The 54,662-nt window shown below is 68.1% G+C and carries 55 protein-coding genes (1 of these 55 cut by a window edge); 42 read left to right on the top strand and 13 right to left on the bottom strand.

The features are described 5' to 3' along the window. Positions 1-203 carry the beginning of a Maf family nucleotide pyrophosphatase gene (locus ACQZ13_RS24925; protein ID WP_431048554.1) on the bottom strand. Its footprint begins 409 nt before the window's first position, so the window shows 203 of its 612 coding nt (coding positions 1-203); the start codon lies at positions 201-203; its stop codon lies beyond the left edge, outside the window. 50 nt (positions 204-253) lie between these two features. On the opposite strand from ACQZ13_RS24925, the gene ACQZ13_RS24920 reads away from it, so the two are divergent. From ACQZ13_RS24920 to nagZ, 19 genes are all read left to right on the top strand, one after another. Then, positions 254-817, top strand: coding sequence for a YceD family protein (locus tag ACQZ13_RS24920; protein ID WP_431048552.1), 564 nt, complete (start codon positions 254-256; stop codon positions 815-817). 192 nt (positions 818-1,009) lie between these two features. Then, entirely contained in the window at positions 1,010-1,195 is a 186-nt protein-coding gene (gene rpmF / locus ACQZ13_RS24915; protein WP_067065736.1) for a 50S ribosomal protein L32, read from the top strand. A 251-nt stretch (positions 1,196-1,446) separates the two neighbouring features. After that, entirely contained in the window at positions 1,447-2,580 is a 1,134-nt protein-coding gene (gene plsX / locus ACQZ13_RS24910; protein WP_431048551.1) for a phosphate acyltransferase PlsX, read from the top strand. Next, positions 2,577-3,566, top strand: coding sequence for a beta-ketoacyl-ACP synthase III (locus tag ACQZ13_RS24905; RefSeq protein WP_431048550.1), 990 nt, complete (start codon positions 2,577-2,579; stop codon positions 3,564-3,566). The genes plsX and ACQZ13_RS24905 overlap by 4 nt, the downstream gene beginning before the upstream one ends. Before the next feature lie 143 nt (positions 3,567-3,709). Further along, complete coding sequence (gene fabD, locus ACQZ13_RS24900; RefSeq protein WP_431048549.1) at positions 3,710-4,651, top strand: ACP S-malonyltransferase; 942 nt, start codon at positions 3,710-3,712, stop codon at positions 4,649-4,651. Between the two features lie 53 nt (positions 4,652-4,704). After that, the gene (gene fabG, locus ACQZ13_RS24895; RefSeq protein WP_431048548.1) at positions 4,705-5,454 is read left to right on the top strand and encodes a 3-oxoacyl-ACP reductase FabG; all 750 of its coding nucleotides are present in this window, start codon (positions 4,705-4,707) and stop codon (positions 5,452-5,454) included. A gap of 195 nt (positions 5,455-5,649) precedes the next feature. After that, on the top strand, positions 5,650-5,889 hold the full coding sequence (gene acpP / locus ACQZ13_RS24890) for an acyl carrier protein (protein WP_058936430.1): 240 nt from the start codon (positions 5,650-5,652) through the stop codon (positions 5,887-5,889). Positions 5,890-5,898: 9 nt separating this feature from the next. Beyond that, entirely contained in the window at positions 5,899-7,146 is a 1,248-nt protein-coding gene (fabF, locus tag ACQZ13_RS24885) for a beta-ketoacyl-ACP synthase II (RefSeq protein ID WP_431048547.1), read from the top strand. Between the two features lie 101 nt (positions 7,147-7,247). Beyond that, on the top strand, positions 7,248-7,712 hold the full coding sequence (locus tag ACQZ13_RS24880; RefSeq protein ID WP_431048546.1) for a hypothetical protein: 465 nt from the start codon (positions 7,248-7,250) through the stop codon (positions 7,710-7,712). Between the two features lie 70 nt (positions 7,713-7,782). Beyond that, entirely contained in the window at positions 7,783-9,345 is a 1,563-nt protein-coding gene (locus ACQZ13_RS24875; protein ID WP_431048545.1) for a DegQ family serine endoprotease, read from the top strand. 553 nt (positions 9,346-9,898) lie between these two features. Next, positions 9,899-11,707, top strand: a complete 1,809-nt coding sequence (lepA, locus tag ACQZ13_RS24870) for a translation elongation factor 4 (RefSeq protein ID WP_088406281.1) — start codon at positions 9,899-9,901, stop codon at positions 11,705-11,707. 17 nt (positions 11,708-11,724) lie between these two features. Beyond that, positions 11,725-12,696, top strand: a complete 972-nt coding sequence (lepB, locus tag ACQZ13_RS24865; protein ID WP_431048544.1) for a signal peptidase I — start codon at positions 11,725-11,727, stop codon at positions 12,694-12,696. A gap of 94 nt (positions 12,697-12,790) precedes the next feature. Further along, positions 12,791-13,147 carry a DUF4845 domain-containing protein gene (locus ACQZ13_RS24860; protein WP_431048543.1) on the top strand — a complete coding sequence of 119 codons (357 nt, stop codon included), beginning with the start codon at positions 12,791-12,793 and terminating at the stop codon, positions 13,145-13,147. A 72-nt stretch (positions 13,148-13,219) separates the two neighbouring features. Beyond that, positions 13,220-13,927 carry a ribonuclease III gene (rnc, locus tag ACQZ13_RS24855; RefSeq protein WP_088406278.1) on the top strand — a complete coding sequence of 236 codons (708 nt, stop codon included), beginning with the start codon at positions 13,220-13,222 and terminating at the stop codon, positions 13,925-13,927. A 247-nt stretch (positions 13,928-14,174) separates the two neighbouring features. Then, positions 14,175-15,068 (top strand): GTPase Era, encoded by an 894-nt coding sequence (gene era, locus ACQZ13_RS24850; RefSeq protein WP_088406434.1) that lies wholly within the window; start codon positions 14,175-14,177, stop codon positions 15,066-15,068. Positions 15,069-15,073: 5 nt separating this feature from the next. Beyond that, positions 15,074-15,868 carry a DNA repair protein RecO gene (recO, locus tag ACQZ13_RS24845; RefSeq protein WP_431048542.1) on the top strand — a complete coding sequence of 265 codons (795 nt, stop codon included), beginning with the start codon at positions 15,074-15,076 and terminating at the stop codon, positions 15,866-15,868. After that, a complete protein-coding gene (locus tag ACQZ13_RS24840; RefSeq protein WP_431048541.1) occupies positions 15,865-16,647 on the top strand; it encodes a pyridoxine 5'-phosphate synthase in 783 nt (260 codons plus the stop codon). Before recO ends, ACQZ13_RS24840 begins: the two co-directional genes overlap by 4 nt. A gap of 70 nt (positions 16,648-16,717) precedes the next feature. Beyond that, positions 16,718-17,113 (top strand): holo-ACP synthase, encoded by a 396-nt coding sequence (gene acpS / locus ACQZ13_RS24835; protein WP_431048540.1) that lies wholly within the window; start codon positions 16,718-16,720, stop codon positions 17,111-17,113. A 73-nt stretch (positions 17,114-17,186) separates the two neighbouring features. Then, positions 17,187-18,272 (top strand): beta-N-acetylhexosaminidase, encoded by a 1,086-nt coding sequence (gene nagZ / locus ACQZ13_RS24830; RefSeq protein ID WP_431048539.1) that lies wholly within the window; start codon positions 17,187-17,189, stop codon positions 18,270-18,272. Between the two features lie 18 nt (positions 18,273-18,290). Here nagZ and ACQZ13_RS24825 read toward each other — a convergent pair whose 3' ends face one another. Next, entirely contained in the window at positions 18,291-18,782 is a 492-nt protein-coding gene (locus ACQZ13_RS24825) for an STY0301 family protein (RefSeq protein WP_431048538.1), read from the bottom strand. Here ACQZ13_RS24825 and ACQZ13_RS24820 point away from each other — a divergent pair. Both ACQZ13_RS24820 and ACQZ13_RS24815 read left to right on the top strand, forming a co-directional pair. Next, positions 18,769-19,293 carry a DUF7684 family protein gene (locus ACQZ13_RS24820; protein WP_431048537.1) on the top strand — a complete coding sequence of 175 codons (525 nt, stop codon included), beginning with the start codon at positions 18,769-18,771 and terminating at the stop codon, positions 19,291-19,293. The genes ACQZ13_RS24825 and ACQZ13_RS24820 overlap by 14 nt on opposite strands. Then, complete coding sequence (locus tag ACQZ13_RS24815; RefSeq protein ID WP_431048536.1) at positions 19,290-19,709, top strand: lysozyme inhibitor LprI family protein; 420 nt, start codon at positions 19,290-19,292, stop codon at positions 19,707-19,709. The genes ACQZ13_RS24820 and ACQZ13_RS24815 overlap by 4 nt, the downstream gene beginning before the upstream one ends. A gap of 173 nt (positions 19,710-19,882) precedes the next feature. On the opposite strand, the gene ACQZ13_RS24810 is transcribed toward ACQZ13_RS24815, so the two are convergent. Continuing rightward, positions 19,883-22,141 carry a DUF6055 domain-containing protein gene (locus ACQZ13_RS24810; RefSeq protein WP_431048535.1) on the bottom strand — a complete coding sequence of 753 codons (2,259 nt, stop codon included), beginning with the start codon at positions 22,139-22,141 and terminating at the stop codon, positions 19,883-19,885. A gap of 337 nt (positions 22,142-22,478) precedes the next feature. Here ACQZ13_RS24810 and ACQZ13_RS24805 point away from each other — a divergent pair, with 337 nt between their 5' ends. The 5 genes from ACQZ13_RS24805 to ACQZ13_RS24785 all read left to right on the top strand — a co-directional run bounded on the left by ACQZ13_RS24805 (position 22,479) and on the right by ACQZ13_RS24785 (position 30,334). Continuing rightward, positions 22,479-23,891, top strand: a complete 1,413-nt coding sequence (locus ACQZ13_RS24805; protein ID WP_431048534.1) for an SWIM zinc finger family protein — start codon at positions 22,479-22,481, stop codon at positions 23,889-23,891. Then, the gene (locus ACQZ13_RS24800; RefSeq protein WP_431048533.1) at positions 23,888-25,510 is read left to right on the top strand and encodes a DUF5691 domain-containing protein; all 1,623 of its coding nucleotides are present in this window, start codon (positions 23,888-23,890) and stop codon (positions 25,508-25,510) included. The genes ACQZ13_RS24805 and ACQZ13_RS24800 overlap by 4 nt, the downstream gene beginning before the upstream one ends. Next, on the top strand, positions 25,507-26,613 hold the full coding sequence (locus ACQZ13_RS24795; protein ID WP_431048532.1) for an ATP-binding protein: 1,107 nt from the start codon (positions 25,507-25,509) through the stop codon (positions 26,611-26,613). The genes ACQZ13_RS24800 and ACQZ13_RS24795 overlap by 4 nt, the downstream gene beginning before the upstream one ends. Positions 26,614-26,699: 86 nt before the next feature. Next, on the top strand, positions 26,700-29,108 hold the full coding sequence (locus tag ACQZ13_RS24790) for a DUF5682 family protein (RefSeq protein WP_431048531.1): 2,409 nt from the start codon (positions 26,700-26,702) through the stop codon (positions 29,106-29,108). Further along, positions 29,105-30,334, top strand: a complete 1,230-nt coding sequence (locus tag ACQZ13_RS24785) for a VWA domain-containing protein (protein WP_431048530.1) — start codon at positions 29,105-29,107, stop codon at positions 30,332-30,334. Before ACQZ13_RS24790 ends, ACQZ13_RS24785 begins: the two co-directional genes overlap by 4 nt. 6 nt (positions 30,335-30,340) lie before the next feature. Here ACQZ13_RS24785 and ACQZ13_RS24780 read toward each other — a convergent pair whose 3' ends face one another. The 3 genes from ACQZ13_RS24780 to ACQZ13_RS24770 are packed head-to-tail and all read right to left on the bottom strand — an operon-like array spanning position 30,341 to position 32,007. After that, positions 30,341-30,979: a DJ-1/PfpI family protein gene (locus tag ACQZ13_RS24780; protein WP_431048529.1), complete on the bottom strand. Its 639-nt coding sequence runs from the start codon at positions 30,977-30,979 to the stop codon at positions 30,341-30,343. A 49-nt stretch (positions 30,980-31,028) separates the two neighbouring features. Beyond that, positions 31,029-31,466 carry a GNAT family N-acetyltransferase gene (locus tag ACQZ13_RS24775; protein ID WP_431048528.1) on the bottom strand — a complete coding sequence of 146 codons (438 nt, stop codon included), beginning with the start codon at positions 31,464-31,466 and terminating at the stop codon, positions 31,029-31,031. A gap of 7 nt (positions 31,467-31,473) precedes the next feature. After that, positions 31,474-32,007: a GNAT family N-acetyltransferase gene (locus tag ACQZ13_RS24770; RefSeq protein WP_431048527.1), complete on the bottom strand. Its 534-nt coding sequence runs from the start codon at positions 32,005-32,007 to the stop codon at positions 31,474-31,476. 62 nt (positions 32,008-32,069) lie between these two features. Between ACQZ13_RS24770 and ACQZ13_RS24765 the strand changes: the two genes are divergently transcribed. Further along, positions 32,070-32,603 (top strand): GNAT family N-acetyltransferase, encoded by a 534-nt coding sequence (locus ACQZ13_RS24765; protein ID WP_431048526.1) that lies wholly within the window; start codon positions 32,070-32,072, stop codon positions 32,601-32,603. Here the strand turns inward: ACQZ13_RS24765 and ACQZ13_RS24760 are convergent. Together ACQZ13_RS24760 and ACQZ13_RS24755 are read right to left on the bottom strand one after the other, a co-directional pair. Continuing rightward, positions 32,595-33,398: a prolipoprotein diacylglyceryl transferase family protein gene (locus ACQZ13_RS24760; protein WP_431048525.1), complete on the bottom strand. Its 804-nt coding sequence runs from the start codon at positions 33,396-33,398 to the stop codon at positions 32,595-32,597. The two genes, ACQZ13_RS24765 and ACQZ13_RS24760, sit on opposite strands and share 9 nt — an antisense overlap. Positions 33,399-33,408: 10 nt before the next feature. Beyond that, entirely contained in the window at positions 33,409-33,822 is a 414-nt protein-coding gene (locus tag ACQZ13_RS24755; protein ID WP_431048524.1) for a VOC family protein, read from the bottom strand. A gap of 99 nt (positions 33,823-33,921) precedes the next feature. On the opposite strand from ACQZ13_RS24755, the gene ACQZ13_RS24750 reads away from it, so the two are divergent. The 8 genes from ACQZ13_RS24750 to ACQZ13_RS24715 all read left to right on the top strand — a co-directional run bounded on the left by ACQZ13_RS24750 (position 33,922) and on the right by ACQZ13_RS24715 (position 39,767). Next, positions 33,922-34,566, top strand: coding sequence for a LysE family translocator (locus ACQZ13_RS24750; RefSeq protein WP_431048523.1), 645 nt, complete (start codon positions 33,922-33,924; stop codon positions 34,564-34,566). Positions 34,567-34,579: 13 nt separating this feature from the next. Next, complete coding sequence (locus ACQZ13_RS24745; protein ID WP_431048522.1) at positions 34,580-34,990, top strand: VOC family protein; 411 nt, start codon at positions 34,580-34,582, stop codon at positions 34,988-34,990. A 47-nt stretch (positions 34,991-35,037) separates the two neighbouring features. Beyond that, on the top strand, positions 35,038-35,376 hold the full coding sequence (locus tag ACQZ13_RS24740; RefSeq protein ID WP_431048521.1) for a hypothetical protein: 339 nt from the start codon (positions 35,038-35,040) through the stop codon (positions 35,374-35,376). Between the two features lie 19 nt (positions 35,377-35,395). Beyond that, positions 35,396-35,968: a putative glycolipid-binding domain-containing protein gene (locus ACQZ13_RS24735; RefSeq protein WP_431048520.1), complete on the top strand. Its 573-nt coding sequence runs from the start codon at positions 35,396-35,398 to the stop codon at positions 35,966-35,968. Between the two features lie 198 nt (positions 35,969-36,166). Further along, positions 36,167-36,784: a hypothetical protein gene (locus ACQZ13_RS24730; RefSeq protein ID WP_431048519.1), complete on the top strand. Its 618-nt coding sequence runs from the start codon at positions 36,167-36,169 to the stop codon at positions 36,782-36,784. 71 nt (positions 36,785-36,855) lie between these two features. Then, a complete protein-coding gene (locus ACQZ13_RS24725) occupies positions 36,856-37,398 on the top strand; it encodes a hypothetical protein (protein WP_431048518.1) in 543 nt (180 codons plus the stop codon). Further along, positions 37,395-37,739 (top strand): nuclear transport factor 2 family protein, encoded by a 345-nt coding sequence (locus ACQZ13_RS24720; protein WP_431048517.1) that lies wholly within the window; start codon positions 37,395-37,397, stop codon positions 37,737-37,739. Before ACQZ13_RS24725 ends, ACQZ13_RS24720 begins: the two co-directional genes overlap by 4 nt. Before the next feature lie 174 nt (positions 37,740-37,913). Continuing rightward, positions 37,914-39,767, top strand: a complete 1,854-nt coding sequence (locus ACQZ13_RS24715) for a pentapeptide repeat-containing protein (RefSeq protein ID WP_431048516.1) — start codon at positions 37,914-37,916, stop codon at positions 39,765-39,767. Between the two features lie 25 nt (positions 39,768-39,792). Here ACQZ13_RS24715 and ACQZ13_RS24710 read toward each other — a convergent pair whose 3' ends face one another. After that, positions 39,793-41,007 (bottom strand): MFS transporter, encoded by a 1,215-nt coding sequence (locus ACQZ13_RS24710; protein WP_431048515.1) that lies wholly within the window; start codon positions 41,005-41,007, stop codon positions 39,793-39,795. Between the two features lie 152 nt (positions 41,008-41,159). Here ACQZ13_RS24710 and ACQZ13_RS24705 point away from each other — a divergent pair, with 152 nt between their 5' ends. Continuing rightward, a complete protein-coding gene (locus tag ACQZ13_RS24705) occupies positions 41,160-42,131 on the top strand; it encodes a LysR family transcriptional regulator (protein ID WP_088406254.1) in 972 nt (323 codons plus the stop codon). Between the two features lie 153 nt (positions 42,132-42,284). After that, complete coding sequence (locus ACQZ13_RS24700; RefSeq protein ID WP_431048514.1) at positions 42,285-42,686, top strand: hypothetical protein; 402 nt, start codon at positions 42,285-42,287, stop codon at positions 42,684-42,686. 89 nt (positions 42,687-42,775) lie between these two features. Here ACQZ13_RS24700 and ACQZ13_RS24695 read toward each other — a convergent pair whose 3' ends face one another. The 3 genes from ACQZ13_RS24695 to ACQZ13_RS24685 form a co-directional block, all read right to left on the bottom strand. Continuing rightward, positions 42,776-43,735 (bottom strand): hypothetical protein, encoded by a 960-nt coding sequence (locus tag ACQZ13_RS24695; RefSeq protein WP_431048513.1) that lies wholly within the window; start codon positions 43,733-43,735, stop codon positions 42,776-42,778. Positions 43,736-43,807: 72 nt separating this feature from the next. Further along, a complete protein-coding gene (locus tag ACQZ13_RS24690; protein ID WP_431053381.1) occupies positions 43,808-45,331 on the bottom strand; it encodes an oligopeptide:H+ symporter in 1,524 nt (507 codons plus the stop codon). Positions 45,332-45,623: 292 nt separating this feature from the next. Continuing rightward, a complete protein-coding gene (locus tag ACQZ13_RS24685; RefSeq protein WP_431048512.1) occupies positions 45,624-48,791 on the bottom strand; it encodes an Rne/Rng family ribonuclease in 3,168 nt (1,055 codons plus the stop codon). A gap of 778 nt (positions 48,792-49,569) precedes the next feature. Between ACQZ13_RS24685 and ACQZ13_RS24680 the strand changes: the two genes are divergently transcribed. The 5 genes from ACQZ13_RS24680 (at position 49,570) to ACQZ13_RS24660 (ending at position 53,804) form a co-directional block, all read left to right on the top strand. Continuing rightward, complete coding sequence (locus tag ACQZ13_RS24680) at positions 49,570-50,616, top strand: RluA family pseudouridine synthase (RefSeq protein ID WP_431048511.1); 1,047 nt, start codon at positions 49,570-49,572, stop codon at positions 50,614-50,616. 19 nt (positions 50,617-50,635) lie between these two features. Continuing rightward, the gene (locus ACQZ13_RS24675; protein ID WP_431048510.1) at positions 50,636-51,292 is read left to right on the top strand and encodes an HAD family hydrolase; all 657 of its coding nucleotides are present in this window, start codon (positions 50,636-50,638) and stop codon (positions 51,290-51,292) included. Positions 51,293-51,351: 59 nt separating this feature from the next. Continuing rightward, positions 51,352-51,738, top strand: coding sequence for a Rieske (2Fe-2S) protein (locus tag ACQZ13_RS24670; protein WP_431048509.1), 387 nt, complete (start codon positions 51,352-51,354; stop codon positions 51,736-51,738). Next, complete coding sequence (locus ACQZ13_RS24665; RefSeq protein ID WP_431048508.1) at positions 51,739-52,827, top strand: S49 family peptidase; 1,089 nt, start codon at positions 51,739-51,741, stop codon at positions 52,825-52,827. It abuts the gene before it with no gap. 113 nt (positions 52,828-52,940) lie between these two features. Further along, entirely contained in the window at positions 52,941-53,804 is an 864-nt protein-coding gene (locus ACQZ13_RS24660; RefSeq protein ID WP_431048507.1) for a ChaN family lipoprotein, read from the top strand. Positions 53,805-53,839: 35 nt separating this feature from the next. Here the strand turns inward: ACQZ13_RS24660 and ACQZ13_RS24655 are convergent, their stop codons facing one another. Beyond that, a complete protein-coding gene (locus ACQZ13_RS24655; RefSeq protein ID WP_431048506.1) occupies positions 53,840-54,649 on the bottom strand; it encodes a DeoR/GlpR family DNA-binding transcription regulator in 810 nt (269 codons plus the stop codon). Between the last annotated feature and the right edge of the window lie 13 nt (positions 54,650-54,662).

Genomic DNA, 54,662 nt, shown 5'->3' with positions numbered 1-54,662 from the left:
GGGAAACGCGTCGCCACCGCGCGGGCCTTGGCCAGCGCCAGCCGGCGGGCGAGGGCCTCGGGCGTTTCCCCTGGCCGCGGCGTCTCGTCGACGTCGGGCGCCGCCGTCTCGAACGGCACCCGCAGGCGCTGCAGCAACTCGCGCCGGTAGCGGGAGGTGGAGCCCAGCACGAGCGGGCGGGCGGACGGTGAGGCAGCGGTCATGGCCCGGGATTGTCCCATCGGGGCGGAGGCGGCTCGTACACTTGCGACCCATGAAACCGCGTTCGTTCGATCCATTGAAGCTCGATGTCGGAGTCTTTGCCCGGGAGGGCGGCACGCTGGAGGGCGAGTGGCCCGCGACCAGCCTGACGCGCTTGGCCGAGGCGGCCGCGCCCGAGTCCGATCCGGCCCAGTGGCCGCCCGTGTCCTGGTTTGCCCAGGGCGAGATGCGCACACCCAAGGGTGGCGAGCCGCAGGCGTGGTTGGAGCTGACCGCGCAAGCGCAGGTCGCGGTGACCTGCCAGCGCTGCCTCCAGCCGGTCCGCGAGGACCTGACGGTGGCGCGCTGGTTCCGCTTCGTCAAGGACGAGGACATGGCGGCCGAGATGGACATGGACTCCGACGACGACGTCCTGGCGCTGCCGCGCCACCTGGACCTGCGCGAGCTGGTCGAGGACGAGCTGCTCCTGACCTTGCCGGTCGTGCCGCGCCATGACGTGTGCCCCGAGCCGTTGCCGCATGCGAACGTCGAGGAGGACGAGTTGCCGGCAGAGGAGCGCCCCAATCCGTTCGCGGCGCTCGCGGCGCTGAAGAAGGGCTCCGGCGGCAAGGCGTGACACCGGTTCGGTGCTGTGCTATAGTTTCCGGCTTTCCCGGATCGAAGTGCGTCCACCTGCGTGGGTGCGCAACCGGGACCGAGGCGTCGGTAGCGGAGCATCCTTGTCGGATCCGCGGTACAGCTCGAGTTCTCTCGAGAGCCCGAGCAACCTCGAATCACCAGCCAGCCGAAGCCTTTAGGAGAATCAACCATGGCCGTTCAGCAAAACAAGAAGTCCCCCTCGAAGCGCGGCATGCACCGCTCGCACAATGCCCTGGTCACCCCGGGCACCGCGATCGAGCCGACCACCGGTGAAGTGCACCTGCGCCACCACATCAGCCCCAACGGCTTCTATCGCGGCCGCAAGGTGCTGAAGACCAAGGCCGACGCGGCCTGATCGATTCGATCAGCCGGTCCGGAGGGCTCCTCGAGGCCTCCGTCTGGTCGCACCCACAAGTAGAGCCCGGTTCCGCATCACGCGTCGCCGGGCTTTCGCGTTTCTGAATTTCGCTTTCTTGATCTCCGCGTTCCTGAGCTTCTCGTCCTGATCCTTCTCCGATCCTTCCTTTGGAAGGCCCTTGCTGTCGCGCACGCTTCTTGCGGGGTCGCTACAGTCGCACCTTCGACCGGTGTTCTTCTCAGGTTTCGATGACCGCAATTCCCGCCACCCGCTCATCGCCCTCCGCCGAGCCGCTCCGCCTGGCGGTGGACTGCATGGGCGGCGACCACGGCCCCGCCGTCACCCTCCCGGCCTGCCAGGCCTTCCTTGCCGCGCATCCGCAGGCGGAACTCGTGCTGGTCGGCCTGCCTGACGCGCTCCAGGCCGCCGCTTCCTGGCCACGCACGCGCATCGTCGCGGCCAGCGAGGTCGTCAGCATGGACGATCCCATCGAGGTCGCCCTGCGGCGCAAGAAGGATTCGTCGATGCGGGTGGCGCTCTCGCAGCTCAAGGCCGCCAAGGACGGCACGCCCGCGCAGGCCCATGCCTGCGTCTCGGCGGGCAACACCGGCGCGCTGATGGCGGTCGCCAAATACCTGCTGAAGACGCTGGAAGGCATCGACCGTCCGGCCATCGCCACCGTGATGCCGAACCAGATCGGCGGCTTCACCACGGTGCTGGACCTGGGCGCCAACGTCGACTGCGGTCCGGAACACCTGCTGCAGTTCGCCGTGATGGGCAGCGCGCTGGTGTCGGCGGTGGACGGCAAGGAGAACCCGACGGTCGGCCTGCTGAACATCGGCGAGGAAATGATCAAGGGCAACGAGACGATCAAGCGCGCCGGCGAACTGCTGCGCGAGGCCGCCTCGCACGACCAGCTGAACTTCCACGGCAACGTGGAGGGCAACGACATCTTCAAGGGCACGACGGACATCGTGGTCTGCGACGGTTTCGTCGGCAACGTGGCGCTGAAGACGGCCGAAGGGCTGGCCAGCATGATCTCCAGCTTCATCAAGGCGGAGTTCACCCGCAGCTGGTGGACCAAGGCGATCGCGCTGCTGGCGATGCCGGTGCTGCAGCGTTTCAAGGACCGCGTGGACCATCGCCGCTTCAACGGCGCCGCGCTGCTGGGCCTGCGCGGACTGGTCTTCAAGAGCCACGGTTCGGCCGATGCCTTCGCTTTCGAGCAGGCATTGAACCGGGCGTATGATGCGGCCCGCAACCGGCTCCTGGACCGGGTTCACGATCGCATTGTCGCAACACTGCAGGCGCTCCCGGCGTCTGCCAACGAAGAGGGCGGCGATGCTGGAGACACGGCGGCCACGGCCGCCCACGCTGCATGACCACTGCTTCCACGCGCTACGCCCGCATCCTCGGAACGGGCAGCTACCTGCCCGCGAACCGCGTCACCAACTCCGCCCTGGCGGAACGCCTCGCCCGCGACGGGATTGAAACCTCGCACGACTGGATCGTCGAACGCACCGGCATCCATGCCCGGCACTTCGCCGATCCGCACGTCACCTCCAGCGACCTGGCGCTGCCGGCTTCGCTGGCCGCACTGGAATCCGCCGGCGTGCGCGCCGACGAGATCGACCTGATCATCGTCGCCACGTCCACGCCGGACATGGTGTTCCCCTCGACCGCCTGCCTGCTGCAGCAGAAGCTGGGCATCCACGGCTGCGCCGCCTTCGACGTGCAGGCCGTGTGCTCGGGCTTCGTCTACGCGCTGACGGTCGCCGACTCGATGATCAAGACCGGCGCCGCCACGAAGGCGCTGGTGGTGGGCGCCGAGGTGTTCTCGCGCATCCTCGACTTCAAGGACCGCACGACCTGCGTGCTGTTCGGCGACGGCGCCGGCGCCGTGGTCGTCGGCGCCAGCGACGAGCCCGGCATCCTCGCCAGCGAGCTGCATGCCGACGGCCGCCATGTCGACATCCTCTGCACCCCGGGCACCGTGTCCGGCGGCGAGGTCCTCGGCCATCCGCTGCTGAAGATGGACGGCCAGGCGGTGTTCAAGCTGGCCGTGGGCGTGCTGGAGAAGGTTGCAAGATCGGTCCTCGACAAGGCTGGTCGCACCGACGCCGACATCGACTGGCTGATCCCGCACCAGGCCAACATCCGCATCATGCAGGGCACGGCCAAGAAGCTGAAGATGCCGCTGGACAAGCTGATCGTCACGGTCGACGAGCACGGCAACACCTCCGCCGCCTCGATCCCGCTGGCCTTCGACGTCGCGGTGCGCGCCGGCAAGATCAAGCGCGGCGACACGGTGATGCTGGAAGGCGTCGGCGGGGGCTTCACCTGGGGCGCGGTGCTGCTGGACTTCTGATTCCCGACTTCCGAAGCCGTCCGGCGCGCCTTCCGGCACGCCGCCTGGCGGCCGGACGCGCGCGGACGACCGCGGCACCCGGCGTGCCGTGCCCGCTGTCATGCGCGCTTCTCCCTCCTCATCGATAGTCACGGACTCGAACCATGAGCAAGAACTTCGCAATCGTCTTCCCCGGCCAGGGCTCGCAGTCGGTCGGCATGCTGGACGCCTGGGGCGATCACCCGGAAGTGGTGCGCACCCTGGCGGAAGCCTCGGCCGCGCTGGGTGAGGACATCGGTGCGCTGATCAAGAACGGTCCGAAGGACCAGCTGGACCTGACGACCAACACCCAGCCGGTCATGCTGACCGCCGGCATCGCCAACTACCGCGCCTGGATCGCAGAGACCGGCCTGGTGCCGTCGGCGGCCGGCGGCCACTCGTTGGGCGAATACACGGCGCTGGTCGCCGCGGGCGCGCTGAGCCTGGCCGACGCGCTGCCGCTGGTGCGCTTCCGCGCCCAGGCGATGCAGGAAGCCGTGCCGGTGGGTACCGGCGCGATGTCGGCCATCCTGGGCCTGGACGCCGCCGTGGTCCGCGAGGTCTGCCGGACGATCGCCGCCGAGTCGGGCGAGGTCGTCGAGGCCGTCAACTTCAACGATCCGAAGCAGACGGTGATCGCCGGCTCCAAGGCGGGCGTCGAGAAGGCCAACGAGGCGCTCAAGGCTGCCGGCGCGAAGCGCGCGCTGCCGCTGCCGGTGTCGGCGCCGTTCCACTCCAGCCTGATGAAGCCGGCCGCCGAACGCCTGCGCGAGAAGCTCGCCGCCGTGTCGTTCCAGACCGCCGCCTTCCCGGTGATCAACAACATCGACGTCGCCGTGACCGACGACGCCCAGGCGCTGCGTGACGCGCTGTTCCGCCAGGCCTTCGGTCCGGTGCGCTGGGTCGAGGTCATGCAGGCGCTCAAGGCGCGCGGCCTGACCACCGTCATCGAATGCGGCCCCGGCAAGGTGCTGGCCGGCATGGCCAAGCGCATCGATGCCGACCTGGTCAGCGCCACGGTGCTGGATCCGGCCTCGCTGGCCGAGGCCAAGGCCCTGCTGGCCTGAGTCGCGGCGCGCACCGCGGTTCCCTTCCTTCCGAATTCCTCCCGAGGTTCCTCATGTCCGAGAACAACACCGACAAGAAGCAGGTCGCCCTGGTGACCGGCGCCAGCCGCGGCATCGGCCGCGCGATCGCGCTGACGCTGGCCCAGAAGGGCTTCGTCGTGATCGGCACCGCGACCGGCGAGTCCGGCGCGTCGGCGATCACCGAAGCCCTGGCGCCGCACGGCGGCCGGGGCGCGGTCCTGAACGTCAACGACGGCGCGGCCGTGGACGCGCTGATCGAGGCGATCGTCAAGCAGGACGGCGGCATCCAGGTGCTGGTCAACAACGCCGGCATCACCAAGGACATGCTGTCCATGCGGATGAAGGACGAGGACTGGGACGCCGTCCTGGACACCAACCTGAAGGCCGTGTTCCGCGCCAGCCGCGCCGTGATGCGCCCGATGATGAAGCAGCGCTACGGCCGCATCATCAACATCACCTCGGTGGTGGGCGCCTCCGGCAACGCCGGCCAGGCCAACTACGCCGCGGCCAAGGCCGGCGTGGCGGGCATGACGCGTGCCCTGGCCCGGGAGCTCGGCAGCCGCTCGGTCACCGTCAACTGCGTCGCCCCCGGCTTCATCGCCACCGACATGACCGAGGTGCTGCCCGAGGCGCAGAAGACCGCGCTGCTGGCCCAGATCCCCGCCGGCCGCCTGGGCGATCCGGCCGAGATCGCCCATGCCGTGGCGTTCCTGGCTTCCCCGGAAGCCAGCTACATCACGGGCGTGGAGCTGCACGTCAACGGCGGCATGTACATGAATTGAGGTGGATCCCGTCCCGCGCGCGTTGCGCGGGCGGCCCGCCCACCGGATTCACCCGGCCGGTGTAGGGCTGATAGAGTGCGAGCGCGCGCCGTCTCCATCGTGGAAGGCGTGCCTCGGGAGGTCCGACTAGGGGCGCCACTCTAAGGCCTTAGAATCCCGGGTTGTTCTAGCAAACCACCCCCTCCTGGAGGAGTCATGAGCGATATCGAAGCACGTGTCAAGAAAATCATCGCCGAGCAGCTCGGCGTGCCCGAAGCCGATGTGACCAATGAAAAGGCCTTCGTCGCCGATCTGGGCGCTGATTCTCTGGACACCGTGGAACTGGTGATGGCCCTCGAAGACGAGTTCGGCATCGAGATCCCGGACGAAGAGGCCGAGAAGATCACCACCGTGCAGCTGGCCATCGACTACGCGGTCAAGCACCAGAAGGCGTAAGCAAGCAGCATGAGCCGTCGTCGCGTCGTCGTCACCGGTCTCGGCCTGATCTCGCCCGTGGGTAACACGGTCGAGGAAGGCTGGGCCAACATCGTGGCTGGCAAGTCCGGCATCGACACCATCACCCGTTTCGATGCCTCGGTCCTCGCCTGCCATTTCGCGGGAGAGGTCAAGGACTTCAAGGTGGATGACTACATCCCCGCGAAGGAAGCCCGCCACATGGATACCTTCATCCATTACGGGCTGGCGGCCTCGCTGCAGGCGATCCGCGATGCGGGTCTGCCCACCGGCGACGCGCTCGACCCGGAACTGGCGGAACGCATCGGCGTGCTCGTCGGCTCCGGCATCGGCGGCCTGCCGATGATCGAGGAGACCCACGCGGAACTGACCAATCGCGGCCCGCGCCGCGTCAGTCCGTTCTTCGTGCCGGCCTCGATCATCAACATGATCTCGGGCCACGTCTCGATCAAGTGCGGGTTCAAGGGCCCGAACCTGGCCATCGTGACGGCGTGCACCACGGGTCTGCACAGCATCGGCACCGCCGGGCGCATGATCGAGGCGGGCGACGCCGACATCATGGTCGCCGGCGGTTCGGAATCGACGGTGTCCCCGCTGGGCGTCGGCGGTTTCGCCGCGGCCCGCGCGCTGTCCACCCGCAACGATGACCCCAAGACCGCGTCCCGTCCCTGGGACAAGGACCGCGACGGCTTCGTGCTGGGCGAGGGCGCCGGCGTGCTGGTGCTCGAAGAGTACGAACACGCCAAGAAGCGCGGCGCCAAGATCTATGCGGAGCTGATCGGCTTCGGCATGAGCGCCGACGCGTATCACATGACCGCGCCCGACGTGGACGGCCCGACGCGCTCGATGCGCAACGCGCTGCGCAACGCCGGGTTGAACGCGGACCAGATCCAGTACATGAACGCGCACGGCACGTCCACGCCCCTGGGCGATGCGAACGAGACCAACGCGATCAAGAAGGCCTTCGGCGACCATGCGAAGAACGGCCTGGTGGTGTCGTCGACCAAGTCGATGACCGGCCACCTGCTGGGCGGCGCGGGCGGCATCGAGTCCGTCTTCACCGTCAAGTCGCTGCACGACCAGGTCGCTCCGCCGACGATCAACATCTTCAACCAGGACCCCGAGTGCGACCTGGACTACTGCGCCAACGAGGCGCGCAAGATGCCGATCGAGTACGCCGCGAAGAACAACTTCGGCTTCGGCGGCACCAACGGCACGCTGATCTTCAAGCGGATCTGATCGCGTGATCGCCTGATCACGTCGAGTCTGAACGACACGGACGGCGCCCCATGACGCCGGACCGATCGACCTCACGCCGGGCCACTGCCCGGCGTTTTTCATTGGCGGACGACAGGCGCTGGGTGCGCGTGCAGCGCGCGGTACTGGGCGGCGGCCTGGCCGCGGCGTTGATCGCGGTGCTGCTTCAGGCCGGTGTCGCCGAGGCTTTCGCCCGCGCCGATCCCGGTGTCTTCGCCGACGTTGTAGCCAACGGTGTCGGTCCGTGGCTCGCGGTCCTGATGGCCGCCGCGGCCGGTGCCGCGCTGCCGGTCCGGGCGCGCGCGCCAGCCGTCCTGCGATGGGACGGCGCGCAGTGGTGGTGGCAGCGCGCGGGAGAGCCGCTTGCCATCTCGCCGGACGTCGTCGTCGACCTCGAACAGTGGATGCTGCTGCGGCTCAACGCCGCGACCGATGCGGAAGGTGTTCGCGGTCGCACGCCGCCGGAGCGCTGGATCGCGCTGTCGCGACGCGCGCACGAAGCGCAGTGGGCGTCGCTCAGGCTCCACCTCTTTCTCGCTGCAGGCTGACACCATGTCGTTTCTGAATTCCGGGCATGATGTGGGCCTTCCGTTTTTGCATCGCCACCTGCGAGTGTTCATGCTCAATTCCGACCGCACCTGTTCCCTTCGACGTCTTGCCCTGGCGCTCGCCGGTGCCACCTTGCTGAGCGCTTCGCTGGGAGCCGCTGCCCAGGCCGCCCAGGCTGCGACAAAGCCTGCGACGCCCGCCGCGACCGCGGCTCCCGCGACTCCGGTGACCGCTTCGGTGCCGGTCGCCGCGCCGGACCTGGCGCGCGCGCTGCCGGACTTCAGCGCCCTGGTCGAACAGGCCGGTCCCGCCGTCGTCAACATCCGCACCTCGGAGAAGGTGAAGGTCGCCAACGCGCAGATCGACGAACAGATGCGCGAACTGCTGCGCCGCTTCGGCATCCCCGTGCCGCAGCAGCGCCGTGCGCCTCCGGGTGCCGCGCCGGCTCCCGCGCCCACCCCCGACGACGATGACGACGAGGACGCGCCGCAGCGTCGCGGTCTGGGGTCCGGTTTCGTGATCGGCGCGGACGGTTTCGTGATGACCAACGCGCACGTCGTCGACGATGCCGACGAGGTCACCGTCACGCTGACCGACAAGCGCGAATTCAAGGCCAAGGTGGTCGGCCTGGACCGTCGCACCGACGTGGCGGTGCTCAAGATCGAGGCGAACAACCTGCCGATGCTGCGCATGGGCGACGTGAGCCGGCTCAAGGTCGGCGAGTGGGTGATGGCCATCGGCTCGCCCTTCGGCTTCGACAACACGGTGACGGCCGGCATCGTCAGCGCCAAGGCGCGAGACACCGGCGACCTGCTGCCGCTGATCCAGACCGACGTGGCGATCAACCCGGGCAACTCCGGCGGTCCGCTGCTGAACCTGCGCGGCGAGGTGGTGGGCATCAACTCGCAGATCTACAGCCAGTCGGGCGGGTTCATGGGCATCTCGTTCGCGATCCCGATCGACGAGGCGATGCGCGTGGCCGACCAGCTGCGCGCCGGCGGCCGCGTGACGCGCGGCATGCTGGGCGTCTATCCGGACGACGTCAGCAAGGAAGTCGCCGAGGCCATCGGCCTGGGCAAGCCGCAAGGCGCGCTGATCAGCCGCATCACGCCGGCAGGCCCCGGCGAGAAGGCTGGCCTGCAGCTCGGCGACGTGATCACGAAGTTCGACGGCAAGGCCGTGGAGAAGGCGGTGGATCTGCGCCGCCTGGCCGCGGCGACCAAGCCGGGCACCAAGGTGCCGCTGCAGGTGTTCCGCCGCGGCGCCTACAAGGACCTGACCGCGACGCTCGACGCGCTGCCCGACGACCGCGCGCCGGCGACCCCGGAAGCCGAGGCGCCCGCCGCGACCGGCGCGTCGGCCTGGGGCCTGACGGTCACCGAACTGACCGAGGCGCAGCGCAAGGAACTCAAGGTCGACGGCGGCCTGCGCATCGACACGGTCGACGGCCCGGCGGCCCGTGCCGGCCTGAAGACCGGTGACGTGATCCTCTCGGCCAACAACGCCGAGGTGAAGACGGTCAAGCAGTTCCAGGCCGCGCTGGCCAAACTCGAGAAGGGCAAGTCGCTCCAGATGCTGGTGCGTCGGGGCGAGGTCGCGACCTACGTTGTGCTCAAGCCTGGCAAGGGTTGAAACGGTCCACCGTCAACCCACTCCCGGCCTGGGGCTTTCCGCAATGCGGAAAATCCAAGCTTCAGCCTGTGCATGGATGCACAAGCCATCGTGGGTTGGCGCTTGCTAACGGCTGTGGTCAAAGCGGGGCATTGGTGCCCCGCTCCGCTACAATCAAGCCGCGTTCGGGCAGCTTTGTCGCTGTTCCGACGGTGAATCGGAAGGCATCATTTTGATGGGCTCAGCGATCCACAGGATGTCCCCGAATTTTGTGGATAACCTGTGTATAAAAACGCTGTTGGCGAAGGGCAACGCGCGAGAAGCTCGCATCCATGCGGTTTCCAGGGCGGGGCTTTTGGCTACAATGAAAGCCCAACAAGCAGTTGCCATACGTTTTGTTGGAAGGCGCGTCACCGTTTAGACGTGCCTTTTTTTTATGTCCCGTTCAGGTCCTGCGAAGGGCCCTGCATCACCGCTCCGACCGACCGTCCCCAGCATGTTCAGCATGCATCAGCGTGCTCCGCTCGAGCACCGTTGAAGTGGCGGACCAAGCGCGCGGTCTCCGTCCGAGTCCATGAACCACATCCGCAATTTCTCCATCATTGCCCACATCGACCACGGCAAGAGCACGTTGGCCGACCGGATCATCCAGCGCTGCGGCGGGCTGTCGGACCGGGAGATGGAAGCGCAGGTGCTGGACTCGATGGACATCGAGCGTGAGCGCGGCATCACGATCAAGGCGCAGACCGCCGCGCTGCAATACAAGGCGGCGGACGGCCAGGTCTACAACCTGAACCTGATCGACACGCCCGGACACGTGGACTTCTCGTATGAGGTGAGCCGATCGCTGTCCGCCTGCGAAGGCGCGCTGCTGGTGGTCGACGCCAGCCAGGGCGTCGAGGCGCAGACGGTGGCCAACTGCTACACCGCGCTGGAGCTCGGCGTCGAGGTCGTCCCCGTCCTGAACAAGATGGACCTGCCGTCGGCGAACCCGGACGGCGCGAAGGCGGAGATCGAGGAAGTCATCGGCATCGACGCCACCGACGCTATCCCGTGCTCGGCCAAGACCGGCATGGGCATCGACGAGATCCTCGAGGCGGTCATCGCCCGCATGCCGCCCCCGCAGGGCACGGTCGAGGCGCCGCTGCGCGCGATGATCATCGACTCCTGGTTCGACAACTACGTCGGCGTCGTGATGCTGGTCCGCGTGGTGGACGGCACGCTGAAGAAGAACGAACGCATCCGCATGATGGCGACCAACGCCATCTACCCGGCGGAACACCTGGGCGTGTTCACGCCCAAGTCGGAGAAGCGCGACCAGCTCAACGCGGGCGAGGTCGGCTTCATCATCGCCGGCATCAAGGAACTGTCCGCGGCGAAGGTGGGCGACACCATCACGCTGGAAAAGAAGCTTCCGAACAACCTGGGTCCGGCCACCGAGGCGCTGCCCGGTTTCAAGGAGATCCAGCCGCAGGTGTTCGCGGGGCTGTACCCGACCGAGGCCAGCGAGTACGACCAGCTGCGCGATGCGCTGGAGAAGCTCAAGCTCAACGACGCCTCGCTGCGCTTCGAACCGGAAGTCTCGCAGGCGCTGGGCTTCGGCTTCCGCTGCGGCTTCCTCGGGCTGCTGCACATGGAGATCGTGCAGGAGCGCCTGGAGCGCGAGTTCGACCAGGACCTGATCACCACCGCGCCCAGCGTGGTGTACGAGGTCCAGCTGGGCGACGGTGAAGTCATCGAGGTGGAGAACCCCTCGAAGATGCCCGAGCAGAGCAAGATCGCCGAGATCCGCGAGCCGATCGTGACGGTGCATCTGTACATGCCGCAGGAGTACGTCGGCGCGGTCATGACGCTGGCCAACCAGAAGCGCGGCGTGCAGCTGAACATGGCCTACCACGGCCGCCAGGTCATGCTGACCTACGAGATCCCGCTGGCGGAGATCGTGCTGGACTTCTTCGACAAGCTGAAGTCGGTCTCGCGCGGCTACGCGTCGATGGACTACGAGTTCAAGGAATACCGCGCCTCCGACGTCGTCAAGGTCGACATGCTGATCAACGGCGACCGCATCGACGCGCTGTCGCTGATCGTGCACCGGGCGCAGTCTCAGTTCCGCGGCCGCCAGGTGGCGGCCAAGATGCGCGAGATCATCCCGCGCCAGATGTACGACGTGGCCATCCAGGCGGCCATCGGCGCCAACATCATCTCGCGCGAGAACATCAAGGCCCTGCGCAAGAACGTGCTGGCAAAATGCTACGGCGGCGACATCAGCCGCAAGCGCAAGCTGCTGGAAAAGCAGAAGGCCGGCAAGAAGCGCATGAAGCAAATCGGTTCGGTGGAGGTGCCGCAAGAAGCCTTCCTGGCCATCCTCCAAGTCGAAGAATAAGTCTCCGCATGAAAGCCATGAGCGCACTGACCGGGTTGCTGTACGTGACCCTGATCGCCTACCTGGGCGGCTGGTACCAAGGCTACTGGAACGGCAACTTCTCGTTGCTGCTGCTGATCCTGACCACGGTGACGCTGGCCTACTGGCTGGCCGAGCGCTTCCACTTCCAGCCCTCGCGCGAGCGCGCGGCGGCGCAGTTGGCCAAGAACGACGAGCAACGCCGCGCGTCGCTGGCCGCGCAGGGCATCCAGCGCGTGGACGGCGACGTCGAAGGCGCCCGCGAGGAGATCCTGCGCCAGCCCTGGTGGCTGGACTGGACCGCCGGCCTGTTCCCGGTGATCCTGATCGTCTTCCTGCTGCGCTCGTTCATGTTCGAGCCGTTCAAGATCCCGTCCGGCTCCATGGTGCCGACGCTGCTGATCGGCGACCTGATCCTGGTCAACAAGTTCCACTACGGCATCAGACTGCCGGTGATCAACAAGAAGATCATCAGCAACAACGACGTGCAGCGCGGCGACGTGGTCGTGTTCCGCTACCCGCAGAACCCCAGCATCGACTACATCAAGCGGGCGGTCGGGCTGCCGGGCGACGAGATCGCCTACCTCAACCAGAAGCTGTACGTGAACGGCAAGCAGGTGGAGACGGTGTCGCAGGGCGAGTTCTTCGACGAGGATCCGAACTCGATGCGCTTCCGTCCGCGCTTCACCGAGAAGCTGGGCCCGGTCGAGCACCAGATCCTGGTGGACGCGCAGGCGCAGGGGCGCATCGGCAAGATCTATGACTTCCCGTACAACGAGAACTGCAAGTACACGCTGGAAGGCGTGACCTGCAAGGTGCCGGCCGGCCATTACTTCATGATGGGCGACAACCGCGACAACTCGCAGGACTCGCGTTTCTGGGGCTTCGTGCCGGACGAGAACATCGTCGGCCGCGCCTTCGTGGTCTGGATGAACTTCGGCAGCCTGAAGCGCATCGGCGGTATCCAATAAGGTCGGCCGGCATACCGGCTGACACACTGGCCGGCCCACGATCGGCCGATGATCGACTACTCTGTTCCAACGACAACCATCGGAGCGACTCGTGATGAGGGCACGGAAGATTCAACGGGGACTCAGCCTGCTCGGGCTGCTGTTCTGGGCGGTGATCATCGGCGGCGGGTCGGTGATCCTGCTGCGCGTGGTGCCCACGGTGATGGAGTACTACACGATCCAGCGCGCCGTCGAGAAGATCGCCCGCGACAGTCCGCCGACCGTGGCCGCGGCGCGCGACCAGTTCCAGCGGACCAAGGACATCGAATATTCGATCGTCAGCATCGAGCCGAAGGACTTGATCATCACCAAGGTCGACGACAAGGTGAAGATCAGCTACGCCTACGACAAGGAAGTACCCCTGTTCGGCCCCGCGTTCCTGGTGATCAAGTACAAAGGCGAAACTCGTTGATGTCGCATGGATGTTCGACCGAACGTCCGCTGATCGTCCACTGACTGCCCTGAACCCTCTCACACGCCGTCCATGACCCCGCAAGCGCTCGACGCCCTCCAGCAACGCCTCGGCTACCGCTTCAAGCAGCCGGGTCTGCTGCAGCGCGCGCTGACGCATCGCAGCTTCGGCCAGCAGCACAACGAGCGTCTGGAGTTCCTCGGCGACGCGGTGCTCAACCTGACGGTGTCGGCGCTGCTGTTCGACCGCTTCGCCGGCTCGGACGAAGGCGACCTGACGCGCATCCGCGCGCACCTGGTGCGCGAGGACAGCCTGCACCGCCTGGCGCTGGTGCTGCAGATGCCCGAGGCGCTGCGCATGAGCGAAGGCGAAGCCCGCGGCGGCGGCGGCCAGCGGCCGTCCATCCTGGCGGACGCGCTGGAGGCCGTGATCGGCGCCGCGTTCCTGGACGGCGGCTACGAGGCTGCGCGCGAGATCGTGCGCGGGCTGCTGGGCGAGACCATCGCGGCCAGCGGCATCGAGCAGTGGGCCAAGGATTCGAAGACGGCGCTGCAGGAATGGCTCCAGGCGCGCAAGCTGCCGGTGCCGTCCTACCGCATCGCCGAGACGCGGGGCCAGGCCCACGCGCAGACCTTCACCGTCGAATGCGAAGTGGCCTCGCTGACGCTGTCGCGCCGCGGCGAAGGTCGCTCGCGCCGGATCGCCGAGCAGGAGGCCGCCCGGCAGGTGCTGGACGAACTGCTCGCAGGCGACCGACCCGGCACCGGCCTGCGCGACTGACGCGGAGTCCGCGATGAACGCACCCAAGACGCCGAGGACGCCGACACCGACGTCCTCGTCCGATTCCATTTCTGACGCTCCTGTCCATCCCCCTGTTTCCGAGGATCCCCATCTGAACGCCCCGCACGACTCCGCCACGCCGCTCGATCACGATGCCGACGCCGCCGCCCACGACGAGGGCGATGAACTGGACGAGGAGGGCGAGGAGGGCGAGGACCTGCCCGAGGTCCAGGGCGGCATCGGTGCGATGCCCTACGAGGGCGACCTGCGCTGCGGCCTGATCGCGATCGTCGGCCGGCCCAACGTCGGCAAGTCGACCCTGCTGAACGCGCTGGTGGGACAGAAGGTCTCGATCACCTCGAAGAAGGCGCAGACCACGCGCCACCGCATCACCGGCGTGCGCACCGTCGACGAGGCGCAGTTCGTCTTCGTCGACACGCCCGGCTTCCAGACCAAGCACAGCAGCGCGCTGAACCGCAACCTGAACCGCACGGTCCAGGGCGTGCTGGCGGACGTGGATCTGGTGCTGTTCGTGGTCGAGGCGGGCCGCTTCGGCCTGGACGACGCGAAGGTGCTGTCGCTGCTGCCGCAGAACAAGCCGGTGGTGCTGATCGCCAACAAGCTGGACGCGGTGACGAGACGGGCCGAGATGATGCCCTGGCTCAAGAGCATGCAGGAGCGCCGCAACTTCACCGAGTTCGTGCCGCTGTCGGCCAAGAAGGACTCGGACGTGCAGCGCCTGTTCCAGATCCTGAAGCCCTACCTCCCGAGCCAGGAATGGTTCTATGAGGAAGACGCGCTGACCGACCGCAGCGAGAAGTTCATGGCCGCGGAGATGATCCGCGAGAAGCTCTTCCGCCTGACCGGCGACGAACTGCCCTACGAAGCCACGGTGATCATCGATCGCTGGGAAGAGGAGGGCAACCTGCGCCGCATCGCCGCGACCATCGTGGTCGAGCGCGACGCGCAGAAGGGCATGATCATCGGCCAGGGCGGCGAGCGCTTGAAGCGCATCGGCTCGGAGACGCGCCAGGAACTCGAGAAGCTGTGGGACGCGCGCGTGTTCCTGGAGCTCTGGGTGAAGGTGCGGTCCGGCTGGGCCGATTCCGAAGAGCATCTGAGAAGCTACGGTTACGAGTAAGGCCCATGGCCACACGCGCCCCGAAGCCGCCCGCCACGCAGGCGGCTTTTGTTTTGCATCACTACGACTGGAGCGAGACCAGCCTCGTGCTGGACCTGTTCAGCCGTGAGCACGGCCGGCTGGCGGTGGTGGCCAAGGGCGCGAAGCGGCCGTATTCGCAGCTGCGATCGGTCTTGCTGCCCTTCCTGCGGCTTCAGGTGACGCTGTCCAAGCCGTCGAAGATGAACGAGGACGGCGCGGCCGAGGTCCAGTCGCTGCGCGGCGCCGAGTGGGTCGGCGGACAGACGCTGCCCAGCGGCGCGGCGCTGTTCAGCGGCTACTACGTCAACGAGCTGCTGCTGAAGTTCCTGCCGCGCCAGGAGGCGCAGCCGGAGCTCTTCGACGCCTACGCGGCCCTGCTGCCGCAGCTGACGTCCGTGGACGACGCGCACGCCGCGCTGCGCGCGTTCGAACTGAAGATGCTCGCGATCTGCGGCCTGCTGCCCGATCTCAGCGTGCTCTCGACGACGCAGGCGCCGCTCGATCCGGAGCGGCTCTACATGCTCGCGCCGGAGTCCGGGGTCGTCGTGCCGGCGCATGACGCGCCGCAGTCGACGGGCTTCACGGGACTCACGGGCCAGGCCTTCATCCAGCTGCAGGCGGCGCTGCTGCACGGCAGCCAGGCGGCGCTGCATCAGGCCTGCGAACTTGCGGGTCCGGCGCTGAAGCCGTTGTCGCGCGCATTGCTTCACTATCATCTGGGGCATCGTCCATTGCGGACGCGGCAAGTGCTGCTCGACGTCCAGAAGCTGCTCACATGAATCCGCTGATCGCTCCCGAATCCGGCCGCCACGATGCGCGATGCGCGCTGTCGGTCAACGTCAACAAGGTCGCGCTGCTGCGCAACACCCGGCACCTGGGCATTCCCAGCGTGACGCGCGCGGCGCAGCTGTGCCTGGAGGCCGGCGCGCAGGGCATCACGGTGCATCCGCGGCCCGACGCGCGCCACATCCGCGCCGACGACGTGCGCGAGCTCGCCGCACTGATGAAGGCCTGGCCGCAAGCCGAGTACAACATCGAGGGCAACCCGACGCAGAACCTGATGGATTTCATCCGCGAGACGCGGCCGCATCAGGCGACTTTCGTGCCGGACAGCGAGGACCAGTTCACCTCCGACCACGGCTGGAACCTGCCGGCGGATGCCGAACGGCTGCGCCCGATGATCGCGGAATGCAAGTCGCTGGGCGTGCGGGTGAGCCTGTTCATGGATCCGCTGCCGGAGGCGATGGTGCACGTGGCCGCGCTGGGGGCGGACCGCATCGAGCTCTACACCGAGACCTGGGCGAGCGCCTTCGGCACGCCGCGCGAGGTCGAGGTGGTGGCCGCCTTCGCCGCCGCGGCGCGCGCGGCGCTGGCGCAGGGGTTGGGCATCAACGCCGGCCATGACCTGAACCGCGACAACCTGACGCGCTTCCTGCGCGAGGTGCCGGGGGTGTCGGAGGTCTCGATCGGCCACGCGCTGATCGCGGACGCGCTGGAACTCGGCTACACCGAGGCGGTGCGCGACTACCAGCGCTGCATCCAGCGCGCGTACGTCTGATTGCACTTCTGCACGCAACGTCCACACGGCGGGCACCAAGCGCGCACGCGCTGCGCATGAAAGGGTCGCGATGATCTACGGCATCGGCACGGACGTCTGCGACATCCGGCGCATCCGGGAGACCTTCCAACGGCGCGGCGTGCGCTTTGCCGAGAAGGTGCTGGGCCCGCACGAGATCGAGGTGTTCCGCGAGCGGTACGCCAAGGTCGAGGCGCGGGGCATCGCCTACCTGGCGACGCGGTTCTCGGCCAAGGAGGCGTTCTCGAAGGCGATCGGCATGGGCATGCGGATGCCGATGACCTGGCGCGCCTGCGAGATCGTCAAGGCGCGCAGCGGCAAGCCGGGGATCCAGCTGCACGGTGCGCTGGCCGAGTGGTTCGAGGCCAAAGGCCTGAGCGCGCATGTCAGCGTGAGCGACGAAACCGACTATGCGACGGCGTTCGTCGTCGTCGAGACCCGGGAATGATTCCAACGACATCTGAACGCGCCTGAATGTGCCCGACCGTGCAAAGGCGCGCGACCAACGAGAGAGACAGTCAATGACCGAGCATCTGCATTCGCCCGTGATCCTGGACATCGCCGGCACGACGCTGACGGCGGACGACCGCCGCCGGCTGGCGCATCCGCTGACGGGCGGGATGATCCTGTTCGCGCGCCACTTCGAGAACCGCGCGCAGCTGACCTCGCTGTGCGCCGAGGCCAAGGCCATCCGACCCGACCTGCTGATCGCGGTCGACCAGGAAGGCGGTCGTGTCCAGCGTTTCCGCACGGACGGTTTCACGGCGCTGCCGGCGATGCGCGCGCTCGGCGAACTGTGGATGGACGACGCGATGCGCGCGGTGCAGGCCGCGACGGCGACCGGCCTGGTGCTGGCGCTGGAACTGCGCGCCTGCGGCGTCGACATGAGCTTCGCGCCGGTGCTGGACCTGGACCATCAGGATGCCGGCCGCCAGTCGATCAGCGCGGTGATCGGATCGCGCAGCTTCCACAGCGATCCGCGCGTGGTGAGCCTGCTGGCGCAGAGCCTGATGCAAGGCCTGGCCCTGGCGGGCATGGCGAGCTGCGGCAAGCACTTCCCGGGACACGGCGCGGTGAGCGTCGATTCGCATGTGGGCGTGCCGGTGGACACGCGCTCGCTGAAGGCGATCCTGGCGGAGGACGTCCGCCCGTTCGAATGGCTGAGCCTGAGCCTGTCGGCGGTGATGCCCGCGCACGTGGTCTACCGCAAGGTGGACAGCCGTCCGGCGGGCTTCAGCCAGCGCTGGCTGCAGGACATCCTGCGCGACCGCCTGGGCTTCGCCGGCGCGGTGTTCAGCGACGACCTCGGCATGGCCGCGGCGCGCGTGATCGAAGGCCGGCCGGTGGGCTACACCGAGGCGGCGCTTGCGGCGCTGGGCGCGGGCTGCGACCTGGTGCTGCTGTGCAACCAGAGCCAGGAGCAGGGCGGCCGCGCGATCGACGAGCTGCTCGACGGCCTGACCGACGCGCAAGCCAAGGGCACGTGGACGCCCGCGATCGACAGCGAAGCGCGCCGCGCGGCACTGGTGCCGCAGTCGGCCCCGCTGACCTGGGATGAGCTGATGCTGGCCCCGCGGTATCTGGAGGCGCTGGCGCGTTTGCCGTGATACCTGTCGACGTGCCGCTCAGCGGCAGTTGACGGCACGGATGGTCATCATGGCGCCGGGTTCCTTGCGCATGATGGCCGTGCACTGGGCATAGCCAGTCAGTGGTCGCGTGAGAACGAGCCGCGTCCCTGTGTAGCTGCAGATCGCGAGCGGGCGATCAAGCGCAGCGACGTTCCAGATCAGCGTTTCGGTGACGCCGCCCTTGGCGTCGCGCTGCGTCTTCACGTCGTCGTAGATCGCGCCCTGGTGTTCCTCGATGGGGCCTTGGTTGATGCGGAAACCGCCGAGGTCGTGCTTCGCTTGAGGCATTTCGCGCGAGGCTGTGAACCCCTCAGGCACTTCTGCGGCCTCCTGCTTGGTGGAGGCCCACTCGGTGGGGCAACTGAATGGTGTGGGCGCGGCGCAGACTTGAAGGCTCCCGAGGGCCAGCATCAGTGCGAAGGCGGTCTTGGACTGAGACATGTCACCATTGGACGTGGAGCGAAGCGATGTGCCGATGTCGAAGGTCATCGCGAACTCAGCAGAAATGAAACAGCGCGAAACGGCGATGCACATGCGCGAAGTTCCGATGGATGTCCCGCAACCGATTTACCGCCACGTCGATCCCGACGGGTCACTGCCCGCACTCTCGGCGCGTGCGCCGTTCCGCGCGGTGATCGTGGCCGACGTCCCCGTGACGCCGGCTCAGCAGAGTCGCATCAGTCACTGGCTCGTCGCCGAAGGCTGTCTCTACGCGATGGCATGGGGCGTGGCTGCGAGCAGTTGGGACGATGCGATGGATTGGTCCTGCCTCGAGAAGTTCGACTACGGCGATGTGCCAGCGCACGGGTCTGTGATGACAACATGGCATGACGATGAGCCGCTGAGCGAGGTGTTCGACTTCGCCATTAGATGTGCCAGTCATCCCGCTGAACCGCTGAGCGAGTTGATCGTTGTTCATGTGGCCGTCGCTGCGGATCCCGGGCGCATCCAAGCTGCCTTTCGAGCCGTATGTCCTTCTGATCACAAGGAGCATCCATGAAGAGCAATGGTTTCTACCTCGACCGCGCGATCGCACGACGGCTTGCCTTCGCGGCGCTGGTGATGTCGGCGGGCTCGTCCGCGCACGCGCTGGACTGCGCGAACGCCGTGAGCACCGTCGACATGAACGACTGCGCGGCGCAGGAGCAGCAGCAGGTCGAGAAGCAGCTCAACGACGTCTATCGCCGCGTGCTGGCAGAGACGCCGGCCAAGGTCGGCGGCGCCAAGGCGGTGAAGCCGAAGGACAGCCTCGTCGCGGCGCAGCGGCTGTGGGTCAAGTTCCGCGAAGCCGACTGCAAGGCGGTGCTCGACCTGTGGTCCGAAGGTTCGATCCGCAACCTGCAGTACCTCGGCTGCATGCGCGATCACGCGCAGGCGCGCATCAAGCAGCTCGAAGCGTTCAAGACGCAGCCTTGAGGCGCTGCGGTGCGGCGGCCTCAGCGTCCGCCCGCGCCCTGCGCCATCTTCGCGAAGTACGCCGACTTGCCGGCAGAAATGGCAAATCGGACATGGCAACGGCGCCCCCGAGGGTTCCACCGAGGACGCCGTCGTGAGCACCGGGCCGACCGGCCCTTCCGTCGATCAGCCCATCAGTTGCGCCAGACTGGGGCCGTCTTCGGATTGACGTCGGTCGACAGGCCGACGTTGGACGTCGCGTCGACGAAGCCGGAGCGGTTGCCGCTGCCCAGGTTCAGGCCGACGCCGCGGTACTCCACGTCGCCGTGCAGGTTGAGCGTGCCGGACGCGCCCTGGTTGGCCTCGAAGAAGCCCAGCGGATAGAAGGTGGTCCGCACCTGCGCCGAGCCCGACACGTTGAACGTGTTGTTGCCCCACGGGCTGCCCGTCACGCCGACGACGCTCAGTCCGCCGACCACCGCGTTGTCCGACACGGACCCGTTGGCGATGATGGCCTGGTCCTCGATGCGGGCGTTGCCGCTGGCGCGACCGCCGGTCAGGATCTTCGCGTACGGGCCGACGTACACCGACGCCGGCGTGCCGGTCGGCGCGCAGCCGCCGCCGTTGGCGTGGCGCATGGTGCCGGTCGGGCACAGCTCGCGCTGTCCACCCTGGAATCCCTGCGGCCAGGCGCCGGCCAGTTCCACCATGTAGCGGTAGCGGTTGATCGAGCCGTAGGCCTGGTCCCAGACGATGGTCTTGAACACCGTCGGCGTCGCGCTCACGACCAGGAACAGCGGCTCACCGGCCGTGACGCGGTAGGTGAGTTCGCCGTCCAGTCCCTTCTGCAGGCCGCTGTAGCGCGCCGAGGTGAATTGCGAGTTGGTCGCGACCAGCCCCCAGCGGAAATCGGCGTTCGCGCCGGACGTGTCGACGCCGCGGAACTTCACCGTCACCGTGGTGGCACCGGCCTCCGGATAGAGGCGGACGACGTTGTAGCCGAAACGCTGCGGCGAGCCGTGGTACGGCGAGACGAAGCGGCGGTTGCTCGCCCAGTTGCCGTCCAGCGACTCCAGCGGCATGAGGCGTCGCATGCGCTCGGCCTTGTCGTTCAGCGTGATGTTGCCGTAGGTGTTGCGGAACGCGTCCGGCGTGGCCTTGTAGTCCCAGATCACGTTGTGCATGGCCCATTCGCCGATGAAGTCGTTCAGTTGCGCGACCGTCCAGCCGCGCGACTTCTGGATGTTGGTGAACGGATCGGCGCCGGCGGTGGTCCAGATCTGAGTCACCGCTTCAGGACCGTACCGGTCCTTCAGGTATTCCATGAACTGCCAGTTGCAGTAGCGGTCGCGCGTGGAGCCCAGGTAGAGGTGCGGCGCGTTGGGCAGCATCTCCGAGCAATGCACGTTGCTCCTGTACTCCGGCAGCTGGTGCGGCGTGAAGTTGGCGTGGCTCTCGTGGATCCAGCCGCAGGTGTTGGACTGGTTGCAGGCCATGCCGCCATTGAAGTTGGCCCACGACTGCCAGCCGTGCGTGAACTCGTGCGTCAGGCCCCAGTGGTCGCGCAGCGCGGCCGGCGCGATCCACATGCCCATGTGCAGATTGCGCTGGGCGTCCGTCCAGGCGCCGCCCGTCAGTCCCCAGCCGGAATGGATGTGGATGGCGGGCTTGATCTTGTCGGCCTTGTTGAAGAACGGCTCGGGCATCGCCAGCGTCGTGCCGAACAGCGAGTTCCAGACCGTGTTCTCCAGCGTGTTGACGGCCAGCGTGAGGTCGGCCTCGGACAGTGCCTCGTCGGAATAGAAGGCGAAGTGCGTCGATTCCCGCACCAGGCGGAAACTGGCTTGCTCGGGGTTGGGACCGCCCGCGCGCCAGGTGCCGGGCGTGACCGCCGGCGGCGTCGGCGTGCCGGTGTACCAGTCGGTCAGCGTGGTGCCCGGGTCGACGGCGGCGGGCGCTGGCGCAGGGGCTGGCGCCGGTGCCGGTGCCGGTGCCGGTGCCGGAGCGGGAGCGGGAGCCGGTGTTGGCGCTGGGGCCGGAGCGGGCGCCGGGCTAGGCGCAGGCGCGGGGATCGGCGCCGGAGCGGGTGCTGGAGCCGGAGCAGGAGCAGGAGCAGGAGCAGGGGCGGCGCCGGTCGCGCAGAAGCCGACGGAGGCGTTCACCGCCTTCGGCGCCAGCGTGCGATTCCAGCCGATGCCCTTGAGGGTCATCGTGCTGCCGGACTGCTTCCACTCGGCATTCCAGACCTTGTCGACCCGCCCCTGCACGGTGACGCTGCCGTTCCAGGTCAGCGCCGTGGCGTTGGGATTGGTGACGATCACCGACGCGCAATAGCCGCCGTTCCACCGGTTGTTGACGACCACCTTGAACGTGGCGGGCACCGCCGCGTGAGCCGCGCTCACGAACAGGCCGGCCAGGCCCAGGCAGGCGGCCAGGGATTTCATCTTGAACATGTTGTCCTCCGCTGTTGAACACGGCTCGAAAGCCGGCGGCGATCGTCGTCGTGACGCCGCTTCAGCGGGGGCGGTTACGTCAGGAACCGTAATAGGCGGCGGCGGGACGCCGGTGCTCGAAGAGGTCCCGAATCCGGCCATCACAGGGTTTCAGACAACGTTGTCTTCATCGTCGCATTCACAGGCGGAAACAATCACGATGCCGTGCCGGGAAGACACAGGGAATGAGAGGCGCCTCGCATGCGCCGCCTTGTTTCGATGCCTGAGGTCGTCATCCGCTCCGGCTAGACTCCCGCTCGAACTCACCCACAACGATTCGACCAGGGAGCGGGCCAGCATGACGCTGACCATGGAGGGCGTGCTGGCGCTGGCGCCGGACGAGGCATCGGCGAAGGCCGCGCGGGGACTGACCTCGCCGGCCAAATGGCCGTTGCTGGGCGCCGATGACGCCGCCGTCTGGGGCGAATGCCAGGGCAGCGGCGCCAAGCCGTATCAGACGCAGGTCGACCTCAGCGGTCCCGCGTTCCGCTGCTCCTGCCCCAGCCGCAAGTTCCCCTGCAAGCACGGGCTCGCGCTGCTGATGCTCAGGGCGCAGGACGCCTCCCGCTTCGCCGCCGCCGAGCCGCCCGCCTGGGTCTCCGAATGGATCGCCTCCCGCGGCGAGCGCGCGCAGAAGAAGGAAGAACGCGACCAGAAAGCCGTCGAACGCGCGACCGAGCGCGCGGCGCAGATCGCCGACGGCGTCGTTCCCGCGCTGGCCGCGTCGGCGCTCGTCGATACGGACAACGCGCTCAAGCGCGAGTCGCAACGGTGGCGTCGCATCGAGGACGCCGCCGCCGAACTGCAACGCTGGCTCGGCGACCAGATCGGTCGGGGGCTCGGCGCGCTCGACGACGCCGCGATCCGCGGCTGGCGCACGATGGCGGCGCGCATGGTGGACGCCCAGGCGCCCGGTCTCGGCCAGCGCATCAGCGCGGCCGCGGACGGCTGGCGCCTCGGCGCCGACTGGCCGGAACGCATGCTCTCGCGCCTCGGTCTGCTGCAGCTCGCTTGCGAGGGCATCGCCCGCCGCGAGACGCTGCCCGCGCCCGTTCAGGCCGATCTGCGCACCGTCTGCGGCTGGCCGCTCGACCAGGCCGAGGTGCTCGCCGTCGGCGAACGCGTCACCGACCGCTGGACGGTCCTCGGCGTGATCGTCGAGGAGCGCGAGGGCCGCCTGAACGAACGCCGCGTCTGGCTGCACGGCGCGCGCTCGGGCCGGCGCGCCTGGCTGCTCGATCACGCGCACGGCGGCCGCGGTTTCGAAGGCCTGTGGCTGCCGGGCCTCGCCGCCGATCTCACGCTCGCCTTCTATCCGGGCAACGCGCCGCTGCGCGCGCTGATCGCCGACGCTTCGCCGCCGCCGGAGCCCGAGGGCGCCGTCAGCACGGTGCGTCTCGCTGGATCCGACTCTTGGCAGGACGAATGGCAACGCGTCGCCGAGCGCGTGGCCACCCATCCTTTCGTGCAGCTCCATCCTGTCGTGCTCGCGAACGCGACGCCCGTGGCCGCCGAGGTCGGTCCTCATCTGAGCGCCAGCGGCCGCGCCGTGCCGCTGCTGGTCGGCGATGCCGACTGGTGGTCGCTGATGGCCGTGGCCGGCGGACATCCGCTTGCCGTCATGGGCGAATGGGACGGCCGTGCGCTGCGTCCGCTCACCGCCTGGCAGTCAGGAATGACGGCTCCCGCGTGGTCGAGGAGCGCCGCATGAGCGCCTGGAAGCCGCTGCTGCCCGTCGCGATGGTGGGCACGGATCGACAGCCCGGACCGCTGCCCGAATGGCCGGGCGAGATCGGCGCGCTCGTTGCGCAGGTCGGGCAGGTCGCCGGCGTTGTTGAAGGTCCGGCGGGTCAGGTCTTGCGGACGATGGCCGTCATCGCCACCTGCGACGCCGCCGGCACGCAGGACCGCCGTTGGACCGCTCCGGCGACGGAGCCTGCCGGCGTTGATCGCTCGCCGGTCGTGCCCGAGCGCCTCGATGGACTCGACGGAGCCGCCGGCTCGCCGCGCACGCTGCTGCGCTGGGCGTTGACCGAGGCGCCCACGCGACTCCAGCAACTGATGTTCGTGGAACTGGCCGCGGCGGAACTGCGTCTGCCCGAGATGCTGCTGCCGCTGGCGCTCGACGCCGGACGACGCGCCGTCGCGCTGCGCGCTTCGTTGCTGCCGGTGCTCGGCGAGCGCGGCCCGTGGCTGGCCCGGCAGCGCGAGGACTGGCACTACGCCGCCGGCGCCGGCGGTGACGCCCCCGGCGAGGCGCTGTGGACCGACGGCACGCTGGAGCAGCGACGCGCCTTCCTGGCGCGCGAGCGTGCGACCGACGCCGCCGCAGGCCGGCGTCGCCTGGAGGCCGCGCTGACGGAGCTCGCCGCGAAGGAACGCGCCGATCTGGTGGCGCAACTGGCGGTCGGGCTCGGCATGGACGACGAGGCGCTCCTCGATCGGCTGCGCGCCGATCGCAGCCGCGAGGTCCGCGACGTCGCGCTCGATCTGCTGCTGCGACTGCCCGACGCCGCCCATCCGCGGCGCGCCGCCGACCGGCTCGCGCTGCTGTTGCGCCGCGAGCGCGCGCTGCTGCGCCAGCACTGGGTCATCGATGCGCCCGAAGCCGCGGGCGGGGACTGGGCGTCCGATCAGATCGTCGTCGCGCGCTCGTCCAACGAGAAGCTCGGCGAACGCGCCTGGTGGCTCTATCAACTGGTGCGCCAGGTCCCGCTGGACTGGTGGACCGCGACGACCGGCATGACGCCCGCCGAGCTGCTCGGCTGGGCCGGCAAGACCGATTGGGCCGACGCGCTGATGCGCGGCTGGTTCGACGTGCTCGCCGCGACCCGCGAGGTCGACTGGTGCGAAGCCTTCCTCGATGTCTCGCAGGCTTCCGCCTCCGGCCAAGCGCAGCAGACGCAGACACAGGCGCCCGTGCAGATGCATCAGGCGGCGCAAGCGCTCCAGTGGCTGCCGCAGGCCCGCCGCGAGCGCCATTGGCTGCGGCATCTGCAACAGGGCTCGCTGCCGTTGTCGGCGCTCATCGCGGCGGCGAGCGGCGGCGAGATGCTAGGCGCGGATCTCTCGCAGGCGCTGACCCACCAACTGCTGACGCGCGCCCGCGCCGGCACGCTGAAGGACGACTACGCCGTCCGCGCGATGCTGGTCGACTTCGGCGCGGTCGTGCATGCCGACAGCCTGTCCGCCTACGCGATGCTGCCCGACATCCGCGCCGCCGACGAGACCGCCTCCCAGGCGGAGCAGCTCCAGGCCGTCGCGCAGACGGCCGCGCTGCGCCGCGTCCTGCGCGCCCTTTCACCCGATCCGATCCCGAGGACCTCATGACGACTTCCCCCGAGACCTCCACCGCCTCGCACGTCCTGCGCCGCCATGCGGAGCACCAGTTCGCCGAGGAACTCGCCGAACTGAAGCGCCAGGACACGCGCACGCGTCCCGAGAACTGGGCGATGTCGCCGTGGGCCGTGCTGCGCTACCTGATGGGCGGGACGCTGGAGAACGGCTTCGAGGTCAGCGCCAAGTACATCGGCGACGAGCGGCTGATGGAGATCGCCGTCGCCACGCTGGCGACCGACCGCGCGCTGCTGCTCTACGGCGTGCCGGGCACCGCGAAGTCGTGGGTGTCGGAGCACCTGTCGGCGGCCGTCAGCGGCGACTCGACCCTGCTGATCCAGGGCACCGCGGGCACCGGCGAGGAACAGCTGCGCTACGGCTGGAACTACGCGCAGCTGCTGGCCAACGGGCCCAGCGAGGCCGCGCTGGTGCCCAGCCCGATGATGAAGGCGATGCGCGACGGCAAGATCGCGCGCATCGAGGAATTGACGCGCATCCCGGCCGACGTCCAGGACTGCCTGATCACCGTGCTGTCGGAAAAGACGCTGCCGGTGCCCGAGCTCGGCACCGAGGTGCAGGCCACGCGCGGCTTCAGCGTGATCGCGACGGCGAACAACCGCGACAAGGGCGTGAACGAGTTGTCCGCCGCGCTGAAGCGCCGCTTCAACACCGTGGTGCTGCCGGTGCCGGCGAGCGAGGACGCGGAGGTGTCCATCGTCGTCAAGCGCGTGGCCGAACTGGGCGTGGCGCTGCAGCTGCCCGCCGAGCCGCCGGCGCTCAAGGAAGTGCGGCGCATCGTGCAGATCTTCCGCGAGCTGCGCAACGGCCGCACCGAGGACGGCAAGACCCAGCTGAAGTCGCCCAGCGGCACGCTGTCGACGGCCGAGGCCATCTCCGTGATCAACAGCGGCATGGCGCTGGCGGGCCATTTCGGCGACGGCGTGCTGCGCCCGCGCGACGTGGCGTCGGGGCTGCTCGGCGCGATCGTCAAGGACCCGGTGCAGGACCAGGTCGTCTGGAACGAATACCTCGAGACGGTCGTCAAGGAACGCACCGACTGGAAGGACCTGTACCGCGCCTGCCGCGAGCAGTCCTGAACCGTCGGGCCTGAGTCCCCGAGTCTTTGAGCCCCTGAGCCCCTGAACCCCTGAGCCCCTGAGCCCCTGAGCCTTCACGAGCGGTCATGAGCGATCCCGTCCACTACTTCGGCGTGCGTCACCACGGCCCGGGTTGCGCGCGCAGCCTGCTCGCCGCGTTCGAGGCGCTCAAGCCCGACTGCGTGCTGATCGAAGGGCCGCCCGAAGCGGACGGCCTGGTCGCCGCCGTGCTCGATCCCGCGATGACGCCGCCGGTGGCGCTGTTGACGCACGGCGTGGAGGAATCGGGCCGCGCGGTCTACCACCCGTTCGCGAGCTTCTCGCCGGAGTGGCAGGCCTTGCGCTGGGCCGGCCTCGCCGGCGTGCCGGTGCGGTTCATCGACCTGCCGGTCGGCGTCTCGCTCGCGCTGGAGAAGGCGAGGGAAGAGGCAAAGGAAGAGACAAAGGAAGAGACAAAGGAAGAGGCGAGCGAAGAGGCGGCCGGGCAGCCCGGGGAGCCTGCGCCCGCAGAGGCCGCGCCCGCAGAGCCTGACGCTGCAGAGCCTGACATCGCGGAGCCCGTCGAGCATTCGACGCGCCGCGGCGATCCGTTGGACTGGCTCGCCCGCGCGGCGGGTTACGCCGACGGCGAGACCTGGTGGAATCACATGGTCGAGGAGCGCGGCGACGGGGAGGACCTGTTCGCCGCCATCTCCGAGGCGATGACCACGCTGCGCGCCGAGTCCGGCGAGGACGAGACCCTCGATCCCCGGACCCCGCGCGCCCATCGCGAGGTGCTGCGCGAGGCCCACATGCGCCAGTGCATCCGCGCGGCGCGCAAGGAGGGCTTCGAGCGCATCGCGGTCGTCTGCGGCGCCTGGCACCTGGGCGGCCTGCGGGCCGACGTCACCGCGAAAGCGGACCAGGCGCTGCTCAAGGGCGCGCCCAAGCTCAAGGTCACGAGCACCTGGGTGCCGTGGACCTATCGACACCTCGCTCGCGCGAGCGGCTACGGCGCGGGCATCCACTCGCCGGGCTGGTACGAACACCTGTGGCTGAGCAGCCAGAGTGCCCAGGACGGCCAGGACGGCAATGTCGGCGGGCGCCGTCCCCGCGCGATCGGCTGGCTGGCGCGCGTCGCGCGGCTGATGCGCGAGCGCGATCTCGACTGCTCCTCCGCCCACCTGATCGAGGCGGCCCGGCTGGCCGACACGCTGGCCGCGCTGCGGCAGCGCCCCGCACCGGGCCTGGACGAGCTGCACGAAGCCACGCGCACCGTCATGACGCTGGGTGACGAGGCCGTCCTCGGCTTCATCCACGACGAGCTGGTCATCGGCGATCGCCTGGGCGGCGTGCCGGCCGACGTGCCCACGGTGCCGCTGCAACGCAACCTGGAGCAGCTGCAGAAGTCGCTGCGCATGAAGCCCGAGGCGACGCAGAAGACGCTCGACCTCGACCTGCGCCAGCCCAACGATCTGGCGCGCAGCCACCTGTTGCACCGCCTGCGGCTGATCGACCTGCCGTGGGGCGAGATCGCGCGCACGGGCAAGTCCTCGCGCGGGACCTTCCACGAGATCTGGACGCTGCAATGGCAGCCCGAGTTCGCGCTGCGCGTGATCGAGGCGAGCCGCTGGGGCCAATCCGTCGCGCAGGCCGCGACGACCGCGGTGGCCGAGCGCTGTGGCAAGTCGGCGAACCTGGCGGCGTTGGCGGAACTCGTCGATCGCGTGCTGCTGGCCGACCTGCCGGAGGCGGTGACGCTCGCGTCGAGCGCGCTGCAGGACCATGCGGCGGTCACCGGCGACGCCGATCAGCTGCTGGGGGCGCTGCCGCCGCTGGCGAACGTCTTCCGCTACGGCAACGTGCGGCAGACCGACGCGGCGATGGTGGGCCATGTCTTCGACGGCCTGGTGACGCGCGCGGCGATCAGCCTGCCGCTGATGGGCGACTCGCTGGACGAGGCCGCGGCGGAGCAGGTTCGCGACCGGGTGCTGGGCGCGCAGGCTGCGGTGCGGCTGCGCGATCCGGGCCGGCAGTCCGAGCCCTCGACGCAATGGCGCGCGGCGATCTCGCAGCTGGCCGCCCGCGAGGGGGCGCACGCGCTGCTGCGCGGCCTGTGCACGCGGCTGCTGCTGGACGACGGGCTGATCACGGCGGACGACGCGGGGACCGCGATGTCGCTGCAGCTCTCGCGCGCGGCGGAGCCGGCCAAGGCCGCGGCGTGGCTGGACGGCTTCCTGAACCGCAACGCGGTGGTGCTGCTGCATCACGACGGCGTCTGGCCGCTGGTCGATGCCTGGCTGGGCGGCCTCGACGACGAACATTTCATCCGCGTGCTGCCGCTGGTGCGACGCACCTTCGCCCACTTCGACGCGGGCGAGCGACGCGACCTCGGTCAGCGCGCGGCGCGCAAGGGCAGCGGTGTAGGCACCGTGATGGCTGCGGCGGAATGGGACGACGCGCGCGCGGCGCTTCCTCTGCCGCTGCTGCGATTGATGCTGGGAGTGGAGGCATGAGCGCGCCTGACGACTTGACGGACCCGACGGCCGCCGTGACCGGCCCAACGACCACGACCACGACCGATGCGGATCGCCTGCGCCGCTGGCGTCTGGTGCTAGGCGGCGAAGCCGAGGGCAGTTGCGGCGGCCTGCACGGCGACGCGGTGGAGATGGACCAGGCGCTGAGCGCGCTCTACGGCGACGGCAGCGGGCTCGGCGACGACCGGCGCGGGGGCCGCGGCAACTCGGCGCCGCGCGTGGCGCGCTGGCTCGGCGACATCCGCAAGTACTTCCCGAGCTCCGTCGTTCAGGTGATGCAGAAGGACGCGCTGGAGCGGTTGAACCTGCGCGACATGCTGTTGCAGCCGGAGATGCTGCAGGGCGTGCAGCCCGACGTGCACCTGGTCGCGAACCTCATGGCCCTGTCGCGCGTGATTCCGGCGGGCACGAAGGACACCGCGCGACGCGTCGTGCGGCAGGTCGTCGACGAGTTGATGAAGCGGCTCGAAGAGCCGATGCGCGCGGCGGTGACCGGTGCGCTGGACCGCAGCCAGCGCAATCGCCGTCCGCGGCTGTCGGAGATCGACTGGCACCGCACCATCCGCGCCAACCTGCGCCACTGGCAGCCGGAACTGCGGACGGTGGTGCCGGAGACCTTGCACGGCTACGGCCGCAAGGCGCGGCGTCCGCAGCGCGAGGTGGTGCTCTGCATCGACCAGAGCGGATCGATGGCGAACTCGGTCGTGTACTCGAGCATCTTCGGCGCGGTGCTCGCGTCGCTGCCGGCGGTGAGCACCAAGCTGGTCGTTTTCGACACGGCGGTGGTCGACATGACCGAGCAGCTCGACGATCCGGTCGATCTGCTGTTCGGCGTCCAGCTGGGCGGCGGCACCGACATCAACGGCGCGGTGGCCTATTGCCAGTCGCTGATCCGCGAGCCGCGCAACACCATCTTCGTGCTGATCTCCGATCTGTACGAAGGCGGCGTCGAGCCGCAACTGCTGCGACGCGCGGCGGCCCTGGTCGAGAGCGGCGTGCAGTGCGTGGCCTTGCTGGCGCTGAGCGACGAGGGCGCGCCGGCCTACGACCGCGCGCTCGCGGCCAAGCTGGCGGCGCTGGGCGTGCCGTCGTTCGCGTGCACGCCGGATGCCTTCCCGGGCTTGATGGCCGCGGCGATCCGGCGCGACGACATCGGCGCGTGGGCGGCGGGGCAGGGGATCGTCACCGCGGCCAAGGGCGCCTGAAACGGATCAGCGCCCCCCGGCCGCCTGTGCCATCTTCGCGAAGTACGCCGACTTGCCGGTCTTGTTGAGCTGGTACCAGGCTTCGAGGGTCTCGGGCTCGTAGATGTCGAGCGTGTCGAAGATGGCCCGGGCGAAGTCCAGCGCGGACATGCCGCCCGCGGTCAGCAGGCCGCGGTCCGAGACGACGGGCTCGTCGACGTAGCGGTCGCTGCCGCCGTACTCCGCGACGCCCTTCAGGTAGGACAGCGCGTTGCTCGTGTGCTGGCGGTCGTCCAGCACCCCGATCCGCGCCAGCCCCGCCGTCGCGCCGCAGATCGCGGCGACGCGCTTGCCAGCGTCGAGGAACTCCTTGGCCTTCTTGGCGGCTTCCATGTGCTCGCCCTTGTCCCAGCCTGCGCCGCCCGGGAGGATCAGCAGTTCGCTGTCGTCGGGGAACAGCGTCGACAGGCGGATGTCGGGCATCACCGACAGGCCGCCCATCGATCGCGCCAGGTTGGCGCCGGCGGCGGCGACGGTCTTCACCTGCCAGTCGCCGGGCGTCTTCTGGAACTCGGGCGTGTTGATGCCCGCGACCGCGTAGGCGGCCTCCCAGTCGGCGAAGCCCTCGAAGAGGTAGAGATGGACGGTGCGGGTAGGGGTGTTCATGCCGACGTGGCGGCAAGGTGCGTGCCCGCGGGGCGCCGCACCCGGGCAATCAGCCGGGCAGTTTCTTCACCATGAAGAACTTCGAGCCCGCGACACCGTGGCCGGGGATCTCCAGCTGGACGCTGTAGCCGAGGCGCTCGTAGAACGGACGGGCCTGGAAGCTGAAGGTGCTGAGGTAGAAGGTGTCGCAGCCGCGCTCGAAGGCGCGCTGCTCGAAGGCGAGGACGACCGCGGTGCCCACGCCGGCGTGCCGGTGCGCCGCATCGACCCAGAGCTGCTTGAGCTCGCAGCAGCGTCCGAGCGTGCGGCCGACCGCGCCCCCGATGACGCGACCGCCGGCGTCGTACGCGGCGCTCGACAGCCCGCGCTGCCCGTCGAAGGCGCCGTGGTCACCGAAGGCCTCGTTGTGCTGATCGAGGCCGGCGTCGATCAACGCGGCCAGGCCGGGCTTGGGATCGTCGAAGGCGGCGGTGGTGAAGGTGCTCATGGGGTCGTCACCGCAGCGGGCGGACTGGCAAGGGCTCGGTCAGCGGCTTGGCGAGCCTAACCATCATCGTCTGCGTCAGTTGATTGGGACCGCGCTCCGCTTCGACATAGCCGTTGCGGGCGTACAGGCCGATCAACGGCGAGTTGGTTTCGGAGGTCCAGGTGCAGGCGAGCTGCACTCGGCGTTCGCGGAACCAGGCTTCCGCATGGGTGAGCAGCCGGTGCGCGACGCCTAGCCGGCGAGCCTCCGGCACAACGTAGGTCGTCGAGATCAGGCCGAACGGCGCGGGGCTGAGCGACCCGGCGTCGGATTCGATCCGATAGATCGTGTGGCCGAGGATCCTGCCGGTCGCGTCCTCGGCGACGATGACCTCGGCATCGCGGCCGTCCAGATGCCATCGGACGCGGTCAAGCAGCCAGTCCATCGTGTACATCGCACCGCCGGCGTCTTCGCCTTCGACTTCGATCAGCGTCGCGCGCATGCGCTCGGCGACGAGATCGATGGCGGCGGTGTCGAGGAGCGAGATCGGGCGCAGCAACATGGGTGAACGGTGAGGAGCGATTCGCCATGTTAGGTGGTTGGTGATTCGGAGACACTGCGGTCATGCCTGCCTTTCCGCCACTGGAAGCGCCACCGTTGCGCCTCGAACCCGTTGCCGTCGAGCATGCCGAGGAGATGCATGCGGTGCTTGCCGATCCGTCGATCTACGAGTTCCTCGATGAGGACGAGCCCCCCACGCTCGAATGGCTGCGCAGCGCTTATGAGCGTCGTGCGAAGGGGGAGTCCCCGGAGGGCGACGAGCTGTGGTTCAACTGGATGATCCGGCGCGACGACGGGCGCTTGATCGGCTACGTCCAGGCGACGGTCGAGTCCCCCGAAGTCTGCTGGATCGCGTATGTGCTGACGGCCGAAGGACGAGGGCAGGGGCACGCGACGCGCGCGGTGACGGCGATGGTCGACTATCTCCATCGCGCTCACGACGTCCCGCGCTTGCTGGCCTCGGTGGACGCAGCGAATGCTCGTTCTATCGCATTGCTTGTGCGGCTCGGATTCGCCGAGGCGGATGCCGACCTCTGTCGGGCCTTCGAGATCGATGGATCCGATCGGCTGTTCGTGAGACCACTGCCTTCAGCGTAGCCGCGCCAACATCGCCTCCAACGCCGGTTTCGACAGCTCCCCGGTGCGCTTGCCGACGAGCTTCCCCGAGGCATCGAAGAGCAGCGTGGTGGGATAGCCCGCCTGCTTGAACACCGCGCTCGCCTCGCGCCGTTCGTCGATGGCCACGTTGCGCATGTCCAGACGCTGTTGGCCCAGCCACTTCGCGACGTGGGCGGAGTCCTCACCCTGGTTGACGAAGACGAAGCGCACGTCCGGCCGGTCGCGCTGCGCCTGAGCCAGCGTCGGCATCTCGCGCACGCACGGTCCGCACCAGGTCGCCCAGAGGTTGACCAGCACCGGCTTCCCGCGAAGCGCGGCGAGGTCGATGGGGTCACCGTTCAACTGCTCGAAGCGCAGCGCCGGCAGCGGCTCGGACGCGGGCCGCATGGCAAGCTGGATCTGCCCGGCAATCACGATCGCGGTGCCTACCGCCAGCGGCACGGACGCGGCGAGGCGCATCGCCGGCACGTTCCTCAGCTTGAAGGTCGCATACATCCACATCGCGATGATGCCGACCTCGGGCGACCAGCCGCCGTCGCGCAGGTTGAGGATGCTGAGCGGATGCTCCGCGTAGAGCTCCTTGTATTCGTAGAGGAAGCCCAGCCGCGCGAACACAATGGCGACCCACAGGCTGCGCCACAGCAGCGGTCCGACGTCCTGCTTGCGCCTGCGCGCGAGGAAGGCAGCAACCGCCATGGAGACGGCGACCGCCACGCACAGATGGAGGAACGCCCAGGGCAGCACCAGGGGCCCGATGGCGACCGCCTCATTCATCGCGGGAGGATCACGTCGCGAAGATCCCGTCCGTGGACGCGAAGCCCTTGACCTCGATCGGATTGCCCGACGGGTCGAGGAAGAACATCGTGGCCTGCTCGCCGGGCTGTCCGGCGAAGCGGATGCTCGGCTTCAGCACGAACTCGACACCGTGCGTCTCCAGCCGGTCCGCGAGCGCGCGCCAATCGGGCATCGCCAGGATCACGCCCAGGTGGGGCATGGGGACCATGTGGTCGCCGACCTTCCCGGTATTGCCGGTCTGGAACGGCTCGCCGAGATGCAGCGAGATCTGGTGGCCGAAGAAGTCGAAGTCGACCCAGGTGTCGGTGCTGCGGCCTTCCTCGCAGCCGAGCACGCCGCCGTAGAAGGCGCGGGCATCGTCCAGGTCTCGCACGTGATAGGCCAGGTGGAACACGGATCGCATGGGGACTCCCGGGCAGGGGTGATCGATCGGACGATCCTAGCCCCGAAGCCCGCGCCGCTAACATCGGAGTCCTCTGTGTCGTGCGCTTGGGAGATCGGTGTGGATGTGACCAGCTGGTTGGGCTTTGTCAGTGTGGCGCTGTTCGTCACGTTCACGCCGGGGCCGGCGGTGCTGATGGCGATCTCGAATTCGCTCAGCGTCGGGCCGCGGCGGGCGATGGTGGGCTCGCTGGGCAATGCGATCGGCCTGCTGGCCGTGTCCGCCGCCACGACGGCGGGCCTGGGCGTGCTGCTGAGCACCTCGGCCCAGGCCTTCCTGGTCGTGAAGCTGCTCGGCGCCTGTTACCTGATCTGGCTGGGCATCAAGCAATGGCGCCAGGGCGCGCGGATGTCGATGGTCAACGGCGACGCGGCGGCGGCGGAAGTCGCCGGCCTCTCGCGCCGGGCGTTGTTCCTGCGCGGCATCATGGTCGCGCTGACCAATCCGAAGGCGATCCTCTTCTTCACCGCGCTGTTCCCGCAGTTCATGAACCACCCGGAGACGGCGCTGCGCGACTTCGTCGTGCTGACGGTGACCTTCTCGAGCTGCGCCGTGCTGGCCCATGCGTTCTACGTGCTGCTTGCGCGGGCGCTGCGCCGCGGGCTGGCCTCGCCGACGCGGGTGAAGCTCATGAACCGGACCTTCGGCGCGTGCTTCGTCGCGCTCGGCGTCAGCCTGATCGGCTGGCGCGGTCGGACACAGTGAAGGAGGCGAGTCCATGTTCTCCCATCTCTTCGTCGGCATCACCGACTTCGACCGCGCGCTGGCGTTCTACACGCCGGTGATGGCGGCATTGAAGCAGCCGCATCGCTTCACCGATCCGAAGTCTGAGCGTGCCGGCTGGCAGTCCGCGCAGACCGTGCGACCGCTGTTCCTGATCGGCCGGCCGCTTGAAGGCGAGGCCTGCTTCGGCAACGGGCAGATGACCGCCTTCATGGCCGCTTCGCGGGCGATGGTCGACGAGGTCCATGCCGCGGCGCTCGCCCATGGCGGCACCTGTGAAGGCGAGCCCGGCCTGCGGCCCCAGTACCACCCGAACTACTACGGTGCCTACTTCCGCGACCCGGACGGGAACAAGCTGTGCGTGGTGTGTCATGAGGCGGAGCCGTTGCCGTCGGAGGGCGCGTGAGGGCCTCCGGCGATGCTTCGTTCCAGCGGCTCGTCGGAAGCGGCGTGATGGCATGCTTCGTCGCGTTGCTGTCGCCCGTGGCTTCGGCGGCCCCCGCGGCGCTCCCGGCGGAGGTGACGGCGCTCGTCGAACGACACGGAGCCTGCACGCACTGGCTCGGCGAGCCGGGGGAAGGCGATGTGGAGCGCCGACGGGACATCGAGTGGGGCATGTGCCAGAGCTGTCCCGGCACCGATGCGCGCCTGGCGGAGTTGAAGAAGAAGTACCGCGGCGATCCCGCCGTGATGGCAGTGCTTCAGCCACTGGACCCGCAGGTGGAGCCCATGGGCAAGGACGAGGCGAAACGCTTCTGCGCGACGGCGCGCAAGCCGGAGTGGGCGAAGTAGCAATGAAGGAGCCTGCGTCATGCCTCTGCCTCGCACCGTCTGCTGGATCGCCCTGTGGAATGCCGCGCAACCCGGCGTTGGCATCGAGCACCTGCGGCTCTCCGACGGACACGCCGACGGTGTCGTGATCGCCATCGACGAGGAAGCCGGGCCTTTCCGACTCGCCTATCGGCTCGACTGGGATGAGCGTTGGCGACTGCGCGAAGCGGCGTTGTCGCTCATCGATGGCGAGGGCGCCTCGCTTCGCGCGATGCAGCTGAAGACCGATGGCGACGGCCGCTGGCAGGACGGCGAGGGGCGGGCACTCGCCGACCTCGACGGATGCCTGGACATCGACATCTGGCCTACGCCGTTCACCAACAGCTTTCCAATCCGACGCGTCCCGCTGGCCGTCGGTGAACGACGCGAGTTCCGCATGGCCTGGGTCGACGGCACCACGCTGACCGTGCGCGCGCAGGCGCAGGCCTATACGCGGCTCGACGATCGGCTCTACCGCTTCGAGTCGCTGAACGGCTCCGGCTTCACCGCCGATCTGCCGGTGGATGAGGACGGCATCGTGATCGACTATCCGGGGTTGTTCCGGCGGGTCTGAAAGCGCCGCGTCCGAAGTGACTTTCAGCCGAGCCGTCAGCCTCTGGATCCGTGGCGTGCTCGCTAGCATGTCCGCATCCTCATTTCTCTGCTGCGAGCCATGCCTCAGTTCTCCGTGATGACCTGTGCGGAGGCAGCCGAACGATTCGGTCTGTCCTCGTCGTCGATGAACTACCTCCGGGACCTTTCGCGCTATCACGTGCTGGTGTGCGAAGGCGACTGGCATCTTGACGGATCGCTGCTGCTCGATTGGCCCGGCTGGGGCGATCAGGATTGGCTGACGCGCTTCGACATCAAGGAGGGTGCCGAGGCGTTCGAGATCGCCGGAATCGCCGTCATCGGCGATCTCCGACTCGACGGCTCGGTGCTGAACGTCAACACCGACGGCGGTCCGTTCCTCGTCGTGACCGGCCGACTGACCGCGCGCGCGATTGCGAGCGGCGGAGCGACCATCACGGCCCACGGCGACGCCGACATCGCTGAGGCCGTCGTCAGTTGCTACAACCATGGCGAGCTGTGGCTCAAGGGGCGTGTCAGCACGACCCTGTGGTTGCAGGACGACCACATGATGAGCGCCGGTCAATTGCAGGCTCTGGTGACGTTCGATGCCCGCGAGGAACTTGACCGCGAGGACTATGAAGAAGGTTTCCGCACGCTGCCCGATGGCAGCGAGCAGTACGTCGAGGTGCAGAACGTCCCCGCGCCATTGCGCGGCCTCGTCGTGCCCGAGGTCGTTGGCTACAAGGACCTGTGGGAGCGCGTCTGCGCGGAGCAGCCGATCCTGACGGACGAGGCCATCGCCCGCCGGCCACGCTGACGAGTTCCATGGCGCAGCCGCGCGCGGCCTTCGCATATCCTCCCCGGCCTCATCGAACTCCACGCGATCCCATGCCTGTTTTCTCTCCCCGCACCGCGCGTTTTGTCGCGGGACTGCTTGTCACCGTGGCGACCGCAAGCGCTGCCGCCGCCAACTGCGACGTTCCCAAGCTGGAGCAGGTCGACGCCGCCGATCCTCAATGCCTGTACTTCACCGGCACCGGGGCCTACCGCGAAAAGGACTTCGCGACCTCAGCGCGCGTGTGGGGGCAACTGGTCGAGCTGAAGCTGCCGACCATCGAGCATCGTCATCTGCAGTTGGATGCCGCCAACAACCTCGGATTCCTGCTGTTCACCGGCAAGGGCGTGGACAAGGACCGCAAGCGCGCGATCCGGCTGTGGGAGGACGCGAGCGCGTACGGCCAGGAGGAGTCGACGTATCACCTCTGTCATGTCTACGGCGATCGCGACAGTCCCGACTTCAAGCGCGAGGTGGCGTTGATCTACTGCCGCGAGGCGCATCGCCGCTACGAGCGTCTGTCGGAGGAGGAGCGCAGCGGCAACGAGGTCATCGATCGCATCGACGTCTACCTCGAGGACCTCGCGAAGCCATGACGCCGCGGGAGATCTTCCTCGGCTACCTCCGCCGCTACGCCGCGAAGGACCTCGACGGCATCGCCTCGATGTTCTCCGAGGAGGTCACGCTCCGCGACTGGAATCTCTCGGTGAAGGGCCGCGAGGCGGCCATCGCGGAGACGCGCAAGAACTTCGAGTCGGCGACATCGCTTCAGATCGAGGTGCTGCACGTGCTGGAGAACACGAACTCGGTGGCCGGCGAGTTGCGCATCCTCGTCGACGGACACATCGAGCTGTTCGTCGTCGACGTGCTGGACTTCGATGCGGAAGGCCGGATCACGGCGATCCGCGCCTTCCTCGAAAGACGCGACGACGCCTGATAAGGTCCTGGGACATGGGCCGGCTCGTTGCTTCCTCAATTCTGATGAGTGGATCCCAGCGTGCTCTCCAGAGTTTACGCAGAATCGCCTGAGTGCCTCCGTTCCCTGAGGTGAAAGGCGAATGCCGTGCGTAAACCCAGATGGACTAAAAGAACGCAAAGTCGTCTGGAGCGGATGAAGCTGATCGCAGAAATCAGATCGATTTCGAGCCTGTCGTCTCGTGGGAATCAAACCATCGAATGGATAAAGGCCATCGCCGGGTTAGCCGGCGTGCTCACGGCCATTGCGGCCCTGCTGGGCCTTTTCTTCTCTGTCAACAAGGCTCGTGAAGAGGCGGTGCGTGCAGCCGTGGCGGATCGTCGGCAGCAGATCAACGCAAACATCGCGTTGGTGGCGGACGCAAATGTGGCCAAGCAGCTCGCCGGAATCACTGCACTCGAATCCTTCTTTTGGTCAGAGACATCCGAAGGTCGGATTCAGCTGATATCGCTTCTAGCCAACATGCTCGCTGTCGAGAAGAAGAAGCCTGTCCGAGATGCCATAGTCGCTTCGCTCCGTCGCTCTCTGACTCCCAAGCTGGATCAGGCTGTGGTGTCTGCTGCGATCGAACGCATGGCGTCGCTCAGCGTGGCACTAGTTGCTGAAGGGAAGCTCGATCTGGCAGTGTTGGAATATGACCCTCAAGATGCCGAATCGGAGTCGGTGCAAGCCAGAGCCCACAGTCTTTCAAACGCAGTCCAACTCGCAGTGCGGCTTTCAAAGGGTAAGGTCGACCTGTCCGGAATTTACTGCGTCGCGTGCGACTTCGCTGGATTGACGCTCAACGACGCAGATTTTGGCAATGCGATCCTGTTGCGTGCGGACTTTTCGCGAGCACAGTTGCAGCGAAGTCATTTTGAAGGCGCGAATCTGCAGCGTACTTCATTCGTTGGCGCGGACCTGCGCCAGTCTCATTTTGAGGGTATGCCTCGGGAAGCTTCGAGGGAGAGGCGTCGGCTCTATATGCTTAGCCCCGACCTCCGAATGGCTCCGGGCTTTCGTGGTCCCAACTTCAGTTGCGCCGATATGAGGGGGGCTACCTTCGTCGGCCACTCCATCTTCAGTGCGATCCTTCCGGAACGCTTCTACGGGGCCACTGGCGGCGTGTTCATCGGCGCGGACTTGCGCGGTGTCGATTTCTCCGACACGAGGATTGTCGGCACCGTTCCTAAGGGACAGGATAATTTCTCGATCTTTGGAGGAGGCGGCGTCTCTGGCGATGACGGTCAACGGTCTACCGTTACGGTGACTTGGACCTTCAATGATCAGCTTACCGACGTTGAAGAGAAGCATCGAGCGCTTTTCTCTGGGATTTCACGTTCGTTTGCGGGATCGAATTGGGAGGAGGCAAGACTGCCAGCCGTGCTGCGGAGCGCTCTCTCAAAATTCCCTCCGTCAAAATTCCTCGAGTTCAGTCCCGAGGACGTCGTGTGCGCACCGAAAGTATCGGCGGGATTCAAGCCGCTTCTAGCGTTGAAGCATCGACAGCATCTCGCAACGTCAGACATAGACCAAGCGCTTGGAGAAGGAGGTCCGGATTCCTACATTCCGATACTGCAATGGAAGGGTGAGCGGCGCATCGCTTTGTCCGATGCCGAATTGGCTCTATCCATCCTTGTGAATACGAGGTTCGCCATTGTTAAAGATGATCCAACTCCCTTGGAGTGGGTTGGAAATCTCACGGAAACGCATTGGCGTGCTGCGGCGGATCGACTTCCAGCCGAACTTGTGGGGGTCTTAGATGCCGTTCGGCCTGTGTTGGGTACGAGCAAGGCTGTTCCTAGATCAAACTCGATTGATGACTTCTTGGCATATCGCGCGGAGAAGAGGTCGCTGGTGGTTCGGGAGGCTGCCTGGAAGCGTCTTCTCCAAATGAAGGCAATGGTCGACAGCGCATCAGAGTCATTCGTCACTGCCAATCGCCCTGCGCTCAAATCGGAGCTCCAAAGGTACTTGCCACCCGTCGCTTCCGCCGCTTCCTCTCCTTGAATGCGAGTACCGTTCTCCCGATCACTCACTCGTCCGCGGTGAGCCGCACCAGCAGTGCGCCCGCGCTCGCCACGGTCGCCAGCGCCGTGACGCCGACCCAACCCCATTGGGTCAGCAGCACGCTGCCCAGCGCCGCGCCGGTCGCCATGCCGATGAACATCCCTGTGAACAGCAGCGCGTTGAGGCGGCTGCGAGCGGCCGGATCGAGGCTGTAGACGATCGTCTGGTGCGCCACCAGCGCGGCCTGTACGCCGAAGTCGAAGACGATGGCGAGGACCACCAGCACGACGATCGCCGCACCGCGGTCCAGCCACGCCGTCACCGACATCACCGCGAAGGACAGCGCCACCAGCAGCGAGCCGAGCTTCGTCACCACGCCGGGGCCGCGCTTGTCGGCGAAACGTCCCGCCAGCGGCGCGGCCAATGCGCCGGCCGCGCCGGCCAGTCCAAAGGCGCCGGAGACCGCGCTGCCCAATCCGAAGCGCTGATGCAGCATCACCGCCAGCGTCGACCAGAACGCGCTGAACGCCACGGCCAGCAGCGCCTGGGCGATCGCGGCGCGGCGCAGCGTCGGCAGCGTGCGCCAGAGACCGCCCAGCGAGCGCAGCAACGCGCCATACGTCGTGCGCATCGCCGGCGGCGACGACGGCAGCCAGCGCCAGCTGGCGAGCCCAGCGACCGTCAGCGCCGTCGCCGCCAGCCCATAGACCCAGCGCCAGCCGAACGCCTGCGCGATCACGCCGCTCATCACGCGCGACAGCAGGATGCCGAGCAGCAGCCCTGTCATGACCTGGCCGACGATGCGGCCGCGATGTTCGGCGGGGCTCAGGGTCGCGGCCATCGGCACGACGTCCTGCGCCAGCGTGGCCGTGAGGCCCAGCACGGCGCTGGCCAGGAGGAAGGGAGCGAAGCCCGGCGCGAACGCACACAGCAGCAGCGTGGCGATCAGCAGCACGAACTTGGTCAGGATCACCTTGCGGCGATCGAAGCGATCGCCCAGCGGCGTCAGCAGCAGGATGCCGGCGGCGTAGCCGAGCTGCGTCAGCATGGGCACCGCGCCGATGCCCGCGGTGGAGGCGTGCAGGTCCTCGGCGAGCGGCGCCAGGATCGGCTGGCTGTAATACAGCGACGCGGCGCCGAGACCGGCCGACGCCGCCAGCAGCACGATCAGCGGTGCGGACGGCGTGGCGGAATCGCGCGGCGAGGCGGCGGCATTCGATGGCATGGGAAGGCTGGACATGGCGACTCCCGGAGGATGATTCAAGATGGCGTGAAGAAGAAGGGCGGAAGGTCGGGTGAGGACCGAATGACCCGCATTCTTCGGATTCGAGGGCGTGGGGGGAACCGGCCCGGCTCGCACAGCGCCCATACGTCCGGCGTATAAAGCGGGCCATGAACGACGCCAACCGGGACAGCGGCCAGGACCGCCTCGCGCTGCTGCAGACCTTCCTCCGCGTGGCGGAGGCCGGCAGCTTCTCCGCCGCAGCGCTGCAGCTCGCGACCACGCAACCGACCGTCAGCCGGCGCGTGCAGATGCTGGAGTCGCTGCTCGGCGCGCGGCTGGTGGAGCGCTCCACGCGCGGGCTCCGCCTGACGGAGGAGGGCGAGCGCTGCGCCGCGCAGGCGCAGGACCTGATCGACGGCTGGCAGTCGCTGGCCGAAGAGCTCGAAGGCGGCGAGGAGCTGTCCGGCACGCTGCGACTGCGCGTTCCGCATGCCTTCGGGCAGAGCCAGCTGATCGAGCCGCTGGCGGCCTTCCTCACCAAGCATCCGCGCGTGTCGGTCGAGTGGATGCTGCAAGACCAGTTGCCGGACTTCAGTCGGGAGAACGTCGACTGTTCGCTGCTGGTCGGCGAGATCAGCCAGCCCAACCTGATCGCGACCCAGCTCGCCGAGATTCCCCGCGTGCTGGTCGCGACGCCGCAGCTCGCGAAGAAGCTGCCCAAGGGCCTGGGCAAGCGCCCGCCGGAGGAGATCGCCGAGCTGCTCGGCGCGCAGCCGTGGCTGGCGCTGCTGGCGTTCTATCGCGACGGCGTCGACCTGCGCGCCGCCGACGGCGAGGAGCGCATGCACGTCGCGTTCCGTCCGCGCCTGGGCACGGACAGCCTCTTCGCCCTGATCGAATCGGCGCGTCGTGGATTGGGCTTTGCGCTGGTGTCGCAATGGGCGGTCTTCGACGACATGGCCGAAGGGCGCCTCGTGCGCGTCCTGCCCGAGTGGTGCGCAACACCGCTGCCGATCTCACTCGTCTATCCGTCGAGACGACTCCAGCCCGCGCGTCTGCGCGCCTTCCAGCAAGTCATGCGCGAGGTCATTCCGACCATGCGCGGCATGCGGGAAGTCCGTCGACGCGCGAAGGGCTGATCAGCCTTCCAACCGTTCCTCCAACGGTTGAGGATCGCCACCACTTATTCGTCCCGAATCGCCACAAAGAACACTAGAACCAGTTAGTGCCAGGATTTGCCTCGCGGCGTAGATTTGTGTCTTCGGAAGACGTTCTTGAAAGCGAGGTGATGAATGGAAATCGAAGTGTTTCTTGCGTTGAAGAGTGCGGGTGTCCCGGACGCTGATGCGCGCCATGCGGCGACCGCAATCCGCAGCGGCGTGGCGGATGAAGTGCGAGAGGCGCAGAAGGGGGTCGCCACGACCGCCGATATCAGGACGCTGGAATCGAGCATCGTTGAGTCCAAGGCAGACATTCGAAAGCTGGAGTCCAGCATCTCGGACCTCAGTGCCGCGACCCGGACCGACATCGGAAAGCTGGAGACGAGCATTTCCAGCCTCAAGGTGGAGATGCACGACTTGCGAGCTGACTTCTTTCAGCGCCTGTCGGACATTCACAAGTCCACCCTGGTCGTGACGTGTAGCAGCGTAGGTCTGCTTGGTGTGCTTGTGACGATATTGAAGTTTGTCGGTTGATATGGAAGCGACGCACAGGGCCCATCGAAGAAAAAAGACCGCCCTCGGGCGGTCTTCTTCATGATGCCGTTGAACGGCGCAGCGGGTGATCAGCCCTTCGTCGCGGGCTTCGCCGGCGCGGCCGGCTTCTTCGCCGCCGGAGGCAGCGCCTTGCCAGCGCTGGTCATGGACATCTCCATGTCCATGCGCATCTTGTTGCCCTGCGGGCCGGCCATGTCCATGCCCATGGTCATCGCCATCGTGCTGCGCAGCATCAGGCGGTCCGCGATCCGCAGGTCCATCTTGCCCTTGCCCGAACCGCTCATCACGCCTTCCACCGGACCCGCCGCCGGCGACGACGCGCCCGACGCCGCCTTCGCCGGCGCGGCGAAGCTCATGTCCATCCGCACGTCCACGTCGAACGACGCCACGCCCTTGTCCACCGACGTCAGCGTGTACTTGCCCAGCAGCTTGCCCGCCTTGCCGCCGGCCATCGGCATGTTCATCTCGATCGGCATCTCCAGCGTCTCGCCGACCTTCAGCGACTTGCCGTTGAACTTGCGCATCCAGTCGAAGCTCTGGTTGAAGATCTGCTCCTGCATCTCCTTGCTCAGCGCCTGCGCCTGGGCCGCCGTCGCCAGCTGCACGTCGATCTTCTCGAACTGGTCGTTCTTCAGCCGCGCGCTGAAGCGCACCGGTCCCTGCTGCGGCAGCGGCTGCGACTTGCCCGTGCCGTCGCGCATCTCGCTCTTGAGCGTCGCGATCTCGGCCTCCAGCGTGTAGGCGCCGTCGGCCGCCTTGGCCGTCGTCGACAGGGCCTGACGCATCTCGGCCCGCATCGTGATCGGCATCGAGGCCTTCATCTGCGCCATCTGCGCGCGCTGCTGCTCGGTCGCGTTCTCCGGCAGCTGCATGGCCATGTTCATCTTCATGTCCATCGCCATGTCGATCTGCTGTCGCGACGACGGCAGCGGCACCATGTTGAGCTTGACGCTGTCCTGCGCCATCGCCGGCATCGCCACCGCGGCCTGCACGGCCAGCGCCGCAACCAGTGAAAGGATTCGAGCCATGTCTGTGTCTCCCTGACCTTGCCTGAAAGGCGTGACTGAAAACGTGTCTGAAGAACGGGACTGAGAGGGGTCTCAGCCCCGGTAGTTGTCCTGCATCCGGTACCCGCGCGCATACAGCGCGAAGAGCAGCGCCGCCAGCAGCGCGAAGCCGGCGAAGAAGAACATCTGGAAGGCCGTGACGCTGGTCCCCGTCGACTGGATGTAGGCCGTCACCGTCGCGCCCTTGACGCTGGAATTGGCCAGCAGCACCCACAGGTTGCCGATCGTCACCGACAGGTTCCAGAAGCTCGTGATCACGCCCTTCATCGCCAGCGGCGCCTGACTGTAGGCGAACTCCAGCCCGGTCGCCGACACCAGCACCTCGCCCAGCGTCAGCAGCGCGTAGGGCAGGACCTGCCAGGTGATGTCGACCGCGTGACCGCCGTCGATCCACAGCTGCAGGCCGCCGACCACGATCCAGGCCACACCCGCGAACGCGATGCCCGCGCCCATGCGGCGCAGCGCCGTGACCTTCAGACCCATCGTCGACAGCAGCGGGTACAGCACCAGGTTGTTGAACGGGATCAGGATCATGACCAGCGCCGGATTCAGCGCCTGCATCATGGAAGACTTGAACCACTCGGGCTTGGCCATCTGGTCGGCCTGCAGCACCCAGGTCGAGGCCTTCTGGTCGAACAGGGACCAGAACGGCGTGACCAGCGCGAACAGCACCAGCAGGCGCAGCACCGTGCGCACGCCTTCGACGGCTTCATCCGGATGCACCGCGCGGGCGCGCTCCAGCTGCATCCAGGCGCCGACGCCGCCAAAGCCCATCACCAGCACCAGCGCCGAGCAGAACGCGATCACGAAGCCGAGGTTGGGCGTCAGCAGCAGCGCGCCGATGGCGAGCACCACGCCCAGGCCGGCGACGATCAGCCCGCCGCGGCCCTGGCCGGGCGCCTGCGACAGCAGCGCCGTGCGCACCACCTTCAGGAAGCCGTGCGGGTCGCGGTGCGACTCGCCGGCCGGCACGTGCGTGTACTTGCGGCGGCCGCTCCAGAAGATCACCGTCGCGAGGAACATCAGCGCGCCCGGGATGCCGAACGCGACGCTCGCGCCGAACTTGTCCAGGAAGATCGGCATCAGCAGCGACGCGAAGAACGAGCCGAAGTTGATGATCCAGTAGAAGGCGTCGAAGACCTTCTGCGCCAGCGTGCGGTTGCTCTTGTCGAACTGGTCGCCGATGAAGGAACTCACCAGCGGCTTGATGCCGCCCGAGCCCAGCGCGATCAGGAACAGGCCGAAGTAGAAGCCGCGCAGGTTGTTCTCGAAGATGGCGAGGCAGGCATGGCCGGCGCAGTACACCAGGCTCAGCCAGAAGATGGTGTTGTACTTGCCGAAGAAGCGGTCCGACAGCCAGCCGCCCAGCAGCGGGAAGAAGTAGACGCCGATGACGAAGGTGTGGAACACCTCCTTGGCCTCGCCCTTGCGCAGCGGCTCCGGGATTGCCAGCAGCAGGCTGGTCATCAGGAACACCGTCAGGATGTTGCGCATCCCGTAGAAGCTGAAACGCTCGCAGCCCTCGTTGGCGATGATGTACGGGATCTGCGGCGGCATCTTCGGCGCGGCCTTGGCGCCGGCCGCGTCGCCCGGCCGGGCGGCGATGGTGGAGGAGGTGGTCAAGTGGCTGTCTCCGTCATGTCGGGGCGCTCGTGACGCCCCAAAAGGAAAGCCGCCGAGGGTTGTCTCGGCGGCTGTGGCGATTCAGGTGCGAGTGGCTCTCTGATGGCCCCTCTCCCGCACTGCGGGAGAGGGGTTGGGGTGAGGGTGGTGGCAGTGCGCCGACCCTCACCCCCCGCCCTCTCCCGCGGTGCGGGAGAGGGAGTTCATGCCGGCATCAAGCTTCGAATCAGGCTTCGAAAGGAAGCTTGATCTGGTTCAGATCCTTGCGGGTCTCGACCAGGACCAGCGGGCCTTCGTCGACCACCACCACCGGCGCGGGTTCGCGGCCCAGCGGCGCGGCGGCCGGCTCGGCAGCGATCGCAGCCTTGGCGGCGGCAATCTTGTCGGCGTCGCTGTTGACCCAGACCAGACCGGCGCCTTCGGCGACAGCGCTGAGCTCGGTCATCGGCAGCTCGAAGCGGGCCACCGGTGCGGCCGGAGCAGCAACGGGAGCCGGAGCCTGCACCGGAGCCGGGGCAGCGGCAACAGGCGCCGGGTCCTGGACCGGAGCCGGCGTCGGAGCGGCAGCCGCCACCGGCGCTTGCACCGGGGCCTGCTTCGGCTCGTCGCCCAGTTCCAGTTGACGCGGGGAGGCGCCGGCGTCCAGCACGATGCCGTCCAGCGCGGCGACAGCCGGCGTGGCGGCGACATCGCCTTCGGCGCTCACGCCGTCCGCCGGTGCGCCTTCGCCTTCGCGACGGTCACGGCGATAGCGGTCGCGACCACGGCCGCGACGGCGGCCTTGGCCGTCCGCGCTGCCTTCCGCGCCGTCTTCACCCGCCGGGGCGTCGCCGTCGACCACCGCGGCCGCGGCAGAACCGGCGCCTTCGGTGAACGAGGTCTCGCCGGCCGGGGCCTGGCCTTCGACCAGCGTGCCTTCGACCTGCTCCGCGCCTTCGACGCCTTCACCGCGGTCGCGGTTGCCGCGACGACGACGGCGACGGCCTTGACGCTCCTCGCCGGCTTCGCCCAGCGGCGTTTCCAGCGGCTGCGTGTCGGCGAACGCGATCGGCGATTCGACGTTGGCGGCTTCGGTGCCGGCCAGTGCGTTCAGTTGCTCCTGCGAGCCGTCAGCCGGGCGTTCCTCGCGGCGACGGCGGCCTTCGCCGCGCTCGCCCCGATCACCACGTTCGGGACGATCGCCACGCTCCGGACGGTCACCGCGTTCGGTGCGTTCCTGACGCGGTGCGCCGTCGACGGCCTGCTCCGGCTTGTCGGCGCGCTCGTTGCGACGCGGACGGTCACCGCCGCGCTCGCCACGCTCACCACCGCGTTCACCGCCACGTTCGCCACGCTCTGCACGGTCGCCGCGCTCGGCGCGTTCACCACGCTCGGCGCGATCGCCGCGTTCCGGACGCTCGCCGCGACCTTCCTGCTGCGGCTTGCCTTCGCCGCGCGGCTTGCCGTCGCGGGCCTTCTGTTCACCGCGCTCGCCGCGTTCGCCGCCAGCACGTTCACCGCGCTCACCGCGTTCGCCACGACGGTTGCGATCGCCGCCACGGCCGCGATCACCACCGCGTTCGCCACGCTCGCTGCGTTCACCGCGCTCGCCACGTTCCTTCTTGGCGGGCTCGGCCGACTTGGCCGCGGGGGCCGGTGCCGGCGCGGGCGCCGGTTCGCCACCGAACAGGCTCTTGATCCAGCCGAAGAAGCCGCCGCCGGCGGCCACGGGCGCGGCCGGCGCAGGGGCGGCCACCGGAGCGGCAGCCACCGGCTCGACGGCCTTGGGCGCGGGCGCCACCGGCATCGGGGCCGGCTGCTCCGGCAGGATGCCCTTGATCAGCGGCTCCTGCTTGTTCTTCTTCTCGGCGCCGCGGCGGGTAATGCTTTCCTCTTCCTGCTGCTCCTCGATCATCGTGTAGCTCGCCTGCAGGTTCTCCAGGCGTGGATCGTCGTGGCGCAGGCGCTCGAGCTTGTAGTTCGGCGTGTCGAGGTGACGGTTGGGCACCAGCAGCACGGTCACGCGCTGCTTGAGCTCGATCTTGGTGATCTCGGTGCGCTTCTCGTTCAGCAGGAACGAGGTCACTTCCACCGGCACCTGCACGTGCACGGCGGCGGTGTTGTCCTTCATGGACTCTTCCTGGACCATGCGCAGGATCTGCAGCGCGGAGGACTCCGTGTCGCGGATGTGGCCGGTGCCGTTGCAGCGCGGGCAGGTGATGTGGCTGCCTTCGCTCAGCGCCGGGCGCAGGCGCTGGCGGCTCAGTTCCAGCAGGCCGAACTTGCTGATCGAGCTGAACTGCACGCGGGCGCGGTCCTGGCGCAGCGCGTCGCGCAGGCGCTGTTCGACCTCGCGGCGGTTCTTGGACTCCTCCATGTCGATGAAGTCCACGACGATCAGGCCGCCCAGGTCCCGCAGACGCATCTGGCGCGCGATCTCGTCGGCGGCTTCCAGGTTGGTGCGGGTGGCGGTTTCCTCGATGTCGCCGCCGCGGGTGGCGCGCGCCGAGTTCACGTCCACCGAGACCAGCGCCTCGGTGTGGTCGATCACGATGGCGCCGCCCGAGGGCAGGTTCACCGTGCGGCTGAAGGCCGTCTCGATCTGGTGCTCGATCTGGAAGCGGCTGAACAGCGGCGCGTCGTCGCGGTAGCGCTTGACCTTGTGTGCCGTCTCCGGCATCACGTGCGACATGAACTGGTGGGCCTGTTCGAAGATGTCGTCCGTGTCGATCAGGATCTCGCCGATGTCGGCGGTGAAGTAGTCGCGGATCGCGCGGATCACCAGCGACGACTCCTGATAGATCAGGAAGGCGCCCTTGCCGCCCGACGCTTCGTCGATGGCGGTCCAGAGCTTGAGCATGTAGTTCAGGTCCCACTGCAGCTCGGCGGCGGAACGGCCGATGCCGGCGGTGCGGGCGATCAGCGACATGCCCTTCGGGTACTCGAGCTGGTCGAGCGCGTCCTTCAGCTCTTCGCGGTCCTCGCCCTCGATGCGGCGCGAGACGCCGCCGCCGCGCGGGTTGTTGGGCATCAGCACCAGGTAGCGGCCGGCCAGCGACACGAAGGTCGTCAGGGCCGCGCCCTTGTTGCCGCGCTCTTCCTTCTCGACCTGGACCAGCAGTTCCTGGCCTTCCTTGATCACGTCCTGGATCTTGGCGGAGCGCACGTCGGCGCCTTCGCGGAAGTACTGGCGCGAGATCTCCTTGAACGGCAGGAAGCCGTGGCGGTCCTCGCCGTAATCGACGAAGCAGGCCTCCAGCGACGGCTCGACGCGCGTCACGACCGCCTTGTAGATGTTGCCCTTGCGCTGTTCGCGGCCTTCGATCTCGGTCTCGAAGTCCAACAGCTTCTGTCCATCGACGATGGCCAGGCGACGCTCTTCCTGCTGCGTCGCGTTGATCAGCATGCGTTTCATCAGTTCTCCTCCGCGCCAGGGCCTTGCCGCTGACGCGCGTGCTTCAGAACCGCCGCCGGTGGGTCACCGGCGGGCGATTCGACCGATGCACGAGAAACACGAAAGAACCAATGAAAGGATCGCCCTGGACTGCAAATTGAACGGCTCGTTCGACCGTTCAGCGATGCAGCGTTGGCGCGTGCGCCGCGGGCCCCGGGTCGGCTGTCTTGGTCCTCAAGCGCGCCGACTGAGGCGCGACCCGACCACGGCCGGAGCCTGGCGTGTGGACGAAGCCAACACGCGCTCGCAGGCGGCGGGGGGTGGAATGGACCGAAGAAAACATCCGGAATCGGAGCCTGGGTGCTGACGTCAGCGCCGGAGCCTTGCGGCCCGTCTTCTGACGTCGTGAAACCTTGTTGTACTGCCCGCGCCGCCTGCCGACATCCTGGAATGCGACCGGCCTCGTGGGCATGGTTCTGACGATGTTGCTCTGCCGTCCGGCCTCGGTGCCTGCCCGCTCGCTTTGGGAAGCGGGCCCGACCTCGATGACCTGACGTTGCATCACCAAAAGTGATGAGCAGCCTACTCACAATCGCTGCTCACTGCCACGTTCTCGCCGAACCCGGACGCGTGCGTCCGAGTAAAATGAGAAAAATCAAATACTTAGAACGGAAACGTGGCAAGCAGCATTATAGGGGCTAAAGCCCGCAAGGCCGCCCCAGGGACTGCCCGCAGTGCCGCGAGGGGCCCGGCGCCCCGCAAATCCGGGTCGGCGGCGTCCGCCGCGCGCCCGGCGGCGGTGCCGGCTGCGCCCGCAATCGCGAAGGCTCCTACCGCGCCCGCCGCGCCCGCCGCGCCCGCCGCGCCGGTTCCGTCGGCCGCGCCGGCCCAGGTCCGTCAGCTCACCGTCGACGAGGGCTCCGCCGGACAGCGGCTGGACAACTTCCTGATCCGCGAACTCAAGGGCGCGCCCAAGACGCTGGTCTACCGGATCATCCGGTCCGGCGAGGTGCGCATCAACAAGGGCCGCTGCAGCGCCGATTCGCGGCTGGAAGTCGGCGACGTCGTGCGCGTGCCGCCGATCCGTCTGGCGGAGAAGCCGGCCGAACAGGCCGCCGCCGTCCCCGCCCGCGAATTCCCGGTCGTCTTCGAGGACGACCACCTGATCGTCGTCGACAAGCCCGCCGGCGTGGCGGTGCACGGCGGCTCGGGCGTGAGCTTCGGCGTGATCGAGCAGCTGCGCCGCGCGCGCCCGCAGGCCAAGTTCCTGGAACTGGTGCATCGGCTGGACAAGGAAACCTCCGGCCTGCTGATGATCGCCAAGAAGCGCAGCGCGCTGACGCATCTTCAGGACCAGCTGCGCGACCGCGAGACCGGCAAGACCTATGCGGCGCTGGTCGCCGGCACGTGGGCGAAGAGCAGGAAGGTTGTCGACGTCCCGCTGCTGAAGTTCGTGGGCAGCGACGGCGAGCGCTGGGTGAGGGCGGTGCCCGATCCCAAGGATCCGCAGGCGGACCAGGCCAAGCGGTCGATCAGCCTGGTGAAGGTGGCCGAAGCTTTTTCAGGCTACAGCCTGCTCGACGTCACCATCAAGACCGGCCGCACGCACCAGATCCGTGTCCACCTGGCCCATGAAGGCCACGCGATCGTCGGGGATCCCAAGTACGGCGACTTCGAGGCCAACCGCCAGATCGCGCGCGGGGCGCTGCGCTTCGACCGGATGTTCCTGCATGCGCGGCTGCTGCGCGTGGTGCACCCGGCGACCGGCGAGACCTTGACCCTGGAGGCGCCCTTGCCGCCGGAGTGCGAGAAACTCCTGGCCGCGCTGCGTCGCCCGGCGCTCTGACGACCTCCACCGGATCACCATGCCTCAACGCTTCGACCTGATCGTGTTCGACTGGGACGGCACCCTGTTCGACTCCACCGCGCTGATCGTGCGCTGCATGCAGGCTGCATCGGCGGACCTCGGGCTGGAGCCGCCGTCGCGCGAGCGCGCCGCCTACGTCATCGGCATGGGCCTGATCGAGGCGCTGCAGTACGCGCTGCCGGGCCTGGACTCGGCGCGGTATCCGGAGCTCGGCCAGCGCTACCGCCATCACTACTTCGCGTCGGCGCACGAAGTGACGCTGTTCGACGGCGTGCCCGAGCTGCTGCGCGACCTGAAGGCACGCCATCACTGGCTGGCGGTGGCGACCGGCAAGAGCCGGCGCGGTCTGGACGAGGCGCTGGCCGCCGTCGACATGAAGACGCTGTTCGACGGCACGCGCACCGCGGACGAAACCGCCGGCAAGCCCAATCCGCAGATGCTGCTGGAGCTGATGCGCGAGTTCGGCGCCGAGCCGGAGCGCACGCTGATGATCGGCGACACCACGCACGACCTGCAGCTGGCGCGCAACGCCGGCTGCCCGGCGGTGGCGGTCACCTACGGCGCGCACGAACACGAATCGCTGCGCGGTTTCGAGCCGCTGCTGGTGGCGCACGACGTGCCGACGCTGCACGAATGGCTGCTGGCCAACGCCTGATCGCTGTCCTTGACCTCCTGCATCCTCCCGCTCCTCACTGCCTTCCGGATCCCTGCCGCATGACGTCCGAGCCAGACCTGCCCCCGGTGCCGCTGTGCGCCTCCTCCGACCTGGAGGAGCGCGGCCGTGCGCACACCTTCGACGTGCTGCAGTTCCGCCAGCCGGCGACGGCCTTCGCGCTGCGCTTCGACGGCGAGGTCGTCGCCTACCTCAACCGCTGCGCGCACGTGCCGACGGAGATGGACTGGCAGGAGGGCGAGTTCCTCGACAGCAAGAAGGAATACATCATCTGCAGCATCCACGGCGCGGTGTACCACCCGCGGGACGGGCGCTGCGTGACCGGCATGTGCGGCCGTTTCGGACTGACCAAGCTCGACGTGCGCGAGCAGGACGGCCAGGTCTTCTGGTATCCCTCGCGCGACACGCGACCCGTTTTCGAGGATTGAATGAACTCCAACGACGACCCCCGCGGCGACAGCGACCTGCCGCGCCCGATCCCCGACGCGACGGCGCGACCGGAGGACATCCTGAACGCCACGTCGACCGCCGCGCCGGCGCAGGCGGCGCCCGCCGCCGGCCACGCGTCGACCGCCGCGACTGCCTCCGCGGCGCCCGGCCGCTACGAGCACGTGATCGAGCAGTTCGCCCAGGACTACCTGCGCGACCGCCGCAGCGACCGGCGCTGGAAGACCTTCTTCCGGCTGATCTGGGTGTCGGTGCTGCTGCTGTTCATCTGGTCGATGTTCTCGGCGAAGCATCACGGCGGCGCGACGACCGGGCCGCACACGGCGCTCGTCGAGGTGCGCGGCGAGATCGCGCCCGACACCGAGGCCAGCGCCGAGCTCATCAACGCCGCGCTGAAGGCCGCGTTCGAGGATCCGGGCTCGCAGGCGGTGGTGCTGCGCATCAACTCGCCGGGCGGCAGCCCGGTGCAGTCGGGCATCGTCAACGACGAGCTCAAGCGCCTGAAGGCGCTGCACAAGAAGAAGGTCTACGCGGTGGTCGAGGAGATCTGCGCGTCGGGGGCGTACTACATCGCCGCCGGCGCGGACGAGATCTACGTCGACAAGGCGTCGGTGGTGGGCTCGATCGGCGTGCTGATGGACGGCTTCGGTTTTACCGAGGTGATGAAGAAGGTCGGCGTCGAGCGCCGCCTGATGACGGCGGGCGAGAACAAGGGGATGCTGGATCCGTTCTCGCCGGTCACGCCCAAGCAGCAGGCCTATGCGCAGGCGATGCTGGACCAGATCCACCAGCAGTTCATCGCGGTCGTGCGCGAGGGCCGAGGCACGCGCCTGAAGGAAACGCCGGAGATGTTCTCGGGCCTGTTCTGGAACGGCGAGCAGGCGATCCAGCTGGGCCTGGCGGACGGCACCGGCAACCTCGACTACGTCGCCCGCGAGGTGGTGAAGGCGGAAGACGTCGTCGACTACACGCCGCGCGACAACGTCGCCGAACGCATCGCCAAGCGCTTCGGCGCGGCGATGGGCGAGGGCGCGGTCAAGGCGATGCGCGCGACGATGTCGATTCGCTGAACCGTTTTTCCCGCGAGGGATCCGCGGCGACAATTCGTCGCTGATCCTTCTGCCCGACCCAGCCATCGCTCGGCAGGCCTGTTCCGTTTCCCGTTCTCCCCAGGACCGAACCCATGAACACTGCCTTCCGCGGCGCCGCACTGGCGCTTCTTCCGATGCTGCTCGCGGCGTGCGCATCGTCAACGTCGAACGCGACGGACAAGACAGGCGCGACGCCGTCCTCCGACAAGGCCGAACCTGAATTCGTCCTGCTCGGCGAGCTGCACGACAACCCCGACCACCACCGCGCCCGCGCGGAACAGCTCCGGCAACTGATCGCGCAGGAGCCGAAGACGGTGGTCGTGTTCGAGCAGTTCTCGCGCACCGAGGACGCGGCCGTGGCCGCGGCGCGCAAGACGACGCCGGGCGACGTGAACGCCGTCATCGATGCGGCGAAGTTCGATCGCAAGGGCTGGCGCTGGCCGCTGCATCAGCCGCTGTTCGACGTGGCGCTGCAATCCGGCGCGGAAGTCCGCGGCGGCAACATCGATCGCGACCAGATCCGCAAGATCGTCCGCGAAGGCGACGCCGCCTGGCCGGCCGACCTGCTCGCGCTGCGCAACCGCGCGGCGTGGAACGGCACGCAGCAGGACACGCTCAGCAAGGACATCCAGGACGGACACTGCGGCGCGATGCCGGAGGCGATGCTGCCCGGCATGGTCCAGGCGCAGCGTGCGCGTGACGCCGCGATGGCGCAGGCGATGCTCGCAGCGCGCCAGTCGGGCGCGAAGCGCGTCGTGCTGATCGCCGGGAACGGCCACGTGCGTCGCGATGTCGCCGTGCCGGTCTACCTCCAGGCGGCCGGGGTGCCGGCGTCGGACATCGACGCCATCGCGTATCTGGAGCCCGGCAGCGCCACGCCCGCCGGTGGCTACGACCGCGTCGAGCGTGCGCCCGCGCCGTTGCGGGAAGATCCCTGCGCGCAGTTCAAGAAATGAGCTGGCAGGGACGCAGGCGGGGTGCGTGAGTTCGATTAAGCCAGGACCACTTCGACACCCCGACGCCGCAGTTCCCCGACGATCCCCTCGTCGGCCTCCCTGTCGGTGATCAGCATGTCGATCTGCTCGACCGGCGCGATCACCGAGAGGTTGCGCTTCATCAGCTTGGACGCGTCCGCGACCGCGACGATCTGGCGCGCGATCTTCATCATCTGCGCGTTGAGCTGCGCCTCCAGCAGATGCGGCGTCATCAGGCCGATCTCCGGGTCCAGGCTGTCCACGCCGAGGAACAGCCGGTCCGCATAGAGGCTCTGCAAGGCCGTCACCGCCTGCGGGCCCGACAGCGAGTAGGAGTTCTGCCGCAGCAGCCCGCCCGGCATGATCACGTTGACGCCGGGCACCGTCGCCAGCAGCACCGCGATGTTCAGTGCGTTGGTGATCACGTTCAGCGACTGCAGCCGCAGGCCGCGGATCTGCTTGGCGATCTCCTCGGTCGTCGAGCCCGAATCCAGCAGGATGGTCTCGCCGTCGCGGATCAGCTTCGCCGCCTCGACGGCGATGCGCACCTTCTGCTCGTGATGCAGCTTCTGCTTGACGCTGATCGGCACTTCCTCGGTGTCGCGATGCGCCAGCGCGCCGCCGTGCGTGCGCAGCAGCGCGCCGGTCGAGGCCAGCGCGTTCAGGTCGCTGCGGATCGTCACGACCGAGATGCCGAAGCGCTCCGCCAGTTCCTCCACCGTGACCTTGCCCTGCGCCTGCACCTGCTCGCGGATCAGCCGCCGACGCTCGTCGATCAGCAGCGCGGCGTCAGGCTTCTCGGCGATGGTGGAAGTAGAGGTGGTCATGGGGAACGGAAGC

It is taken from the genome of Roseateles sp. L2-2 (assembly GCF_050613215.1).
Taxonomy (GTDB): Bacteria; Pseudomonadota; Gammaproteobacteria; order Burkholderiales; family Burkholderiaceae_C; genus Roseateles; species Roseateles noduli.
This window is presented reverse-complemented; position numbering and strand designations above follow the sequence as displayed.

Excerpts from the sequence above, each read along its gene's own strand:
- ACQZ13_RS24920 (WP_431048552.1), top strand. The coding sequence starts at position 254 with ATGAAACCGCGTTCGTTCGATCCATTGAAGCTCGATGTCGGAGTCTTT.
- rpmF (WP_067065736.1), top strand. The coding sequence starts at position 1,010 with ATGGCCGTTCAGCAAAACAAGAAGTCCCCCTCGAAGCGCGGCATGCAC.
- plsX (WP_431048551.1), top strand. The coding sequence starts at position 1,447 with ATGACCGCAATTCCCGCCACCCGCTCATCGCCCTCCGCCGAGCCGCTC.
- ACQZ13_RS24905 (WP_431048550.1), top strand. The coding sequence starts at position 2,577 with ATGACCACTGCTTCCACGCGCTACGCCCGCATCCTCGGAACGGGCAGC.
- fabD (WP_431048549.1), top strand. The coding sequence starts at position 3,710 with ATGAGCAAGAACTTCGCAATCGTCTTCCCCGGCCAGGGCTCGCAGTCG.
- fabG (WP_431048548.1), top strand. The coding sequence starts at position 4,705 with ATGTCCGAGAACAACACCGACAAGAAGCAGGTCGCCCTGGTGACCGGC.
- acpP (WP_058936430.1), top strand. The coding sequence starts at position 5,650 with ATGAGCGATATCGAAGCACGTGTCAAGAAAATCATCGCCGAGCAGCTC.
- fabF (WP_431048547.1), top strand. The coding sequence starts at position 5,899 with ATGAGCCGTCGTCGCGTCGTCGTCACCGGTCTCGGCCTGATCTCGCCC.
- ACQZ13_RS24875 (WP_431048545.1), top strand. The coding sequence starts at position 7,783 with ATGCTCAATTCCGACCGCACCTGTTCCCTTCGACGTCTTGCCCTGGCG.
- lepA (WP_088406281.1), top strand. The coding sequence starts at position 9,899 with ATGAACCACATCCGCAATTTCTCCATCATTGCCCACATCGACCACGGC.
- lepB (WP_431048544.1), top strand. The coding sequence starts at position 11,725 with ATGAGCGCACTGACCGGGTTGCTGTACGTGACCCTGATCGCCTACCTG.
- ACQZ13_RS24860 (WP_431048543.1), top strand. The coding sequence starts at position 12,791 with ATGAGGGCACGGAAGATTCAACGGGGACTCAGCCTGCTCGGGCTGCTG.
- rnc (WP_088406278.1), top strand. The coding sequence starts at position 13,220 with ATGACCCCGCAAGCGCTCGACGCCCTCCAGCAACGCCTCGGCTACCGC.
- era (WP_088406434.1), top strand. The coding sequence starts at position 14,175 with ATGCCCTACGAGGGCGACCTGCGCTGCGGCCTGATCGCGATCGTCGGC.
- recO (WP_431048542.1), top strand. The coding sequence starts at position 15,074 with ATGGCCACACGCGCCCCGAAGCCGCCCGCCACGCAGGCGGCTTTTGTT.
- ACQZ13_RS24840 (WP_431048541.1), top strand. The coding sequence starts at position 15,865 with ATGAATCCGCTGATCGCTCCCGAATCCGGCCGCCACGATGCGCGATGC.
- acpS (WP_431048540.1), top strand. The coding sequence starts at position 16,718 with ATGATCTACGGCATCGGCACGGACGTCTGCGACATCCGGCGCATCCGG.
- nagZ (WP_431048539.1), top strand. The coding sequence starts at position 17,187 with ATGACCGAGCATCTGCATTCGCCCGTGATCCTGGACATCGCCGGCACG.
- ACQZ13_RS24820 (WP_431048537.1), top strand. The coding sequence starts at position 18,769 with ATGTCGAAGGTCATCGCGAACTCAGCAGAAATGAAACAGCGCGAAACG.
- ACQZ13_RS24825 (WP_431048538.1), bottom strand. The coding sequence starts at position 18,782 with ATGACCTTCGACATCGGCACATCGCTTCGCTCCACGTCCAATGGTGAC.
- ACQZ13_RS24815 (WP_431048536.1), top strand. The coding sequence starts at position 19,290 with ATGAAGAGCAATGGTTTCTACCTCGACCGCGCGATCGCACGACGGCTT.
- ACQZ13_RS24810 (WP_431048535.1), bottom strand. The coding sequence starts at position 22,141 with ATGTTCAAGATGAAATCCCTGGCCGCCTGCCTGGGCCTGGCCGGCCTG.
- ACQZ13_RS24805 (WP_431048534.1), top strand. The coding sequence starts at position 22,479 with ATGACGCTGACCATGGAGGGCGTGCTGGCGCTGGCGCCGGACGAGGCA.
- ACQZ13_RS24800 (WP_431048533.1), top strand. The coding sequence starts at position 23,888 with ATGAGCGCCTGGAAGCCGCTGCTGCCCGTCGCGATGGTGGGCACGGAT.
- ACQZ13_RS24795 (WP_431048532.1), top strand. The coding sequence starts at position 25,507 with ATGACGACTTCCCCCGAGACCTCCACCGCCTCGCACGTCCTGCGCCGC.
- ACQZ13_RS24790 (WP_431048531.1), top strand. The coding sequence starts at position 26,700 with ATGAGCGATCCCGTCCACTACTTCGGCGTGCGTCACCACGGCCCGGGT.
- ACQZ13_RS24785 (WP_431048530.1), top strand. The coding sequence starts at position 29,105 with ATGAGCGCGCCTGACGACTTGACGGACCCGACGGCCGCCGTGACCGGC.
- ACQZ13_RS24780 (WP_431048529.1), bottom strand. The coding sequence starts at position 30,979 with ATGAACACCCCTACCCGCACCGTCCATCTCTACCTCTTCGAGGGCTTC.
- ACQZ13_RS24775 (WP_431048528.1), bottom strand. The coding sequence starts at position 31,466 with ATGAGCACCTTCACCACCGCCGCCTTCGACGATCCCAAGCCCGGCCTG.
- ACQZ13_RS24770 (WP_431048527.1), bottom strand. The coding sequence starts at position 32,007 with ATGTTGCTGCGCCCGATCTCGCTCCTCGACACCGCCGCCATCGATCTC.
- ACQZ13_RS24765 (WP_431048526.1), top strand. The coding sequence starts at position 32,070 with ATGCCTGCCTTTCCGCCACTGGAAGCGCCACCGTTGCGCCTCGAACCC.
- ACQZ13_RS24760 (WP_431048525.1), bottom strand. The coding sequence starts at position 33,398 with ATGAATGAGGCGGTCGCCATCGGGCCCCTGGTGCTGCCCTGGGCGTTC.
- ACQZ13_RS24755 (WP_431048524.1), bottom strand. The coding sequence starts at position 33,822 with ATGCGATCCGTGTTCCACCTGGCCTATCACGTGCGAGACCTGGACGAT.
- ACQZ13_RS24745 (WP_431048522.1), top strand. The coding sequence starts at position 34,580 with ATGTTCTCCCATCTCTTCGTCGGCATCACCGACTTCGACCGCGCGCTG.
- ACQZ13_RS24740 (WP_431048521.1), top strand. The coding sequence starts at position 35,038 with ATGGCATGCTTCGTCGCGTTGCTGTCGCCCGTGGCTTCGGCGGCCCCC.
- ACQZ13_RS24735 (WP_431048520.1), top strand. The coding sequence starts at position 35,396 with ATGCCTCTGCCTCGCACCGTCTGCTGGATCGCCCTGTGGAATGCCGCG.
- ACQZ13_RS24725 (WP_431048518.1), top strand. The coding sequence starts at position 36,856 with ATGCCTGTTTTCTCTCCCCGCACCGCGCGTTTTGTCGCGGGACTGCTT.
- ACQZ13_RS24720 (WP_431048517.1), top strand. The coding sequence starts at position 37,395 with ATGACGCCGCGGGAGATCTTCCTCGGCTACCTCCGCCGCTACGCCGCG.
- ACQZ13_RS24715 (WP_431048516.1), top strand. The coding sequence starts at position 37,914 with ATGAAGCTGATCGCAGAAATCAGATCGATTTCGAGCCTGTCGTCTCGT.
- ACQZ13_RS24710 (WP_431048515.1), bottom strand. The coding sequence starts at position 41,007 with ATGTCCAGCCTTCCCATGCCATCGAATGCCGCCGCCTCGCCGCGCGAT.
- ACQZ13_RS24705 (WP_088406254.1), top strand. The coding sequence starts at position 41,160 with ATGAACGACGCCAACCGGGACAGCGGCCAGGACCGCCTCGCGCTGCTG.
- ACQZ13_RS24700 (WP_431048514.1), top strand. The coding sequence starts at position 42,285 with ATGGAAATCGAAGTGTTTCTTGCGTTGAAGAGTGCGGGTGTCCCGGAC.
- ACQZ13_RS24695 (WP_431048513.1), bottom strand. The coding sequence starts at position 43,735 with ATGGCTCGAATCCTTTCACTGGTTGCGGCGCTGGCCGTGCAGGCCGCG.
- ACQZ13_RS24690 (WP_431053381.1), bottom strand. The coding sequence starts at position 45,331 with ATGCCGCCGCAGATCCCGTACATCATCGCCAACGAGGGCTGCGAGCGT.
- ACQZ13_RS24685 (WP_431048512.1), bottom strand. The coding sequence starts at position 48,791 with ATGAAACGCATGCTGATCAACGCGACGCAGCAGGAAGAGCGTCGCCTG.
- ACQZ13_RS24675 (WP_431048510.1), top strand. The coding sequence starts at position 50,636 with ATGCCTCAACGCTTCGACCTGATCGTGTTCGACTGGGACGGCACCCTG.
- ACQZ13_RS24670 (WP_431048509.1), top strand. The coding sequence starts at position 51,352 with ATGACGTCCGAGCCAGACCTGCCCCCGGTGCCGCTGTGCGCCTCCTCC.
- ACQZ13_RS24665 (WP_431048508.1), top strand. The coding sequence starts at position 51,739 with ATGAACTCCAACGACGACCCCCGCGGCGACAGCGACCTGCCGCGCCCG.
- ACQZ13_RS24660 (WP_431048507.1), top strand. The coding sequence starts at position 52,941 with ATGAACACTGCCTTCCGCGGCGCCGCACTGGCGCTTCTTCCGATGCTG.
- ACQZ13_RS24655 (WP_431048506.1), bottom strand. The coding sequence starts at position 54,649 with ATGACCACCTCTACTTCCACCATCGCCGAGAAGCCTGACGCCGCGCTG.